This is a genomic window from Porphyromonas macacae DSM 20710 = JCM 13914 (genome assembly GCF_000379945.1).
GTDB lineage: Bacteria > Bacteroidota > Bacteroidia > Bacteroidales > Porphyromonadaceae > Porphyromonas > Porphyromonas macacae.
Genome location: NZ_KB904147.1, coordinates 57672 through 111302, shown reverse-complemented (window position 1 = coordinate 111302; position 53631 = coordinate 57672). Strand labels below are relative to the sequence as shown.

Here is a 53631-nt window from a genome sequence, read left to right as displayed (position 1 = left end):
TTTTGATGGTAATGCAACGTAGACTGAAACGTTCGTGGAGTTTCTCGGGACTTGCAACCATGGTACGTATCGTGCTAATGTACTATATGGACTTTTACTCTCTTTTTAATCATCCTGAGCAGGATTGGATAGCGCAATTTGCGCAAGAAGAAGCCCCGCCAGAGCCGAATCTTTTCGACTGGGGGGCTTACTAAAACGAAAATAACTCTAATGGAAACGGTTTGACGGGGGAGCAAGACTTTTTTCTGCTTTCAAAAATTTTTAGCGGACAGCAATAATTGCAAAACCTTCCCCATTCGTTTTATTGAATTGAAAGAAGAAAAGATGAAACGGCCTTCCCAGAGAGTTGTTTTGTTTTTTCTTCTTATTGACTGTTTTATAAATATCTTACAATCAGTTACTTGCGAGGTTTCTTGCGGTCGAAATTTAAGGCTTGAGGAAAGAGTCAAAATTCTCTGCCTGATGGATAAAAATTCTTAGCGCAATGGATTTTCAACGAAGTTAACTTGGATTTTTATTCTTTGCCTGAAGAATTTTCAACCATCAGGCAGACTTTTTTCAGTATGACGTGTACTGAAAAAAGTTGACACTCGGGGCGGTTAAGTTTGCGATTAAATTTACACTGTTTTTCTAAAAAACATTTCAGGTTGACACACTTTTTGTTTTAAGACGGCTTTGGGTTTACACCGGTCGAATGCCTTCTCTTTAAGGCATTCATTTTGCAGTACGACCCGGAAGCGATTCGGGATAGCTCCTCTTCGGGGGTAACAAACCGTAAAAGCCGATCGATAATAATTTTTGTTCGGAAATATGTTTTGCTATTTCTTAAATATCCATACATTTGTAACGCCTTAAGACGAATACCGTATTCAGAGCTTAATCACGTTTTAACACTCAATATATCAATGAAAAATATTCTGATTATCGGTTCTACCGGACAGATCGGTTCGGAATTGACCATGGCGCTGCGTAAACGCTATGCCGATGGTTCTGTTATTGCGGGTTATATACCCGGTGCCGAGCCAAAAGGAGAACTGCTGGAAAGCGGTCCTGCCGAAGTAGTCGATATTACCAACTCACAGCAAATAGCTGATGTAGTCAAGAAGTACAAGGTAGATACCATTTACAATCTGGCAGCTCTTTTAAGTGCTGTGGCAGAGGCTAAACCTCAGTTGGCTTGGAAAATAGGTCTGGGGGGATTGTTTAACACGCTGGAAGTGGCACGCGAACTTAATTGCGCAGTCTTTACTCCCAGTTCCATCGGTGCATTCGGTGATGATACACCGAAAGATAAAACGCCTCAAGATACCTTACAGCGACCGAAAACCATGTACGGCGTTACTAAAGTCAGCGGTGAACTGCTCAGTGACTATTACTTCAAAAGATTCGGTGTAGACACCCGGTCCGTGAGATTTCCCGGCCTGATATCCAATGTTGCTCCTCCGGGTGGTGGAACGACGGACTATGCCGTAGATATATATTACAGTGCTGTGCGCGATAAGAAATTTGTTTGCCCGATTAAGGCCGGTACTTATATGGATATGATGTATATGCCGGATGCTTTGCGTGCTGCTATGGATTTGATGGAGGCCGATCCTTCCAGATTGGTTCACCGAAACTCGTTCAATATCGCTTCGATGAGTTTCGAGCCTTCTCAAATAGCTGCTGTCATTAAAAAGTACATTCCTGAATTCGAGATGACTTATGATGTAGATCCTCTGAGGCAGGGTATCGCCGAGTCCTGGCCTAATTCGCTGGATGATTCCTGTGCAAGGAGAGAATGGGATTGGAAGCCGGAATACGATCTGGATTCCATGACACAGGATATGCTTAAAGTACTCAAAGAACGTTTCGGTAAATAAACGGTTTTTAAGTATCCAAATAAAGAGAGTTCTAAGGTCTTCATCATGAAGAAAGCCTTGGAACTCTTTTCATGGTTATTGTTAAATATGTGGTAATAAACGTAAACGTATCAAAGTTTACATTCCAAAGGATATTGATGGCTTCTGATCTGATTGATATTGATCTTTGCATAACCCACCTTTAGCTCCATGGAGCCTTGTAGCAGAATTTTGTTTTTATCGGCAGAGAACCACACATAGGTATCTGCTTTTTCTCCTCCGCTTTCAAAAGCAGAGTCTTTTACATAAATGGCTATGCGATAGCTTTTATATTTCTGTTTCTTTATTTCGATGATTTCGTGCGCTTCCAATCGCAGTGAAACCGGTACGATCGAGGGACCGGAAAAGATGTTGTAATCGAAAGCAGTGCCGATTTTTGCATTTTCCCAATCGATATTTCTTGCATCCATTACCAGCGCTACCATATCCATGCCTCCCGGGCTGTTGATAATACTGTCTGCAGTTAATTCTCCGTTTTTATATCGTCTGAAGCGTGCAATCGTTTTGTTTCCCGCATAATTGAAGGTGTAATCATCGATACGCATTACGTTATCGTCATTGGCACGCTTCGAGGCTTTGTATAACTTCAGTTCTTGATCATAATGACAGTCGATGGTATCTCTCATCTTATAAAAGTTATCGAAAAAGGAGGAAGTTGCAAACTTTATTTGAGCTCTGTATCCTTTTTGATGCGGCTGCAGAGTCATGGATGCATTCCCGGCTCTGGGTTTAAGAATTCCCCATTTGAAATAAGTCGAATAGGTGATTTCTTCCTTATTGTTGATAAACTTTCGGTCTAACTTTATTTGAGCGAAACCATTGTTAAGGTTGAGTATGATTAAGGTAAATAGAGATACGGTTATGATAAATAACTTATGTGTCACCTTAATGTAGCATCGGTTATATAAATAATCCTTTCTTATATACTGTTTCATAAATGATAGCATTTTTATCTTGCAATAATAAACAATTATAAATGATTATTCGTACAAAATGTCTGTTATGGATGTTTTGTACGCAATATTTTGTCGAAGAAAAGATAAAGAAGCTCCGATTTATTTCTAAAAGATCATGATTAAGACAGAATGTAGCAGAGCAATTCTTTTAGTAATTCACCGGATGAACTGTTGGAGTCGACACCTTTCGATGCCGCATCCGTTAGGCGTATTTGGTGTAAGATATTGTATACCTGGATGGCTTTGTATCCTTTGAATGCCGTCAAATAATCTCTTGCCTGGAATGTACCTTTAAGTTCAAGTTTCTGCATAACGTTCTGTTCGTTTACCTGCGGTAAATAGTAGAGCGTTATCAGGTTGGAAAAGAAATTGAACAGTACTGAAAGTGTGGGTTGTATGGGGTTTGACTTTTCGTTTCGAGCAAAGTGAAACGCTATTTGAAATGCCCGGGGAGAGTTTCGCTGAACTACAGCCCTCAGAAGTTCGAAGTTGTTATATTCTTTGCTGATGCCTATATAGCGTTGTATGGTATCGGAAGTGATAACCCTGTCATTGGCGGGAAGAGTGATTGAGAGCTTATCCAGTTCGGAATCTATACGCTCCAGATCATTTCCCAAAAAGTCGGCCAGTAAAGCTGCGGCTCGAGGGTCGATCATCATCTTCTTGTTTTGGGCAATGGAATTGATCAGGTCAGGTACTTTATAATCCGATACTTTATCGGATTCGAAGATAAGACCCTGCTCCCGGATCGCTTTGTAAATTTTACTTCGTTTGTTTAACTTGCCTTTATAACTGAGCAATACGACCGAAGAATCGGGTATTTGGTCGATATACGGAGCAAAGAGGTCGAAGTCTTTGAACATTTGTGCTTCACGTACAACGACCAATATGGCTTCTGCCATCATGGGAAAGCGCATAGCCTCAGAGATAAGCTGCTGCAGCTCCAAATCATTGCCGTAAATTACCGTTTGGTTGAAATCCCGAAGATCCGATGGAATGATGAATTGCTCAAAAAGTCCCGTCAGCTTATCTATATAGTACGGTTCATCCCCCATCAGTAAGACGATTTTCCCGGTCTTTTTCTGCTTGATGGCTTTGATTAGTTGGTCGTAATTAGCGTTAGGCATAGATCGGTTTTTACCAGGTGAATTTGATGTAACGAACGGTGCTCCTGTTATCTCTGATCATACTTAAGGCGTCGATGCCTAATTGAAGATGTTCTTCTGCGTACAGAGAAGTTACTTGCGAATCGCTATGCCCCGTCTTTACCCCGTTCGGAGACATGGGCATATCCGAAACCATTAGCAGGGCACCGGTCGGTATTTTGTTTGCATAGCCTACCGTAAGCAGAGTGGCTGTTTCCATGTCGATACCTGAAGCGTGTGTGGTAATCAGATATTTTTTGAATTCCTCGTCGTGTTCCCAGACTCTGCGATTGGTTGTATAGACCGTGCCAGTCCAATAATCATGACCTCTTTCATGGATAGAGCTGGATATGGCACGCATCAGACTGAAAGCCGGTAGAGAGGGAATTTCCGAACCCAAATAGTCATTGCTCGTACCTTCCCCCCGGATAGCTGCAATGGGCAACAGGAAGTCGCCGACTTTCAAGCGTGTTTTGATACCCCCGCATTTGCCTAAAAAAAGAACCGCTTTCGGGGTGATTGCCGAAAGAAGATCCATGATGGTAGCGGCATTCGGACTTCCCATTCCGAAGTTAATGACCGTTATACCTTCGGCTATTACCGATTGCATACCGGAACTCGCATGAATAATGGGAGCTTTGTATTTGTTGGAAAACGATTCCAAGTAATGATTGAAATTGGTTAATAGAATGTAGGGGGTGAACTCGTCCAAAGTGCGATTGGTATATCTTGGTAACCAGTTGTTTACAATCTCTCTTTTAGTCCTCATCGAAAGTATTATATTTGTGTCAAAATTGCATACCTTACAAATATAGGATGTTTTCATTGAACCTGCCCGATTTTGAAGTAAGAGTGCGCAGACGGTCCGATAAGGTTTTTATCTATGACTTTTTGCGTGAGAATTACTACAGGCTTACCCCCGAAGAATGGGTCAGGCAACATTTTGTGCATTATTTGGTAGACCATCTCCAGTATCCTCGGAAATTGATAGCCAATGAGCTGCAGATTAAATTGGGAAATACCGTAAAGAGATGTGACAGCCTGGTTTACGATAATACACTGAAACCGATGGCTTTGATTGAATATAAAGCTCCGACGGTAACGATTTCCGAAAAGACGGTCAGGCAGATCATGAGGTATAATATGGTGCTTAAGGTTCCTTTTCTCTTTTTGAGTAATGGTCTTGAACATCTGGCTTATTCCATAGACTATGACCGTAAAGGTTATGCAGCCTTAAATCATATCCCTACCTATCAGGAATTATTAGAATATAAACAACAATAGTTTTATGTCTTTTTTAGAAATAAAAAATGTAACCAAAAGATATGCCAGGCATACCGCCCTTGATGGTGTTAGTTTGGATATTGAAAAGGGTAGAGTGTTCGGCTTGTTAGGGCCTAACGGTGCCGGTAAAACCTCTTTAATCAGAATTATTAACCGGATTACGGGACCCGATGAGGGGGAAGTGTTTTTCGATGGCAGGCCGATGACCAAAGATGATATTATGCGCATCGGTTATCTGCCTGAAGAACGGGGACTCTACCGCAAGATGAAGGTGGGAGAACAGGCCATTTATCTGGCCAGACTGAAAGGGGTAGAAGCTAAAGAAGCCAAAAGACGCTTGGAAAAATGGTTTGAGAAGTTTGATATCATGCCGTGGTGGAATAAAAAAGTGGAAGAACTGAGCAAAGGAATGCAACAAAAGGTGCAGTTTGTTTGTACGGTTATCCATGAACCGGAACTGCTTATCTTCGATGAGCCGTTCAGTGGCTTTGACCCGGTTAATGCGGATCTGTTGAAGAAGGAAATTCTACAACTCAAAGATCAAGGGCATACCGTAATTTTTTCTACACACAACATGCAGTCTGTGGAAGAGGTTTGCGATGATTTTGCCTTGATTGATAAATCTAAAGTAGTACTGAGCGGTAATGTGATGGCAGTACGCAAAGAGTATCGAACCGGTTATGTAAAACTGGCTTATGAAGGACAGCTTACAGAGGAGGAACTTGTTTCTCTGAAAGCATGCGACTGTACTTTCAGAGGTTCTTACGGTATGATGAGGATGCAAAAGGAAGAGGGGCAAACGAACCGGGAGCTCTTACAAACCTTGCCGGCACATGTTTCCGTTGTGTCATTTAACGAAGAGATGCCCAGCATGCATGACATTTTTATTAAAAACGTTCAAACTACAGCTGAATCATGAGTAAAATAGGAATTGTAATGGAACGCGAATATATGGTTCGCGTAAGGAAAAAGACATTTATTTTAACTACGATACTGGCTCCGATTTTTTTAGTTTTACTTATGTTTTTGCCGATATTTTTGGCATCCTTCGGATCGGATAAACAAAATGTCGTGGTGATAGATAAGACCGGAGAGTATTTATCTCTGCTGAATAAGGGGCAGGAAGACTATACATTCAATGCTGCGACAAAGACATTGGATGAATATAAAAAAGACGGTTTGGGAGAGAATGTCAGTGCTGTATTGGAGATAAGGCAGGATTTGCTCGAAGATCCTCAGGCAATAAGTCTCTTTTCGTTCAAACAACTGCCTTCGGGCCTGGAAAGCTATATCAACAGCACGCTTTCAAAATATCTTTCGGATAAGAAGATAGAGTCTTTCAATATGCCGGGACTAAAAGAAATGATTCTGGACAGTAAGATAGACATCAATGTAGCAAGTTATAAATGGAGTGAAGGCGGTGCCGAAAATAAAACCTCGGGGCAGTTTGCCAGCATTATAAGCGGAGCTCTGACTATACTTAGCTATTTGTTTATTTTGATGTATGGCGGTATGGTTATGCAGGGAGTTCTGGAAGAGAAAAAAAGCCGCATCATGGAGGTGATGGTCTCTTCGGTAAAACCTTTCGATCTCATGATGGGCAAGATTTTCGGTATTGGCTTAGTGGGTATTACGCAGATATTCATTTGGATTGTCCTGATATGGATATTGACCATGGGTGCCCAATTTTTCCTTTTGGGCAATCTTTATGATGCCGAAACCATTCGTCAGTTACAGTCTTCTCAGATTACCGGATATGCCGGAAATTTTTCTGCCGATGATTTTAGCAGTATGCAGGATATCATGAGTATGTTAGGCAGTATTAATTTTGTGGAGATAGCTGTTTTGTTCATCATCTTTTTTATTGGCGGTTTTCTTCTTTATTCTGCTATTTTTGCGGCAATCGGTTCCGCAGTGTCCAGTGATGAAGATACCAATCAACTTATGTTGCCGGTAACGCTTTTGATTCTCTTCAGCTATATGGCGGGTTTTGCCAGTTTGAAAAACCCTGAAGGCGGTCTGGCTTTTTGGTGCTCGATGATTCCGTTTACGTCACCTATCGTCATGATGGTACGATTGCCATACGACGTACCCCTCTGGCAGGAAATATTAAGTATCGCTCTGTTGTTCGGAACGTTTATCGGTGTTACATGGTTTGCTGCCAAAATTTACCGTGTAGGTGTATTGATGTATGGAAAGAAACCCAATCTGAAAGAAATGTGGAGGTGGATAAATTATAAATAATCCGATATTATTAGAGCAAACGATAAAACTGCTATCACTTCTTTGGGGAGTGACAGCAGTTTTTATTTTTAACAAAGTCGTGTTTGTATTGATTTCAAGAGTGCCCGGAAAGAAAGCAATAGTACGGAAACTCTGAAAAAATCATCATCTTTGTATATTATATACATCAGAATAATCAAAAGAATTTATGATACTTGATTTACTCTTTTTTGTTATAGGAGTCATATTGATTTTAGGGGGTGCAAACTATTTGACCGATGGTGCTGCCTTTATTTCATATAAACTGGGACTTTCCTCTTTGGCCGTAGGGCTTACCGTGGTTGCATTCGGAACTTCGATGCCGGAGTTCGTTGTCAGTTTTACGTCTGCGATAAAAGGTAATGCGGATATTGCCGTGGGAAATGTTGTGGGCAGTAATATTTTTAACATTTTGGCTATACTCGGTATAACTGCATTGATTAAACCTTTGGTTGTTTCTCGTACCACATTGCGCAATGAAATCCCTTTGATGTTGTTGGGATTCGTTCTTTTGGGCATTATGTCTCTGGATCATATTTTCGATCCTGAAACGAGTTCGATCAACGTGATTTCACGTACAGACAGTATGGCTCTGTTCTGCTTCTTTTTGGTGTTTATGTCTTATATTCTTACAATTGCCCGGAAACATCAGGCTGAATCGGATGTACCACCTACTAAAAATCATCCTCTATGGCTCGCTTTACTCTTCATTATTGGGGGATTGGCCGCTCTGATTTTCGGCGGTAACCTGTTTGTAGATTCTGTTTCCAACCTTGCTCGTTCTTTTGGTGTGAGTGAGGCTTTTATTGCCTTGACGCTGGTTGCCGGAGGAACATCTTTGCCGGAACTTGCCACAAGCATTGTAGCTGCTCGAAAAGGGCATGTGGATATGGCTATAGGAAATGTTGTCGGGTCATGTTTGTTTAATGTGTTTTTCGTCTTGGGGCTTACCGGAATCATACGTCCGATAAGTGCACAGGGCATTACAATAATAGACCTTTCAACCATGATTTTTTCCGGGTTTCTATTGTATATATTTACGGCCTTTTTCGGTATGAGAACAATTAAGAGAATTGAAGGGGCTTTGTTATTTATGTTTTTCATCGGGTATTTTATTTATTTGGGAATAAATATATAGTAGAAGGTCCGGTCGGACCTGTTACAGACATAAATTTGACGGGATTCTATGAGCGTGGAAGATATGACAGAGCAGGAGCGAAAGTATGAAGCTATGGTGGAATCTGAATATCAGGCTTTGCTTTCCGATTACCTCAATTCAAACCATAGGCGAAAGGTTGAACGTATTGAAAAAGCGTTCAAACTGGCGCGTGATGCTCATAAAGGAGCTTTGCGCAGAAGCGGTGAGCCTTATATTATGCACCCTTTGGCTGTTGCACGTATTGTGTGCTCGGAGATGGGGTTGGGCTCCACATCGATATGCAGCGCGTTGCTCCATGATGTGGTTGAGGATACAGAATACACGGTACAGGATATTGAGGAAATGTTTGGTGAAAAAGTAGCCCAGATTGTCGATGGGCTTACCAAAATATCCGGAGAGGTATTCAGCAATCGGCAGACAGATTCTTTGCAGGCGGAGAATTTCAGGAAACTCATTCTGACGATGAATGACGATATCCGTGTTATTCTAATCAAGATTGCAGACCGCCTGCACAATATGCGTACACTCTCTTCCATGCTGCCTGCCAAACAACTTAAGATAGCGGGAGAAACTCTATATGTCTATGCTCCTTTGGCTCATCGTTTGGGTTTGTTTGCCATTAAGACGGAATTTGAGGACTTGAGTTTTAGATACGAACATCCCGAAGAATATGCTTCTATTTCTGCCAAAATAGCTAATAGCGAGGTACGTCGAGAAGAACTCTTTCAACATTTTGCTCTTCCTTTGCGCAAACGTTTTGAAGATATGGGATTGGAATATGAGATGAAGACTCGTCTTAAAAGCGTTTATTCCATTTGGAGGAAAATGCAGAGTAAAGGAGTACCCTTTGAGGAGATTTATGACTTATTTGCTGTACGTATCATCTTTGAAAGCAAACCCGGTTATCCCGACAAAAATCGGTGTTGGGATATTTATGCTGCCATTACGGATATATATAAAAACAGACCGGATCGAATCAGAGATTGGGTCAGCAGCCCTAAAAGCAATGGTTATCAGGCCTTGCACCTTACAGTGATGGGACCTGATGGAGAATGGGTAGAGGTTCAGATTCGCAGCCGCAAGATGGACGATATTGCAGAAAAAGGATTTGCCGCTCATTGGAAGTATAAATCGGAGGGTGTGGAGGAAGACTCGGAGCTGGAAAAATGGCTGCATACGATTCAGGATATTTTGGAAAACCCCAGTCCCAATGCCATGGACTTTCTGGATACGATAAAGCTGAATCTCTTTTCCAATGAAATTATGGCTTTTACCCCCAAAGGGGATATACTTAAATTGCCTCAGGGAGCTACAGCATTGGATTTTGCCTATGCTATTCACTCTAATCTGGGAGATCACTGTATTGGAGCAAAAGTCAATCACAAATTGGTACCATTGAGCTATGTGCTCAGCAGTGGAGATCAAGTGGAAGTACTTTCCAGTAAGAGACAGGAACCTTGTGAGGAATGGCTGAAATTTGTAACAACGGCAAAGGCAAAAAGTAAAGTGGATGCTTTTCTAAGGAAGCGGAGACGTGAATTGACAAAACAGGGAGAAGAGCGCATTATAGCTTCATTTGAACATAGTAAATTACCTGTGAGTATTGCCAATATGGATAAACTGGCAGATTATTTCGGTTTTGATCGTCGCGAAGAGTTGTTTTATGCTGTGGGAAAAGACGTTATCAGAATACCGGATAATTTTAAGAAACTGATGGAGTCGGCTTCTAATAATAGCAGCATTATCAATCGGTTGAAATCTGTTATCATAGGCAAGCCGAAACCGGATCAACCGAAGAGTGCTTCCACACCGCAAATAGAAAAGCCGGATCTAAAGAAAACCTATGTTCTTACAGAGTTGAACGGTATGCCTAACTATCGCATAGCCGATTGCTGCAAACCTATTCCGGGAGATGATGCCATGGGATTTTTTTCCGATGATAAAGTAGTAGAGGTGCATAAGCGAAGTTGTCCTGTGGCTATGCGTATAAAGAGCAGTCATGGCGACCGGCTGGTATCTACCCGTTGGGGCGAACATACAAATACTCTTTTTGATGTTTCCCTGATGATGCGCGGGATAGATTCTTTGGGTGTTTTGAATGCCATTACGCAATCTTTGCTTGAAGATTTTAATATCAATATCAAAGAGTTGAATATGAAAGTCAATGACGGTATCTTTGAGGGCGTTATAAAAATCATGGTAAAGAATGCGAACGATGTTGCACGCATATCGCAGTTGTTGCAACACAACAGTTCTATTCTTTCTATTTCAAGAATTTCGTAAAAAGAGCCTGATGAAAAATCCTGTATTGTTTGTAACCGGAATAGACACGAATATCGGTAAAACTTATGCCACTGCCTTTTTGGCAAGGAAGTTTATGGAAACCGGTGAAAAGGTGATTACTCAAAAGATGATTCAAACCGGTTGCTCCGGAAATTCGGAAGACATAGAGAAACACAGAGAATTATTGGGACAGCCTTTTTTGCAGGAAGACGAAGAAAGGCTCACGGCTCCAATTATTTACTCTTATCCCTGTTCTCCTCATATGGCAGCCCGTATAGACGGTAAGAAAACAGACTTGTCCGTAATAGAGAGAGCAACGCAGAAACTTATTGAAAGAGGCTATGACCGTGTTATTCTGGAGGGCGCAGGAGGTTTGATGGTGCCGCTGACAGAGGACTGTCTGACTGTCGACTATATTCAGCAAAAAGATTATCCGGTTGCTTTGGTTACCAACGGACGATTGGGAAGTATCAACCATACCGTATTGAGTCTGGAAGTATGTAGAAATCGGAACATAGAAGTAGAGTATGTCATTTATAATAAATATCCGGCTTGTGACCGATTGATTTGCGAGGATACCGTTAAATATCTGACCGGTTATTTGAGTAAATATCATCCGAATGCGATTTTGTTGATTATGGATGAGCTGGTATGATAAAAAACGGATCGAATCCTGTAATAACTGCAGCACCATGGAGTAAACCATTTACAATCATGGCCAAACCCGGCGGTGCATTTTGTAATATGCAGTGTGACTATTGTTATTATCTGGATAAGATCAACCGGTATAAAGAGAGGCAAAAAACACAGCTTTCTTATATCTTGTCCGATGAGCTGTTAGAACTTTTTATCAGAAATTATATTGCATCCCAACCTTCGAATTCGGTATCTTTTATTTGGCATGGAGGAGAATCTCTTTTAATGCCGAAATTCTTTTATCAACGGGTTGTGGAACTTCAGAATAAATATGCCGGAGGAAAAACAGTTGAAAATGCCCTGCAAACGAATGGCTTGCTGATCAATGAGGATTGGTGCCGGTTTTTTAAGGAAAATCATTTTTTAGTCGGAATTTCTTTAGATGGGAACGAAAGACAACATAATCGTTTTCGGAAATCTGCGGGAGGACAGCATACCTTTCAACGTGTGATGAGAGCTATTGAGATGATGCAGCGTTTTGACGTTTCTTTTAATGTGCTTTCGACAATTAATTCTTTTAATGCCGATGATCCTGTCGGGTATTATTCCTTTCTTAAAGGGATCGGAGTTCAGTATATACAGTTTACTCCCATAGTGGAGAGATTGGATGTAAAGAACCCGGATAAGCATGCTTTTGTTTCTCCTCCGGATCCCAGAAAGTATGACTCTTATTTTTACAGAAACAAAGATATTTATCTGTCTTCACACAGTGTTCGTCCGGATCAATGGGGGTATTTTCTGATCAATATATTTGATCAATGGGTTCGTTGTGATGTGGGTTCTGTTTTTGTACAATTATTCGATGCGGTTTTGGCAAACTGGGTCGGTGTCGAGCCGGGGCTTTGCAGCATGGCCAGGCATTGTGGAAGAGGAGGTGTTGTCGAATGGAACGGAGATATTTATTCCTGCGACCATTATGTTTTTCCTGATTTTTATTTAGGTAATCTGAAAGAGCACAATTTGTTCGATTTGATGCATACCGATGAACAGTTGTCTTTCGGAAAAGCCAAGTATGATTCTTTACCCGATCGTTGTATGCAATGTCAATACCTTTTCGCCTGCCATGGAGAATGCCCGAAAAACAGAATATCTTATACCTCGGCCGGAGAACCCGGATTGAATTATTTATGTGCAGGATACTATCGTTTTTTCGAACATGTGGCCCCCTGTATGGATTATATGAAGGAGAAACTTTTGAAAGGACAATCTCCTGCGGATATAATGGAATGGATGAAATCGGATAAAAAAGAAGATGAAAAATATCAATAAACTGCCGATATTCGTGTTTGTGTTTATATGACAGTGGTGTATACCGGCTTGTCATATACAGCAAAAAAAGAACGATCGGATGTATTCGGACAAAAATGGAGAAGAAATTAAATCTCAAATTGTGCCTGTGACAGAACAAAAAATAGAAAAACAATAAAGAAATGAAAGCTTATTTTGCATGCGGCTGCTTTTGGGGAGCTGAATTTTATTTTAATCGTGCCGATGGGGTAACCTCAACAACAGTGGGCTATATGGGTGGTACTACGGAAAACCCTTCTTATGAAGATGTATGCCGGGGGAATACAGGACATTTGGAAACAACCGAAATTGTGTATGAACCGGATAAAACCCCGTATGAGAAGTTAGTGAAGCTGTTTTTCGAAATTCATGATTTTACTCAAACGGACGGTCAGGGACCTGATATAGGCGAACAGTATCTTTCTGCTGTTTTTGTTCAAAACGATGCTGAAAGAGAAGTGGTGCAGAAGATTATCGATGAATTGAAAGTCAGAGGTTATGCTGTGGCAACGACAATTCGTGATTTTTCTGTTTTTTGGCCGGCTGAGGCCTATCATCAAGACTACTATGACCGTAACGGAAAAAGGCCGTATTGTCATGCCCGTAAACAGATTTTCTAACAGTACGGATTTTTTTAACCTTGAAGTATCTAAAGCATGCCGTTGACTATAAAGGAATTGTCCGAAACCGATCGGCCGCGCGAAAGACTGCAGATGTTTGGTGCAAAATCTCTCAGTGATGCAGAATTGCTGGCGATATTGTTGGGATCCGGATCCAGGGATATGACTGCTGTGGAGTTGGCTCAATGGATACTTCGCGAGCATGATAATAAGTTAGGGCAATTGGTACGGTTGTCCAATATGAAGAGTTTGTGCAGCTATAAAGGAATAGGGAGTGCGAAGGCTATTTCAATATTGGCAGCTTTCGAGCTCGGCCGAAGATTACCGATTCTTGAAGGAGAACAGGAGGGAAAACTTGTTATCAATACAAGTGCAAGAGCTTATGCTCATCTACGCAAGTATTTGGCGGATATGCACAGCCACGAAGAAATTTGGGTTTTGCTGTTGGACCGATCCAAGCATCCGATAAGTCAGTTTTGTGTAAGTAAAGGGAGTTTGATTGAGGCTGTAGGCGATATGCGGTTGATTTTCAGTCCTGCTATAGAGCGGTCTGCAGATAGTATTATTTTGGCACACAATCATCCATCGGGAGAAGTAAGACCGAGCAGAGAGGATTACCAACTGACAAAGCGAGCAGTAAGTGCAGGCAATATTTTGCAAATTCCGGTGGTGGATCATCTGATAATCGGTAGCGGAACGAACTATTTCAGCTTTGCAGATAATGGCGATATGCCTCAACCGAATCTGTTTTAAGATATTATGGAGGGAAAATAATGTTTAAAATATTTATTTATGATAAGCTATAAAGAACTAACTGAAAGTAGATCTTTCTTTTTGATGGCAGGTCCCTGTGCCATTGAAGGAGAAGAAATGGCTTTGAGAATAGCCGAACGGGTTGTTAAGGTTACTTCTAAACTCGGTATACCTTATGTTTTTAAGGGATCTTTTCAAAAAGCCAATCGTTCACGAATCGATTCATTTACAGGTATCGGTGATGAGAAAGCTTTGAAGATATTGGGGAAAGTAAGGTCTGCTTTTGATATTCCCGTGGTAACGGATATACATGAAACCTATCAGGCGGCAATGGCTGCGGATTTTGTGGATATATTACAGATACCGGCTTTTTTGTGCAGGCAGACAGATTTGATAGTGGCTGCAGCAAAGACGGGAAAAGTGGTGAATATCAAGAAAGGACAGTTTCTCAATGCCACGGGTATGAAATATGCGGCACAGAAAGTTGTAGACTCCGGTAATGATAAAGTTATCCTGACCGAGAGAGGAAACAGTTTCGGATATGGAGATCTTGTAGTCGACTTTACAAATATCACCCAGATGAAGTCTTTCGGTTTTCCGGTGGTCATGGATGTAACCCATTCTTTGCAGCAGCCAAACAGTGCGACGGGTGTAACGGGTGGAAAACCCGAACAGATAGAAACCATAGCAAAGGCTGCTATAGCCGTAGGAGCAGATGGACTTTTTGTGGAAACTCATCCCGAACCGTCAAAAGCGAAAAGCGACGGAGCCAATATGTTGCGTTTGGATTTGCTGGAACCACTTCTCATAAAACTGAATAGATTGGCAAATGCCCTGTAGAATTATGGCGTATTACGACATGCCGGCTTTCATTAAATCATTAACTTTGTTAATATCCAATATTGGAGATTATGAAAGAGATACATATCGCGCAAATAATTGAACAGAAAACCGGCAAGAAATTATCTCGTTGGAAAGCTCGTTTCATCGAGCGCTTGATACATGAGAAAGAAATCAATTATATTTTGCGCACATATGGTCATTTGGAAGGAGCAGAGTTTTTAGAAGAATTAGTTGCTTATTTCGGTGTCGGAATAGAATGGATACATCCGGAGAGACTGCCGGATAACGGCCGTTGTTTATTTGTATGCAATCATCCGTTGGGTGGTTTGGATGGTATTTGTCTGGCCCTGATGTTACATAGAAAGTATGGAAGTGTACGGTATATCGTCAATGATCTTCTGTACAACCTTGGACCTCTGAAAACTTTATTTTTGCCGGTTAATAAATATGGATCACAGAGAAGAGAAGCCATAGAACGATTGCAGGCAGAATTAGGCGGGGATGCCCCTGTAGGATCTTTTCCGGCAGGGCTGTGTTCGCGTTATATTGACGGGAAAGTGCAGGATATACCGTGGCAAAAAAGTTTTGTGAATCAGGCCATAACATATGAGCGGGATATTGTGCCTCTTCGTTTTGAAGGAAAGAATACCAGGCATTTTTATTTGTTGGAGTATTGGAGAACTAAATTGGGGATAAAACTGAATTTGGGTACGGCATTGCTCCCGGATGAAATGTTTCGCTCTAAAAAGAAAAAATTTAAGATTCTTGTTGGCGAACCTATAGCATGGCAATCTTTGAAAGAGTCGGGAAAGAAGGCTCAAGTACTGGCCGATGAGATTAGAAGTATTTCTTACAGTCTCTGAATAAATGAACCCTGAATTCACGGTGTTAACAATAAAAGAACCGAAAGATGATTGAGCAACCCATAATACCACCTGTCGATCCGGCTTTGATAAGGCAGGAGTTGACTGAAGATCTATTCTTGCGGATGACTAATAAAGCTGGGAACGAAATTTATATTTTCAAAGCTGAAGAAGCACCCAATACGATGCGTGAAGTGGGTCGTTTGAGAGAGGAGGCTTTCAGGTTTTACGGAGGAGGAACAGGAAAAGAGATCGATATCGATGAGTTCGATCTGGATTCCAACGGTTATACCCAGTTAATCGTTTGGGATCCTTCTGAACAGGCAATTTTGGGCGGATACCGGTTTATATACGGATCGGAAGTCGAAATGGATGAGCATGGACGTCCGAGATTGGCTACGGCTGAGATGTTCAATTTCAGCCCTCGTTTTTTACAGAATTACTTGCCTTATACGGTTGAGTTAGGACGTTCGTTCGTTTCACTTCCGTATCAGTCTACGCGAATGGGGAATAAATCTATGTTCGCTTTGGATAATTTATGGGATGGTTTAGGAGCTTTGACTGTTCTGAATCCGAATGTGAGATATTTTTACGGAAAGGTTACGATGTACGGAAACTATAACAGACATGCGAGAAATCTCATTCTGTATTTTATGCGTATGCATTTCCCGGATCCTGAGGCTTTAATTACACCTATTGAGCCTTTGGAGATTGAATTGACTCCGGCACAGATAGCCTCTGTTTTTACAAGTGAAAATTTCAGATCCAATTATAGATCTCTTAATAAAGAGGTGAGGAAAATGGGGGTTAATATCCCTCCCCTTATCAATGCCTATATGTCTCTCTCTCCTGAAATGAAAGCTTTCGGCACAGCTATCAATAAAGATTTTGGAGATGTGGAGGAAACCGGTATTTTGATTGCAATAGATCAAATCCTCGATGAGAAGAAAGAACGTCATATCATGTCGTTTACAATATCCATGGAAAGGCGGAAATCTTTATGGCGGCGCATATTGAGAAAGGTAAATTTGGCGAGGAGGTAGCTTGCCGGCTTTTGGAATCTAAAGGTTATAAAATCCTGGAGGTTAACTGGCGCTGTGTTCATCGGGAAATCGATATATTGGCACAGGATGGTGGAGATCTTGTTGTTGTAGAAGTAAAAACCCGTAATCACAATGCTATCCTTAAGGCAAGAGAGTGTGTAAACTCTGATAAGATGCGGAATTTGGTTTTGGCTGCAGACCATTACGTAAAGGGACATCTGCCGGATCTAAATGTAAGGTTTGATATTATTGCCGTAGAAACTTATTCTGACACATCTTACAAAATAGAACACATAAAAGATGCTTTTACTGCCCCGTTAATGGGTGTCAGGAGCAGTAGAAGCAGATCTTATTCACGGAAGAAACAACGATAAATCACAATATGTTATTTGTTTTTATTTTGATTACGACCATTGTCTTAGGTATTGTAATCGGTTATTTGACAAGACGAAAGAACTTTAGATTTCTTGGTTCCCTTATTATGGGATTGATATGTGTTTTACTTTTTATTATTGGAGTGGAGATCGGTGCGGATAAGGATATTCTCCGCAATATCCATCTTTTGGGATTCAATGCCGTGGTGATTGCTGTTTTTTGTTCTCTGGGTTCTATGTTGTTTGCCTGGTTCTTGTGGCGTTTGATAAAATCGCATGACAAAAGAAAGGGGCAAAAGAAATGAAATCATCCTTGTTAATCCTTATATTCTTTGTTGCCGGGCTTTTGGTCGGGCATTTTGAATCTGTCGATTTGTCGAATATGCCTTTGTCTATGATTGTTTTATGCTTACTTATGTTTTTTGTGGGCATAAGTATCGGTAAACAACCGGATAAGATAAGACAGATGCTGGGGAAGAATATCCGTTTCTTCTTTTTACCGTTAACGACAATTTCCGGTACTCTTTTCGGGGCTTTTTTGTCTTCTTTTCTACTGCAAAAATGGAATTTAGGGGAGTGTTTGGCTACCGGTTCGGGATTAGGGTATTATTCTTTATCGAGTGTGATTATTTCGGAAATTAAGGGACCGGAACTCGGAGCAATAGCTCTGTTGAGTAATGTGTTCCGTGAAATTATAGCATTACTCGGTGCACCTTTATTCAAGAATGTATTTGGCCCTTTGGCTCCGATTGCTTGTGGCGGTGCAACCACTGCGGATACTACTTTGCCCGTGATTATGAATGTCTGTGGTACCGATTATACAGCTGTATCTGTTTTTCATGGTATTCTGTGCGATTTCAGTGTGCCGTTTCTGGTTACTGCCATGTTGCTTATAAATTAGTATGGATAAGGATAACATTAGATAGAATAGCTATCTTTGTTCTGTTTATTTTTATGTGTCACTTAGACAAATAATATATATCTTATACATGAATAGTTGGTTTGAGTGTAAAGTCACTTATGAGAAAATTTCTGAGAGCGGAAGTCCTAAAAAAATATCTGAAAGTTATTTGGTAGATGCTTTGAGTTTCACAGAAGCAGAAGAACGTATTACACGTGAAATTTCTCCTTTTGTATCTATGGGAGAGTTTACCGTAAGCAATATTAAGCGCGCAAAGATTGCTGAGCTTTTTTTAGATCCTTCTGAACTTGCGGACAGATACTTTCGTTGCAAAGTTTTATTTGTGACTTTGGATGAAAAGAGCGGAACGGAAAAAAAAGCACCTGCAATTATGTTTGTAAAAGCGGCTTCTTTGCCTGATGCGGTGAAAAAGCTTTCCGAGGAAATGGATAAAACGTTGGCTGCTTATGAAATAGCCAATGTGGCAGACACTTCTATAATGGATGTTTTTCCATATGAGTCAGGAAAATAGTATAATAGCGGCGCGTTTACTTAGTTTGAAGAAAGAGCTGGGAGATTGTTGCCGTTTGGTTGCTGTCTCGAAGTTTCATCCTTCCGGATCAATTCGTGAGGCATATCGGGCTGGTCAGCGAATATTTGGAGAGAATAGAGCTCAGGAATTAGTGGCTAAATATGATGAATTAAAAGACGAATTAAAAGATGTAGAGTGGCATTTTATCGGTTCGCTTCAAAGCAATAAAGTCAAATTTCTGGTTCCTTTTGTTTCCCTTATACAAAGTGTTTCTTCTCAGAAGTTGCTTGATGAAATTGAAAAACAAGCGGCTAAGATTGACCGTGTGGTAGATATTTTGTTAGAGGTACATGTGGCTAAGGAGGAGACTAAATCCGGTTTTTCTGTAAATGATGTTTATCAGGTTGTAAAGACATTGATTGAGTCGGGTCTATATACGCATATCCGGCTAAGGGGATTAATGACGATGGCTACCAATACGGACGATGAACAACTTATACGTCGTGAGTTTCATTCGGTTTCAGAGCTTTTTTACAGGATAAAAAGAGATTTTGCTTTGCCTGACTTTGATGAATTGTCAATGGGTATGAGTAATGACTATCCTTTGGCAATAGCTGAGGGTGCAACTTTGGTTAGAATAGGAACTTCTATTTTTGGAGAAAGAGAATACAATGTCGATTCAAACAAAAAATAGATATAATTGTTAAATAAAATATGCCATTATTATGCCATCCGGATATTGAAACAGGCAGCAAAACGAGACTTTTATGTTATATTTTGGATGTGCTTAGGATGAACTAAACTTAAAGAATTATGATTGACCTAACTACAAATTTTGCCGGTTTGAGATTGTCTAATCCTGTAATAGCCGGAAGTTCGGGTTTGACTCGTAACCTATCTAAGATTAAAGAACTGACAGATGCCGGTATAGGCGCAGTTGTTTTGAAATCACTTTTTGAGGAACAAATTGAGATGCAGGGTGCAAATTTGTTGGATTTATCTAATTATCCTGAAGCTGCCGACTATATTAGTAATTACGTCAAGAGTGATGAAATCAATAATTATCTGAATTTCATTCGCGAAGTTAAGCGTGAAGTCTCGATTCCCGTTATTGCCAGTATTAACTGTTATAAATCAGACAGTTGGGTCTCTTTTGCAAAGAGTGTAGAGGAAGCCGGTGCTGATGCTTTAGAGGTGAATATGATGCGTGTGGAGACTGATTTGTTTGGGAATCCGACAGAAGTAGTGGATGAATATGTTAGGGTGACAGAGGCGTTGGTAAAACGGGTTTCGATACCTGTAATCGTCAAACTTTCCCGTTTTCATGTGAATATGCCGGCTTTGGTGGATAAGTTAAGAGCTGTCGGTGCAAAAGCTGTTACTTTGGTCAACAGGGCTTATCAAACAGATGTTGACATCGATAATATTAAACTTTCTTCGGGCAATATTTTCACTGATTCGGATGATTTGAGCGATACCTTGCGTTTTACAGGTTTGGTGACCGGACTTGTGGGACGTATCGATGTGTCTGCTTCTACCGGTGTGCACGAATATAAAGATGTGGTCAAATGTCTGCTTGTTGGAGCTACTACTGTGCAGATGTGTTCTGCCATCTATCAGAAAGGAGCTATTGCTGTTAAAGAAGCCATTGAAGGTCTGGAGAAGTGGATGAAGCAGAAAGGTTATTATAATATTTCTGAATTTAGAGGTAAATTGAATGCGAAAAATCTTCCTTCTGTTACTCAATTTGAACGTATGCAGTTTATGAAGTATTTTAGCAATCGTGATAAATAGAAGTTTTACAGAAATTTAAGAGAGAAAACTATGAAGAAAATATCATTTGCAGCTACATTTGTAGCTACCGCTTTATTGATAAGCGGTTGTGGCATGACCCTTAATAATGCTACAAAAGGAGCGGGAATAGGTCTGGGAGCAGGTGCCGCTATTGGTGCCGGCATTGGTAAAGTGGCTGGAAATACCGGTTTGGGTGCAGCTATTGGTGCAGCTGTAGGAGGTACTGCCGGGGCTCTTATTGGGAATAAAATGGATAAACAGAAAAAGGAATTGGAAGCAACAGTTCCTGATGCTAAAATTGAAACTATTAATAGCGGTGAAGCCATACGTGTTACCTTTGAAAGCGGAATTTTATTCAAGATTAATTCTGATGCCTTGAATGCCCAGTCTCGTGAGTCTCTGAATAATTTTGCTAAGAGCTTGAAAAATAACCCTGATACCAATGTTAAGATTGTAGGATTTACCGATACAACAGGAAACGATAGAATCAACTATCCTCTTTCCGTAAATAGAGCAAAGAGTGTGTATAACTATCTGCTTGGAAAGGGTATTAATAATGCTCGGATGACATTTGACGGAAAGGGTAGTGAATTGCCTGTAGCTTCTAATGATACAGAAGCCGGTCGTAGAGCAAATCGTAGAGTTGAGATTTATATTGTACCTAATGAACAGATGATTAAGAAAGCAAAACAGGGAACGCTATAATTTTTTTGAAATAAACAGCTTATGTATATGGTGGGATAATTCTAAATAGACAGAATTTATTCCACCATTAATTATATCTTTCTTTTATGAAAACAAATCAAAAAAACTACGCTGTGATAAGCCTTGTCATGTTTTTATTTATTACGGCATGTGGTAATAAAGCTGTAAAAGCAGATGTGAGGGAAACAGATTCTTTAGTTGCCGACACCATACTTCAGAGTCAGATGCATAATGCTATAGAGCCGGAATTGGCAATTCCTTTTCCGGCCATTCCGGAAACAATCATAGATCCCAGATCGAGGGCGAAATATTTATTGGATCATTATTGGGATAAATTGGATTTTAATGATGTTAGTTTTTTGAATTCGCCAGATAAGTTAGAGGCCAGTTTTGCAAACTTTTTAGCTATTGCAATTAGCTTTCCCGTTTCGGAAGTGGAGAATAATTTAATTTCACCTTTGATGAAATCGAAAGGAAAAATGCTGAACTTTTTTTTAGACAATTATGAAAAGTATTTGTATGAACCTAATTCTCCCATGTTTAATGAGGAATATTATATTCCCATATTAAAATGGCAGGTAAAATCTCCTAAAATAAGTCTCGCAAGGCAGACTCGGAGTGAATCTGTTTTGAAACTTACTTTGCTTAATAGAGTTGGCGAAAAGGCTCAGAATTTTATTTATACAATGGCCGATGGCTCCAAACATCATCTGAATAATATTAGAACCCCTTATACTTTGTTGATCTTTTATGTGCCTGGTTGCCGCAGTTGTGAATTGACTGTCGATGTAATTAAAAAGGACATGTATTGGAGGGAAAAGGTAGAGAAAGGACGGTTGGATATTTTATTTATATATGCGGACAATGATCTCTCAGCATGGAAAAATACTCTTATTTCAATGCCGGATTTTGTTAAAATCGGTTATGATGAAAAGCATGAAATCCTATCGAAGCCGTTATATGATCTTAAGGCTTCTCCAACTATTTATTTGTTAAATAATATGTTTGAAGTGGTTTTAAAAGATACTTCTTTAGAAAAAGTAAAATCAGTTTTAAAAGATTAGTTTATAATACTTTATTGTCTTTTTTCGTAGACAGTTCTTGCAATTAAAGCGGACTTATTGATACTATGTAAAAAAAAATTCTTAGATTTGTTTAAGTAATATCATTTTGTAATGTGATTTTTAACATAATTGCAATGTGATTTTATGGTGATGTTATTAATTTGTATTTGTGGCAAAATAAAATAGATTATTATTACAACTTTTGAAATTATGAAGGTAAAGTACTTTATGCTCTCTTTATTGGGAGCCGTTGCACTAAGTGCTAGTGCACAAGAAATGACTACTGCCCCTGTAACCCAACCTGCAAACAAAACTGTTTTTGCGCCGTCTTGTGGTAATTGGTTTATAACTTTACAGGGAGGTGTAGCTGCAATGTTTGTGAATGATAATGAAAATGCAGATTTGTTTAAGGATCGTTTGACGTTTATTCCATCTCTTTCTATTGGTAAATGGCACAATCCTTATTTCGCATCTAGATTGAAAGTGGAAGGTTATGAGTCTGCTGTTTTTTCTGGAGCAAATGGTCAAAATAAACTAAATCATAAGTTTATTGCAGCTCATTATGATTTTATGTTTGATGTGGTAAATTATTTCTCGGTTTATAATCCTAATCGTGTATTCCATTTAATACCTTTTGTTGGTATGGGATATGAGTACAAAAAATGGGATAAAATTGATGATCGAGTAAGTGCCCTTACTGCACATGCCGGTTTGCAGATGTTATTCAGACTTGGGAGAAGAGTTGATTTCGTTCTTGAAGGTCAAGCTTCATATAACAACTTTAACTTGTCTCAAGCAAACAAAACTTATTACAGCGGTTTAAGAGGTCAGGTAACAGCCGGTCTTAATTTCCGTTTAGGTAAAGTTGGTTTTGAGCAAGTTGATCCTTACCGTTATGATGTTATTAATGATTTAAACAATCAAATCAATTCTCTTCGTTCTGAAAATGCAGAGTTGAGTTTGCGTCCCGAATCTTGTCCTGAGTGTCCGGACCAACCTGTTGTTGAGAATACATCTTCATTCTTAACAGAGAAAGCAGTTCTTTTCCGCAATGGAAAGTCTACTGTTGATGCAAATCAAATGATTAATATTTTTGATGCGGCCGAATTTGTTAAGAATAATGAAGGACATAGCTTGATTGTTACAGGATATGCTCAAAAATCAGAAAGCCGTCATGCTGATTTGGCAGAGAAACGTGCAAAAGCAGTTGCTCAAATTTTGACAGAGAAATATGGCGTTTCTTCTGATAAGATCGCAGTTGAATGGAAGGAAATTTCAGAAAAAGCATACGACAATAATACTTGGAACCGTGTGGTTGTGATCCGTTCTAAATAAATTAATCAACATCAGAAAATCTAAAAAGAATATATAAGCAATGAAAGCGAAACTATTAATAATGGCTCTGGCTGCGACTTCTTGCAGTTTAGTTGCTAATGCTCAGGAAGGTGCATCGGCGATGTCATCTACTCCTGCTAAAAATGTTGCATTTGCACGTGATGGTGGACATTGGTTTATTGATGTTCAGTGGGGTGCAGGGATTACTTTGTTTGGAGACAACCATTGGGCGCAGAAAAACGATAAAATTAATTTTGGAGATAGAATCAGCTATTTAAATCCGACTTTTAGTATAGGTAAATGGCACAATCCTTATTTTGCTACCCGTGCTCAATTTATGGGTTGGAACCTTTATGACCACGTTAAAGTTACAGGAGGAAATACTGAAAAGGCAGAGCGTATAGAAAATTATTACGTTGCCGGTCACTATGATTTCATGTTTGATGTGATTAATTATTTTGCACCATATAGGGCTAATCGTGTTTTCCACTTGATTCCTTTTGTTGGTCTTGGTATTGGTTATAATTTTAAACAAATCGATTCTAAAGATAAAGATACGAATCCTGAACGCTTGACTCCTATGGTAAATGCGGGTTTAATGATGAAATTCCGCTTGTCCAGAGTTGTTGATTTTAATCTTGAAGCTCAAGCTATTGCTCACCGTTTCCACTTCTTAGGAACAAACAATGCTGAAAATAAATCCGATATTAATGCATTCCTTACCGCTGGTTTGACCTTCAATCTGGGTAAGACGGAGTGGGAGCCTGTTATTCCTATGGATTATGCTTTGGTAAACGATTTGAACAATCAAATTAATTCTCTCCGTGCTCAAAATGAGGAGCTAAGCAAACGTCCTGTTTCTTGTCCTGAGTGCCCTGAGAATGTAGTTACAGAAAACATTGTTGTTGGTAACATTGTTTACTTCCGTATCAATAGCGCTCATATTGATGCTAATCAGATGATTAATATCTACAACACAGCAGAATACGCTAAAAACAATACTGAAACAATTACTTTGGTTGGTTATGCTGACCGTGATACCGGTACTGCAGAGTATAACTTCAAGCTTTCTGAGCGTCGTGCCAAAGCTGTTGCTGATGTTCTTGTTAACAAATATGGTATTTCTCGTGATCGCATCAAGATTGATTGGAAGGGTTCTAATGAACAGCCTTATAGCGAAAACGTTTGGAACCGTATCGTTATCATGAATGCTGAAAAGTAATTAAGGGATTGATTTTTTATAATCAATAGAAAGTTTTAAACTTTCTCCTAAATCATATTCAACAGATAGCTGCAAGATTTCTTGCGGCTATCTGTTTTTTTGTTTCTGACTCTTGAAGGAAATATTCGGTAGAGTTGTAAAATCTTATAGTTTTAGAGAAAGATTTCATCTCAAAACCATTATAACTCACACTGAAAAGTGTCTTTTTTTGTTATCTTTGTAGAGATACATATACAGTATTTTACTGTAATAAATACTATTCTAAATTATGCAGGAAGAAATCAATTCATCTATCCAATCAGATGGCCAAAACCAATCTTACTCTGCCCAAAATATTCAAGTATTAGAAGGGCTGGAAGCTGTACGGAAGCGGCCGGCAATGTATATTGGCGATATCAGTGAGAAGGGCCTTCATCATTTAGTTTATGAAGTTGTAGATAATTCTATAGATGAAGCTCTTGCCGGTTATTGCAATCGAATAGATGTAATTATTCATGAAGACAACTCGATAGAGGTTAGAGATAATGGTCGTGGTATTCCTGTGGACTTCCACAAAAAAGAGAAAAAAAGCGCACTTGAAGTTGTTCTTACGGTGTTACATGCCGGAGGTAAATTTGATAAAGGATCTTATAAAGTTTCCGGCGGATTGCATGGTGTAGGTGTTTCCTGCGTGAATGCTCTTTCTAATAGTCTGAAAGCTATTGTGAGAAGAGACGGGAAAATATATCAAATGGATTTTTCCAGAGGTAAAGCCCTAACTGAGTTGCAAGTGATAGGTACCACTAATGAAACAGGAACAACTATCATTTTTACACCTGATGACTCTATTTTTACAACCAAAGTTTATAATTTTCACACTTTAGCGATGCGGTTAAGAGAATTGGCATTCTTGAATGCCGGTATTACATTAACTCTTACCGATCGCAGAGATGTTAGAGAAGATGGTTCTTTTCACTGTGAAAGATATTTTTCCAAGGATGGCCTTAAAGAATTTGTTCATTATTTGGATCGGAGTAAAGAATCTCTTATACACGATGTTATTCACATTACAGCAGAGAAGCAAGGTATTCCGGTGGAAGTGGCAATGACCTACAATACTACTTTTAATGAGAACTTATATAGTTATGTGAATGACATCAATACAATTGAGGGTGGAACTCATCTGGCCGGTTTTAGAAGAGGGTTGACTCGGACATTGAAAAAGTATGCTATCGATTCTAAAATGCTTGATAAGGTAAAAGTCGAAATTACAGGTGATGATTTTCGTGAAGGACTTACTGCCGTTATCAGTATTAAAGTAGCAGAACCTCAATTTGAAGGTCAAACTAAAACGAAACTCGGCAATAGTGAGGTTATGGGAGCTGTTGATATGGCTGTCGGCGAAGCTTTAGAAGCCTATTTAGAGGAACATCCCAAGGAAGCAAAGACAATTGTAGACAAAGTTATATTGGCTGCAACAGCCCGTCAGGCTGCTCGTAAAGCACGTGAATTAGTCCAGCGAAAATCTCCACTTTCAGGAGGAGGACTGCCAGGTAAATTAGCCGATTGTGCTTCAAAGGATGCTGCAATGTGCGAGTTGTTTTTAGTAGAGGGCGATTCGGCCGGTGGAACAGCTAAACAAGGTCGAGATCGAGAGTTTCAAGCGATTCTCCCATTGCGTGGTAAGATATTAAATGTGGAAAAGGCTATGCAGCATCGCATTTTAGAAAGCGAAGAAATTCGCAATATCTATACAGCTTTAGGAGTAACGATAGGAACAGAGGAGGACAGTAAGGCCTTGAACTTGTCTAAATTGAGGTATCACAAGGTAATTATCATGACTGATGCTGATGTGGATGGGAGTCATATTGCCACGTTGATCTTAACATTCTTTTTCCGCAATATGAGAGCTCTTATCGATAATGGCTACGTTTATATTGCTACACCTCCTCTTTATTTGTGTAAAAAAGGTAAAGAGGAAGAGTATTGTTGGACGGAACAACAACGTCAAGCTTTTATTAATCGAGTTGCCGATGGCAATGAGAATAAAGTACATGTGCAGCGTTATAAAGGTCTTGGAGAAATGAACGATGAGCAACTTTGGGAAACGACTATGAATCCTGCAAACAGGACGCTCAGAAAAATAACGATTGATAATGCCGCAGAAGCGGATGCTATTTTTTCCATGTTAATGGGCGACGATGTAGGGCCCAGACGTGAATTTATTGAAGATAATGCTACTTATGCACGTATTGATGCATAATATTAAAACTTTTCAGCTTGAATTATGAAGTCTTATGAGAATATCCAAGCGTTGGTTGAACTAAACTCTGAGGTTGAAAAATACAAAAGGAGCAGTTATTCTGCTCCTTTTATTTTTAACAAACCCCGTATTGCTGTCAGTGCTAATCTAAATGACCAATGGGGATCTACAATAGCGATCCCTTATACTGATGCTGTTATAAAAGCCGGAGGAATTCCGGTTGTGATTCCGGTAACAAATCAGTTTAACATATTGAGATCTGTTTTAGAAGAATGTGATGGTCTTCTTCTTTCCGGAGGAGATGATATTAATCCTTTGTTTTTAGGAGAGGATCCTATCTCCCAGTTGGGTGATGTTAATACAGAGAGAGATCGTTATGATTTTGCTCTTATTAAAATAGCGGCCGAGCTCTGTATTCCGGTTTTAGGAATTTGCAGGGGGGAGCAAATTATGGCAGTTGCTTTTGGCTGTGAAATGTATCAGGATATTTATACTCAGCGTAAAGGGGTGGATACATTGGGACATAATCCTAAAATAAAAAAGACGGAGGGTGCGCACCGGATCAACGTTGATGGGAAAAGTCGATTGGCAAAGATCTTGAATGGAAAAAATGAGAATGGAGAAATACACTGCCATGTGAACAGTATACATCATCAGGCCGTAAAAAATGTTTGTCCTCCATTTGTCGTTTGTGCCACAGCCAATGATGATATTATCGAAGCTATTGATGCGTATCCTGAATTGAATATGCTGGGAGTTCAATGGCATCCTGAGCAATTAGTCAAGGGAGGTATAGAACAACAGGTATTACTTTTTAAGTGGCTTGTAGAAGAAGCTTTTTTATACCATAGGGCCCGTTCTTTTCATCATAATTATCTCACATTAGATAGCCATACGGATACTCCCATGAAATTTACTTCCAAATTCAATTTTGGAGATCTGTGTTCGAGTTTGGTTGATCTGCCTAAGATGCGGATTGGAGAGTTATCAGCTGTTTGTATGGTTGCTTATTTGCCTCAAAAAGAGCTTACTCCCGAAGGTGCTGCAAATGCGAAGCAAAGAGGTATCCAAATTCTTGAGGAGATTCATCGGCAGGTAGATTTAAATAAGAATCAATGTACGATAGCTTCCGATGTGAATGCCATTGTCAATGCTCATAATAAGAAACTGAAAGCGATTATTCCGGCTGTAGAAAATGGATATATGATAGATTCCCTCTCATTGCTTCAGAAATTGAAAAAGCTCGGAGTTGTATACATAACTTTATGCCATAACGGTGATAATCATATTTGTGATTCAGCCAGAAAATCCGTCAATCTTAACGGAGGTTTGAGTGATTTTGGAAAAGAATTGGTTAAAGAGATGAATCGTCTCGGTATCATGGTCGACATATCTCATGCAGCTCCTTCCACAGTTGCAGATGTCATCAAATTATCTTCCAAACCGATTATTGCAAGTCACTCGTCTGTCAAAGCAATCTGCAATCATGGTCGAAATTTAACTGATGAACAAATAAAAGCCATTGCCAGTAAAGGAGGTGTCATACAAATTTGTTTGTATGCTGGCTTCATAAATAACGATGAAACAAAAGCCAGTTTATTGGATGTGGTAAAACATATCAAACATGTTGTAGATTTGTGTGGCGTGGATTATGTTGGTATCGGTTCTGATTTCGATGGAGATGGAGAGTTGATCGGTTGTAGAAATACACAACAATTGATTCGTTTGACCATAGAATTGCTAAGAGCCGGATTTTCAGAATCCGATTTGAAAAAAATCTGGGGAGACAATTTCCTTCGTGTCATGAAAGCCAATGAAGTGTGAGATATGTAGATATTGTTTTTATTTGTGAAAATGATATGGTAGAATGATCCAATTAAAAACACCTGTTATAATCGATCCTATTTCTCAAAAACTTGATTTTGGCCATCAGGTTTGTTCTTTTGGATCATGTTTTAGTGATACAATAGGCTCTTATCTCAAAGAATCGGGCTATACTATAAATATAAACCCTATGGGCACGCTGTATAATCCTTTGTCCATAGCTTCTTCCATAGAGCGATTGATGAGTGGTGCTTCCTTTTCTAAAGCCGAATTGTTTTATCACAACGGATTGTATAGCAGTTGGATGCACCATGGGCGGTTCAGCCATTATGATCCTGATGAAGCTCTCGCCGTTATTAACCGTTCTTTTAATGCCGGTGTACGAGCTTTACAGCTGGCTGATTATATAATGATTACCTGGGGTACAGCTTATGTATATCGTCTGAAGGATGAAAGCGGTCAGAAAAATCGTATTGTGGCCAATTGCCATAAAATGCCTGAGAAAATGTTCAAACGTTCCATGGTTTCCGTCGAGGAACTTCTTTTCGTGTGGACGGAACTTATTCAAAGACTATTAAATATAAATTCCAAGATCCGTTTTGTTTTTACTGTCAGTCCTATCAGGCATCTAAGGGATGGAGCACATGCCAATATGTTGAGCAAATCCACTTTGTTTCTCTTTAATGAAGCTCTGATACAAACTTTTCCCGACAATTGCTTCTACTTCCCGGCTTATGAAATTGTCCATGATGAATTGCGGGATTACAGATTCTATGCCGATGATATGACACATCCGGCAGTTATAACAGAAAAAATTATAGCCGAACGCATCAGTGATGTTTGGTTGGATACAAAAAATATAAAAGCGTCTGCTTTGCTCCGTAATTGTTTGCAGACCATCAGACATAGACCATTGCATCAAGACAATCCTGAGAGAGCGTTGACTTTGGAACGGATTAAACATCAACTATTGGCATTAAAACAACGTTTCCCGGCAATCGTTATACCGGAAGACGCATTAACAATTTTGGAGCTATGTTAACGATGAGTAAAGCTGTTGCTGTTTTACAGCCGACAGAGAATAGAATAATTAGAGATGAACCCATTGCCAATTTGTTAACTGATAGTCGTTCTATCATAAATAGTGAGCAAACTCTCTTTATCGCTTTAGTTACACCTTCGGGTAATGGGCATATATACATAAGAGAGTTGTATCAAAGAGGCATTAGAAACTTTTTAATCAGCGAGGCTATAGTAACGTTTCAGGACGATTGCCCAGAGGCTAATTTTATTTCTGTTCCAAATACTCTTGTCGCAATGCAGGAATTAGCTGCATACAAACGTGCACAGTTTCATTATCCGGTTATCGGTATTACGGGGAGTAACGGTAAAACTGTGGTTAAGGAGTTTTTATATCAGTTGCTGCATCATGATTTTAATATCGTGCGCTCTCCCAAAAGTTATAATTCTCAACTTGGTGTGCCTCTTTCTGTCTGGAACATGTCCGATAAGCATGATTTGGGGATATTTGAGGCCGGTATCTCTAAACCCGGTGAGATGTCTTCACTTCGCGAAGTTATAAACCCTGATATTGTAGTTATTACCGGCATAGGTAGCGCTCACCAGGAAAATTTCTCTTCTTTTGAGGAAAAACTGCAGGAAAAACTCCTTTTGGCTCGATGTGCCAAACAAATTGTTTATGATGCAGATAATATGGTAATCAATGCCGAGATCGAACGGTCTTTTTTACATACCGGTCTTTTTGGCTGGAGTAGAAAAAATGAAGAAGCGCCGTTATTTATCAAAGGTGTCCATACTGAAGGCGAACATACTGAAATTACATTCAAACTTTATAAAGGCCCCGATCAAACTGTAGCGATACCCTTTACCGACAGGGCTTCAATCGAAGACGTTATTCATTGTATTGCTGTGACGGCTATTCTTAGGCCATCTTTTTTCCCAAAAAAAGCAATTTATTTTTCAGAACTCAAACCTATCGAGATGCGTTTGGAGCTGAAGAATGGTTATCAGAATAATTCTATCATCAACGATAGTTATAGCAACGATCTCATGTCTCTTGAGGTTGCATTGGATTTTCAACAACGCAAGTGTAAAGCCAGTGGAGCCAAACCTGTGGTAATTCTGACCGATATCTACGAAAGCGGTCTGGAACCGGATATCCTCTACAGAAAAGTCGCCACATTGATGAGGCGTTTCGATATTCAATATTTTATCGGAGTAGGGTATGAGTTAATGAGTCGGCAAGATTTGTTTTCCGATGTTTCGGCATCGTTTTTCCCTTCTACTTCTGCTTTACTGTCTGCGGAAATATTAGGACAGATTGCAGACTCCTGTATTCTTATCAAAGGAGCTCGTCGTTTTTCTTTGGAGACGGTCAGTGATCGTTTGGTTCGTCAGCTGAATCAGACTGTATTAGAAATAGACCTTACAGCATTAAAGCAGAATGTGGCACATTATCGTGCCATGATACCTTCCGATTGTAAAATGGTTTGCATGATCAAGGCCGAGGGATACGGTTTAGGGGCATTTGAGATGGCCAGAACACTTGAAGAGGCTAATGTGGACTATTTGGCGGTAGCTGTTACCGATGAAGGAAAGTATTTGAGACAGATGGGTATACGCTGTCCTATTCTGATCATGAACCCGGAGATTAATTCGTGGGATACACTGATTGAATACGATTTACAACCTGAAATTTACAGTCTCAATTTGCTGAATTCTTTTTGTGAAGCCTTGTCCGGTCATCAGCAGGTCGAACCTTATCCTGTCCATATCAAGTGTGATACCGGTATGCATCGTTTGGGATTTATGGAAAAGGAGTTACCCCGGTTGTGTGAAATACTTGTACGTTCTTCTCGTATAAAAGTTCACAGTATCTTCAGCCACTTGGCCGGAGCAGACGACCCGGCATTGGATGCCTTTACTCAGAAACAAATAGACACTTTTATTCGTATGTCCGCGGCTATAAGTCATTCTCTTCCGTATAAACCCCTGTTGCATATCTTGAATACAGCGGGGATACAACGTTTCAGTCAATATCATTTCGATATGGTTCGTTTGGGTATCGGACTTTATGGCATCGATCCTGTAACCAACGGTACGATTCATGCTGTGGCGAAATTAACCAGCACTGTATTGCAGATTAAAGAATTGCCTGCCGGTGAACATATCGGTTATAGCTGTCGTGGTGTCATGAAGCGTGCAGGGCGTATTGCCATTATCCCTATTGGTTATGCAGATGGCTTTTCTCGTAAAATGGGTAATGGAGCTTTAGAGGTTTATATAAATGGTGTGGCTTGTCCTACGATTGGAAATATCTGTATGGATACATGTATGATAGATATTACGGATGTTCCCGAGCTTACCGAAGGCACACGTATTACTCTTTTTGGGTCTCCGGAGGTACCTCTGCAAACGGTGGCTAAAATTATGGATACAATTCCTTATGAAGTGCTTACCGGTTTATCTCCCAGAATACAGCGCATATATTTTCAATAAACGGATACCGGTGATTGATACCGGACTGTAAGATATTTTCTTTGTTATTTTTTGCTATAAAACGACCCCGAAAGTTGGATAAAAACTTTCGGGGTCGTTTCAGATTGATGTATCACCTTTTAATATAACGTGGTTCGATGTAGGAGAATGAGGTAGGAAGGTATTCTCAAGAGGGTGAATTTTAGGTCTTTCAGTCTCTGCAGAAATTTCCTCCTCTGCTTAGGGTGAACTCACTTAATAATATAAAGGTGAAGAGCTGTCTTTACTTGATTTCTTTGAGAAGTTCTTTGACGGCAGTTTCTATTTGAGAGTCTTTACCGCTTAAAATCTTGCTGTGGTCCAGAGCTACCTTAATATCCGGTTCAAGCTGGCTGTTTTCCAGATAAGTACCTGCTGCCGTACGGTATCCGACAGCCGGAATGCCGAAGTAAAGACTCGGATCCTGGAGAGTAACCCAGTTGACGCTTGTCATTGTTCCCGGTACGGGCATTCCTACCACTTTACCTATTCCCAGATATTTGTAAACCCACGGAGTACCATGTGCATTGCTGTAGTCGGCTTCGCAGGTAACCATAATGGAAGCATGATTCCACCGGCGACTGGGCATTTCGCAGTAATCTTTACCTCTGATTTCCTGTTGCAAATATTTTTTCCCGGTAAAGAAAACCTCGATGTCCTCGTGCAAGCGTCCTCCACCATTGTAACGGATGTCTATTACGATGCCTTTGCGGTCGTAATATTTACCCAAAACATCGGCATACATATTTCGGAAACTTGGATCTCCCATCGAGGGAATATGTACGTATCCCAATTTCCCGTTAGACAGTTTGTCCACTTCTTCGGCACGTTGACGAATCCATCGGCGATAGAGTAAACTGTTCAGCATGTCGGAACTGATTCCCTTGATTATTTCCTCCCACTTTTTCCCTGTTTTGGGATCATAAAGGGAAATCAGGATGTTTTTATTGATTTTCCCATTGAGCAGGGGGAAGTAGTCCATACCGGCCTTAATCTCTTCTCCATCTATTTTTTCTATGATATCGCCTGCTTTGGCTTTGCTGCGGAAGGTATCGAACGGTCCGTTCTCCACAATTTCGTCTATATACAACCCATCTTTTCCCGGTTTGGAGCTGATGAAGAGTCCCAGTTCAGCCGTACGTTCAGAGCGATTGGGTGCTCTATAACCTGAGCCGGTGTGAGAAACATTGAGTTCTCCGAGTAATTCACTAAGCATTTCGGCGAAATCGTAGTTATTGTTGATATAAGGCAGATAACGTTCATAATGTTTCGTCAGTTTAGGCCAGTCTACACCGTGCATATCTTTACGGTAAAAGCGCAACCCTTCTTCTCTTCTCACCTCATTGAACATCGATTGACGTTCTGCTGCCAAATCCATTTTTAAGTCGGCCTGATAGTTGATGGGGGTAAGACTTTCTCCGGCTACCGTCATCTTTTGAGGACTTCCTCCGAGAATAAAAATATTTTTGCCTTCCTTATCCATTTCAAACCAGGAAAAACCGCTATTTAACTTTTTCAGCAGTTTTGTCGAGCGTTTTCGCAAATCATGTACCCAAAGATCGTATCCACCTTCAAAAGCCGAAAGATAGTAGAGTTTTTTACCATCCTTGGTTATAATAGCATCTGCCAAATCTGATGAATTGGGTGTGAGGCGCACGATGCGCTCATCGATATTTTTTGTTTCGATCAATATCGGTTTTTGTTTCTCTTTAGGCTCTTTGTCTTTCTTCGATTTATCTTTTTTGTCCTTTTCTTTTTTCTCTTTTTCTTCAGCTTCTTTAGCTTTCTTTTCTTCCTCGGTAAAGAGTTCGTATTCTTCGGCATTCATTTTATATTTGTTGAATGCTTCACGATTCATAAACACCATCATGACGTCCCCTTGCGATCCCCATGAGGCATGGTTGCGCATACCGTATCTTTCGCTGCTGTAGATGATGGCGTTGCCGTCTAAGACCCAATGAGGATTATTGTCGAAGTAGCCACTGTTGGTAATGTTCAAGATGGGCTCGCCGCCTTTGGCACTTACGATGCCGATGTCTGAATACGGGGCATGATTTCGGGCAACATATTCAATGACAAACCATTTACCGTCCGGTGACCACTCGAAATTCATGGAGCCGGTTCTTTCGTGCTGCATACTGCCATCTGTGATTTCCCGGAGATGTTTGGTTTTGAGGTTATAGACCATCAGTTTTTGTCTGTCCTGAACAAATGCAATTTCGTTTCCGTCCGGAGAGAATTGAGGGTGCATCTTTTCAAACTTATTTGCAGGAAGCAATAGCTCTTCTTTGATGATGGTGGCATTCGGGAAATTTTGTTCTTCTTTACGCTCGATTTTGGCAATATAAAGATCCCAATGTCCACTTCGATCGCTGCTGTAAACCAATGTGCGGTTGTCTGCGCCGAAAGATACTCCTTTTTCTGCAGCGGCTGTTTTGGTAATTTGTTTCGTGGTGTTGTAATCTGTGGCAGTAACGAACACTTCGCCGCGAGAGATAAATGCAATTTGTTTACCGTCGGGAGAAACATTGGCCGATGAGAGACCTCTGCTTAGGTTTACTTTGGATACTTCAGGTTCATCGGATTCTTCAAGAATGTTGATATTGATTCTTTGGGGTTTTGCTCCCGGAACGAGGGTATATATTTCTCCTGCATAACCGAAACATAACGTTCCGTTCTTAGACATGCTTAAGAATCTTACCGGTTCGTAAGTGAATTTTGTAAGAGCTTTTACCTGAGACGGATTGGAGAAGGGGGCTTCATAAACATTCATCGAGCCTCCGTTTCGTTCACTTAGGAAATATATTTTGGTTTCATCGGGGCTGTAAATGGGGTTGCGGTCTTCACCGTCATGCTTGATAATGAATCGGTGTTCGTTTGTTTTTGTGTTATATTCTAAAATGTCTCGTGTAACAGATGAAGTATGATGTTTGCGCCATTCGTTTTCAAATCCTTTCAAATCCTGGTATAAGAATTTTGTGCCATCTGCATTGAACTTTATATATTCTGCAGGAATGGCCAGAATTTGCTCGGGTCTGCCCCCTGTAACCGGAACTTTGTAAACCTCACTCAGATTGGACGTGGGGAATAATCCGCTATTCCATGGGTCTTGGATATGTGCTTTGAAAATAATGAATTTGCCGTCATTCGTAAAGGTATATGGTGTTTCCGTGGTAGAATGAGTTGTTAACTTTTTGGCCGATCCACCATTTGCGGACATTACATAAATATCCATGGCTCCGTTCAGGCGATCGCTAACAAATGCAATTTTTGATCCATCCGGAGACCAAATCGGTTTACTGTCATACCCTTGGCTTGTGGTCAGCCTGATCGCTTGTCCTCCTTTTATAGGCACCTTGTAAATATCGCCTTTGTAGGTAAACGCTATTTCAGATCCGTTCGGTGAAATAGCCGGATAACGCATCCAAAGAGGTCGCTCTGTTGCAGATGAGCATAGTGAGCCGGCTGCAAGTAAGGCTGCAAGTAAAAGTTTTTTGAGTTTCATTTTGACTATAATTATTGTTGAGAAATACTTAGTTAGCGTTTTCTTGGAAAATTTTTGTATTCATGGAATACAAAAATAAATAATAACCCTTGATTAAACTATGTTAGGTGTTTAGTCAAAGGAGATTATCTTTGAGGAGCGGATACGATTGTGTTAAAAAAATCGAAGAAGAAATTCTTCGTTTAAAAGTTTAGAAATATACGGAAGCCAAAACCGTTATGACGGTAAAAGTTGTGACCGCCATAAAATAAACCGGCTGAAAGAGCTCCGGTATTTTTTACATATCCGAGTTCGAAATACGGTGTAGTCTGAATATCCCAATAAGATTTGAGAATTATTTGCTCCTGTCCCCGTCTGATTATTCCGATGGGAATACGGTTGAGTAACAATTTGGGTGCTTTAACTCCTATCCTTGCTATGGCATAGTTATTGGCAACCGTGGTATAAGACGGCATAGAGTAAAATCGTTCCCACTGGTCGGCTTTGGCTATAAGGTTTCTGCTCGTAGACAGGAACAAACGATCTTCCGGATAGATGCGTTTATCTAAGAAGAAACTGCCTATTTCGACACTGTAATCTAATTTGGTAAGAATACCCAGGTCTATTTGCTGTATTACTTTTATGTCCGCCCGGCTGTAATGGCTGTCCAGGCTTTTTTTACGCGGGAGTGCAACTTTGTAACTTATGTAAAACAAGGGTGAACGTACGCCGGGATCATCATAAAACTTGCGCCCTCTACGGTTAAGCGTGTAGAAAGGTGTCGGGTTAAATTCAATGGTTCCCTCCAGTGTGTTTGCCCTGTGAAGGATAAATTCTGGATTTTGGTTAATGTCCGGAGGATTGATCCCGATCTTGGAATAATCCCATTTTTTGAAGATACCCCAAACTCTTTCCGGTGGAAGAGATTGATGTTCGAGGATCGAGCCTTCCAGATGTATGCGAACACCATTGGTAATATCTATTGCTACTTGTGTGATAAGGTACTTTTCGTCCATCAGAAGGGCTGAGCCTTTACCGTTTAACAGAGTGGATATACTGTTGATAATGCGCGATGCCTCAGATCGGTTACCCGATTTGTCGGGTGTGCCTTGTCCTACTAAGATATTGGCATACCCACGTTGCATGGGTGCAAACAGCATACTTGTTTCCAGAGACCAGACCGCCCCTTTGCGCTTAAAACCATAACCAATGGATGGCAGGACGGAAAGCTCGAACTTTGAAGAAGGAATATAGTCCAGTCGGGCATCGGTACCCAAAACCAAACCGTCTACATAGTTGTAATCTTTGAGTGCGGAGCGTAACCCCCGATATCTGAACTTGAAGTGATTGTCTCCAAATACAGAGTTGAATTGATCGCCACGAAATATTTTGGAAGCTAAGCTTCGCCATAGTTGGATTTTCTTTTTCTTTTGAGATTCTCTTTCTTTTGACAATACCGAGTCCTGTATGGCTAAGGTCTTTTTTTCTTCTTCGGTCAGAGGGATGGTCTGTTTGCTTGTCCAGTACAGGTCATCATGCATTGTGGCTGTGGAGTCTATTGTTACTTCCAATTTCTTTTTAGGTAACCGAGTAACCAGATAAGGATCTCTGTTTTTTACAGCCCTGCCGGCCAGCTCTTGTTTTAGTTTCTCCGTTTGCCGGTACAGTCTCAGTCTGTTTTTAGGAACACTCAGAGAGTCTGTTTTTCTAAGCATGTTGGCGATTTCTTTATTCACTTTTACCCGGTTATACCTGATGGATGAGTGATATGAATAATCGCCTTTAAGACCGATAAGATCCGAGTGAATACCGTAAGATGTGGATACCGGCATATAGAAGTTTTCATAAACAGGAGATGACTGGATGTTTACAACCTGTTTGACCCTTCCTCCCAACATGGAGGTATGTTTGATTAAAGATAGCACATTCCACTGTTTGCTTTCGATATAGATGTCTCCGAAAGAGTAGAGCAGACCTAATCCTGCTTTCTGTTTGAAGCCGATGTGATAAACCATATTGTTGTCTTGCTCTTCAATGTTTTCAAGCGTATAATCGTAAAACTCCAAACCTTCCGGTCTTAAAGGATTGATGTCGTTTTTGTTGACTTGCAGCGAGCCGAAGATATTGGATGTAAAAGACCGGTCTTTTTGTGCTCTCAGACTTTCTAACTCTGTCGGCACGCTACTCCTGTAGGCAACAACATTTTGTTTGTATTCGCTAGGGTCTTTATATTTAATTTTTAAGTCCCATTCTTTGAAATACTGTTTATTCAGATAGTTCTTCAGTTTGATACCGGCGAAGGAATAATTTCGGATGAGCAGAGGCAATTTATTTATTCTTATGGATGCTTTTGTATATGCCGAAGCATCGTAGGTTTCCAGGGCTCTTTCATAAACCGGGGTCAGCATCATCACTTGTTTCATGATGTCGTTCGCCAGCTCCGTCGATTGGATATTGCTTTTCAGGGTATCTCTGTCTGAATATTTTTCTGTGGGAGTAAGTTCTATGCGTATTTCATCATTGCTCGAGAGATTGACGATCCGCTCTGTAGACAGGAAGCCGGGGCTTCTGAAAGTTAGATTATATGTGGCCGGCTGGAGTTTCAATTGAAAATTACCGTCATTATCGCACATGATTCCCTGCTTAAGCTCAGCTACATAGACAATAGCAAAAGGAATCGGTTCGCTGTTTTTTGACGAAACCACATTCCCGGACAAAATGTATTGAGCAAAACTCCCACACGAGAGTAGCAGGAAAAGAACTATGCAAAACAGTTTCTTTCTCATAATTTTACGAGCTCGGGAACAGAGTATAGTATATAGAAGCTTTTTTCTTTTTATATAGAGATCTTTGTATATGGGCAAAAGTAACTTTTTTCGTGAGATCTTTTGTATTATTTTTACCCGCAAATTGTTATCTGAGTGTTTATTCAAATCGAACTACCATGAAAAAAGGCGACCTGATAATTATATTTATCATCATTCTTTTTATCGGTCTTATGCTTTCTCCCTGGACGGCCGGTTCTTTCCGGTACTTAAGCTCACATTTTCCTTATTCGACAGGTTTTGTGAAATTTGCCGTATTGGCTACTATCGGCGAAATGTTGGCTATACGAATTGTATCCGGGGAATATCGAAAGCCTCACTATTTGTTTATCCGAATTTTTATTTGGGGCTTTGTCGGGATAATGATTGTATTCAATTTTGCACTTTATGAAGACGGTATACGCGGTATATTAGAGCGAGGCTTATTACCGTCGCTGAACTATTCTCCTGTATATGTGGCTTTTCTGATTGCTTCGGCAATGAATCTGACTTTTGGACCGGCTTTTATGGCAGTACATCGTATCAGTGACGCATATCTGGCCAATAAAGCAGAAGGGAAATGTGGTCTGGCTTCTGCTGTTAAACGGGTGGACTGGAATTCTTTTATGACTTTTGTCGTAGGTAAAACTATTCCCTTCTTTTGGATACCGGCTCACACCGTTACTTTCCTTTTGCCTCCTGTTTATCGTGTTTTTGTGGCTGCAATGCTTTCAATCGCTTTAGGGCTTATTTTGGCTTTTGCCACTTTACGTAAAAACAGTAAATAGAGAGGTTGCACTTTTTATTTGCCTTTGATTGTCATACAGAGATATTCGCTTTGTGTGCCGATTCTGAACTTTCCACCCCAGATCCCGATACCCGAGCTTATATAATATTGTGTTTGCCCTTTACGGTGATAGCCGTGCGATTTTTCATATATTTTCTTTGTCAGCAGGTTTCCGGGAAATATTTGCCCGTTGTGGGTATGTCCCGAAAATTGAAAATCTATATTTGCAGATTCGGCCTCGTCCAAATGATAAGGCTGATGATCCAACAGTAAAACAGGCTTTGATTTGTCTATTCCTCCTATAATATCTGCAAGGGATTTTCGATTGCGATTCATTTTATCATCCCTGCCAACAATGTAAAAAGCATTATTCACTAAAAGGGCTTCATCTTTCAATATCCTGATGTTGGTTCTTTTGAGAAAGTTTTGATGCTTGACTTCACCTCCGATATATTCATGATTGCCTAAACAGGCGTATACCCCCAACGGTGCATGAAGTTTGTTCAGCTCTTCATACATTTTATTTTTCAAAAGAGGTCTTACGCTGTTGTCTACGATATCTCCTCCTATTAAAATAATATCCGGTTTTTCTGCATTGATCATGTTCACCCATTTCTTAAGCTCTTTTTTACCAATGGTGTAACCAAGATGCAGATCGGATATTGCTACAATTTTTATCGGATTTTCCAGCGTTTTTCGGAGCTGTATCTCCAATGGTATACGTACTTTATGGTGATATTTGATGTTACCGTATATAAATATCCCGCACATTACCATTATTACAGCTAAAGTTCCCCATAAACTGTTCGATAACAAAGGCCGAACAGCCGGAATGAAGAGGCGTAAAAGATCCAAGAAGAGAAAAAGGATAATTAAATATAGCAGGATAATCAACCATGCCGTACTCAATGTATAAATGGTTTTAGAAAGCCATAGAGGCAATTTTTCTTCCCAGATAAAAAATACGAAAAGAGAGAGAAATAAAACTAATCCGATACTCAACGTTACCGTCTTTACCCAAAAAGGAAAAGGCATGATATGCCAGAAACGAAGGCCGGTATAGCTAAGGCCAAGGATAGCGGCAATAGAAAATGAGATTAAAAATATAAGCATTGTATTATTATAATATTCAATGTTCTAATCAAAAGATATTGTAATGTTTTTTTATTATCGGTGCGGAACGATTGTTAAAACGTTTGTCCTTGTTTATTCAAACAGCTTCTTTTTGACTAAAGTTTGATTATAAGGATATTCTTTTTTATTTATGAAAAGATCATTTTTATTTGGTTTATAAAATAAACCGTTTTATATTTGTATTGTGATAGAGAGATAATCAGGCCTGTATCGTATGCTGTCACAGTTAATAGTAATGAAAGGCAAACTTATAATGAATGAAGATTTTATGGACGATAAAACGATTACTCCCGAAGAGAGTCTGAAGGTCATTCAGATGATGATGCAGAAAACGCATAATAAGATAATGAAGCACTCCGGAATCCCTTCTCTGATTTGGGGTTACACTACTCTTGGTACGAGCTTGTTGGTATACTTTCTATTTCCGTCTTTAGGTTATAAAGCAAATTTTTTTTGGTTGCTAATACCTGTTCTCGGATGTTTGTTAACCATCATAATGAATCGTTGGATTACCCGTAGAGAGAAACTGCCGCATACACAGGTAGATCGCCTTTTGAGCATCGTATGGAATGTTACCGGTATCAATACCTTTCTGATCAGTTTGTGTCCTCCGTTTCAGAAAGTCATTCTTTCGCTGGTGCTTATTTTTATAGGTATGGGAATACTCATAACCGGCTTCGTATCCAGTGTGAAGGTTTTGAAGATCGGATCTCTTCTGGGTATGTTCGTGGGGTATTTATTTCTCTTTGTGCAGATGTCTTATCCTTTGTCTGTTTTGCTGTTCGGTTTTGCATTTTTTCTGATGTGTTGTGTGCCCGGTCATTATCTTGTGTATAAAGCTAAAAAGAAGTAAAGATGCTTGAGCCGCTAAATCCTCTTTTTATGTCGGAGTTACGTTTGGCAATCATGTCTATTCTGATAGCAGTGGAGGAAGCCGATTTTCTCTACATTAAAGAACAGACCGGAGCCACGGCTGGTAATATCAGCGTACAGTTAGATAAACTTTCTTCAGCCGGTTATATAGAAATAGAAAAAGGGTTTTCTGGAAAGCGAACTCGAACCACATGCCGGGTAACCGAAGAAGGAAGTAGGGCCTTTCAAGCTCATTTTGAGGTGCTTAAAACGTATTTCGATACCGGAAGCAAGTAGATATACTAAATCTTCAATTTTATGAAAAGATATATTCAGAAAAGCCTTTTATGGCTCTTCTTTACCCTTTTTATCCTTTTTTCGAGCTTCGCACAATTGGAGATTACGGGCAAAATAACCGACGAACACGGTAAGCCTGTACATTTTGCCAATGTACGAGTTCCCGGTTCATTTGATGGTTCGTCTTCTGACAGTTTGGGTAAATTTCTTTTCGTTACAAACCGAAGTTTGCCTTTGACACTTATAGCTTCGCATCTGAATTACAGGGCCGATACATTGGTCTTATCCCGGGAAAGTGCTTGCAAGAGCATATTTTTCAAACTGAGAGAATTGCCGTCACATCGTCTGCAGGAAGTGGTGGTTAGCGTGTCGGCTTTCAGTGTCGGTTCCGTGCATACGCGTACGGCCTTGAAAGCTATGGATATTTACACCAATCCTTCCGGCAATGGCGATTTGGGGATGGGAATGCGTCAGATACCGGGTTTGCAGGATGTGGGAGATCGCGAGGGATTTTTTGTGCGTGGAGGTGATGCTGCCGAAACAGTTGTCGTTATTGATGGTGTCCGGGTTTCGAATTTCTTTGGGCAATCCAATCCCGACAACCCGGCGCGTTCTCGTTTCCCCGCCGGCTTATTCAGCGGTATGTCTTTGGTTACCGGCGGTTTTGGCGTATCGGACGGTGGAGCTTTGAGCGGATTGCTCAAGTTGAATCTCTCGGGAGCATCTCCCTCATTTTGGAATGTTGGTATCTCTCCGCTTTTCGTTAACGGCGGAGGCGGTTGGCAGAGCCGCTCCGGAAAAATCTATTTAGAGCAACAGCTTAGTTATACCAATTCTGCTTATGTTGCTCTGTTTCTTAAACCGGAGTTTCGTCTAAACGGTACAAACTGCTCCGTGGCATCTGTTTCCCGTGTTTATTGGCAATCTGCGGAGAAAGATGTTGTAAAGGCTTTGTTTATGTATAATAGAGAGGAGCAGGGCTCCTTCCATCTCTCACCCGATGCACCGGACAGGACAGTCTACCGGGGTGACGATAATTATGTTTTTGGCATGTTTAACTGGCTCCGCCGTTTTACCCCTTACAGTTCTTTGGAATTTTCAGGTGGTTACAGTTTCAATGACAGCCGCTTGGGAGAGTCGTTTCGGGAAAAATCTTTATTCGATAATTCTTTACATAACCATTATTTGCAGGCACATGTCAAAATGCAACATAATTTGCCGGGCATTCGTTATGTCTACGGTCTCGATTATCTGTATTCCAAGGTTGATCTGTCTTTCATCTACAAGCAACGTCCGCTGAACCTGAAAGTACGTTTGCCCGAATTGGCAGCCTATGCCGAGGTTTCTTCTCCGGCTTGGCATAATGGTTTTATCAGTGCCGGTTTGCGCACCGAATATTCACCCGGACATGCTATGCAATGGCTTCCGCGCATCTCATTGACACAGAAGATCTTTCCTCGACATACGATTACGTTCGATACCGGTTTGTATGCAGCTTTCGGTGATTATCTCCGTTATGGTGTGGAGCCTGAGAAGAGGGAAAAGGTTGCACAGTACAATCTGACTTATGAGTGGCGTCCGGGTAATTTCCAGATTCTCCGTTTGCAGGTGTATGACAAGGAATACCGCCGTTTACATTTTTTATCCGATGCTGGACAAGTGTTGCATACGGGTAAGGGATATGCGCGTGGTGTGGATTTCTTTTGGAAAGGTGGAGGTTTGATCAAGAATATGGAACATTGGGTCAGTTATTCTTTTACCGATGCCCAGCGTACCTTATTTTTTTCTTCTTTACAAGAGCAGCCGGGGTTTGTGGCTCGTCATACCGGTTCTTTGGTTCTGAAATATTGGTGGAGCCGGCTATCCTCTCTGTTTAATGTATCGTTTACCTACCGAAGCGGTATGAAATATCACAACCCGAATCTCCGGAACGGTTCGTACATGAATGAGGAAACGCCTTCGAACCTCAATATGAGTGCATCGTACAATTACCCGTTTAAGCGTGGCCGAGTGAACGGAGTGCTGGTTTTAAGCGCACACAATCTGTTTAATTCTAATCCCACTTACGGCTATCGTTATTCTCAAAGCCCTCAAAACGGTGTTTACAATGCTGTGCGCATTACGTCGCCATACAAACAGTTTTATATGGTGGCGCTCTTTCTCAATATCGGTGTAGACCGTAGAAATGAAATTATGAATACTAACTTAAAAATCAATAACCGATGAAAACGTGCAGATTAATAGTTTTGCTCATGGGCATTGCGCTCATGGCGGCAATGACGGCTAAAGCTCAAGACAGTCGAGAGTATAAAAAGATAATGAATGCTAAAGTAGAGGCACTCGAAGTCGCTCCACTTTCCGGCTTTCTTGATTTGGCTGCCGATTTCGAACGGATTGCTGAAAATCCCGAATCAGATTGGATAGCAGCCTACTATTCGGCCTATTGTCGTATCGTTTACGCTTTACGCACTCCGGCAAAAGCAGACGAACTGTGTGAAGAAGCAGATCTGATGTTGAAAAAGTCAGAAGAGAAAAATGGAGACCATAGTGAAATAGCTTGCCTGCGTAACATGAGCGCCACGGCACGTATGATGGTGGATCCTCAAAGCAGGTGGGAGAGATGGGGAGCTGAAGCGGAGAAACAACTGCAAACGGCTATGGCAATTAACCCCGTGAATCCACGTGCTTTTTTGCTTAAAGCTCAGAGTTTGATGTATACACCTGCTCAGTTCGGTGGAGGTATAGACAAAGCCCTTCCTTATATGAAGAAGTGTTTAGAGCTATTCGGACAGGAGGAGAGTGTATCTGGTTATGTACCTCATTGGGGTGCAGAGATGGCAAAAAAACTGTTTTCCGAATATCTATCCAAAGATCCGCAGGATTAAATCCCGGGATGGGGGTGTGTCAAAACTCCATTCTCCCTAAATCAACTATCATTTGTAAAGAATAATCGCTATCAAAGAGCTAAAAACTCAATGATAGCGATTGTTTTATTTGATTAGAAAGGGTAGTAACTATCGATATGAAAGGAAACTTCTCCCAATTCCATGTTTTGACACAACCCCTTCTATCCTTTTTTGTTTCCTTTCGGAAAGATCAATTATAAAGACTTTTGATCAAATATTTAAATAGATTCCGAGAAAGTCTTTAAGGAGAGTAAAAATCCATCAGGCAAAGAAAAAAAATCCAAGTTAAATTCGTTTAAAATCCGTCAGGCAAAGAATTTTTAACCATCAGGCAGAGAATTTTTGTTTTATACGTCAAGTTGATTTTGTTTTGATTTTTCGGAATGAGAGAGGATGCAAGCACCGTTTGTATTTTTGGTTTTCCACGGTTGATACCAAAATTTGCATAGATGTAAAATGATAGGATATATTTGTGATTATAGGATTATTTATTTAATTTTGTCCCCGCAATAAAGGTCGCCCGGATGGTGGAATGGTAGACACGAAGGACTTAAAATCCTTTGGCCAATTGCGGCTGTGCGGGTTCAAGTCCCGCTCCGGGTACTCAAAGAAAGCTGTAGCAAAAATCGGAAGACGAAGCTACGGCTTTTTTATTTGTGTAAAAGCAAGATAGCTCCCGGGTTTCAAGTCGATTTCGTTTTATCCGATGACCTATAGGATTCTTAATTTTTTCTTTTTTAAAGGATATGCAAAGGCTCGTTCCGATTTTGAAAGTATTGTGTATTTCAAAATAAAGCGCTACATTTGCCACGCAAAAGAGAAGAGTCCCTTTTCTCAAAAGCACAACGGTGTGGTAGTTCAGCTGGTTAGAATACCTGCCTGTCACGCAGGGGGTCGCGGGTTCGAGTCCCGTCCATACCGCCGGAGGCCTAAGACAAAAGGCGAAGAAAGCAAGACAAGCCCTTCAAATTCACTGAATTTGAAGGGCTTTTTCTATATATTTTGTCTTAGTCGAAAGTCGAGCCTAAGACAAAAAACGACAAAATAGAAATCCTAAATTGTATCCTCTACCTCAAAAATATGATGAAGTAGAGTATCGAAGTGAAGGAGGGACAGTTTCTTCGAATTTGACAGCATGATATATTGATTGGGCAATATGCATAGGCTTCCCACTACCTTCAATATATTGAACCATAGCTTTTTGATAATATCGAGCATAAAGTCGATAAACAGGCGACAGTCGGGCGTACCGGTTTGCGGTTCTTTGTTTTATTTTAGGTTCTTCATTGCATTCATTAATGTTGTATAAATCTCGCTTGGTTTGCTATTATGCCAATCTGTGTTGGACTTATTCTCAGAAGCTTTATTAATAACTTTTTCATATAGCCACCAGATGTTACCAAAAGGGTCTTTTAATCGCGCCAATTTTAGCCCATTGTAAAAGTGCTCAATTCTGTAACAATTTCGGCTTTTTCGGCTTTGGCTTTGTCGAGAATTTGCTGTGCATTATCGACATAAATTTGCAGAAATGCAGGTGTAAAAGGCCAGTCGCTTTTTGAGTCTGCCAATAGAATCATTGAATCTCCAATTTGGATTTCTGCGTGAATCAGTGTCCCATCTCTATCAGGAGTTCTTACTTGTTTGTTTTCCTTCCCATCAAATACCTTTTCAACAAAATCTATAAACTTAGTGGCACCTCCTTTTATAATTACGAAAGGATTTACTTTATTGTAATGAGGAGTTCCCTGTTCTTTTCTTTCCATAATTGATTTTTTATTCTGTTATTTAATTTAATTCGCAAATGTCGATTTTCTTATAATAACCGCTAATGACGTTGGATTGCGATTATTACAGGGCTTGGCAATACTTTTTCTGGCCGTGGTTTGGGTTGTGTATATAATTTTGCTTTGTGCAGAGTTACAATTTTTTTCGAAAATATCCTTGATTGTCGTATTTACAGTGAAGAGGTATGAGCATTGGATAAGAAAATGAAAAAATAAGGACGATAATATTTATCTTTGGGCAGTTGGGATAAAGAAAATTATACTTTATTCGGACTTATCTCGTATTTTTGTTTGCAGAACAACATACTTTAGGTGAAACGCAAGATTTCCATATTATCCATTGCAGTATCGGTGTTCGTGTTGCTGACGCTCGCAATTCTGCCACACCATCATCACGGAGGTTTGGCTTGTCCTGTTATGGAATTTTGCAAACAGGACAATGCGTATAACGACGTTCACACCCATCATCACATACCGGTTGGACAAGACGGAGACTCCTGCATCATTGAAAATGGATTTATCGTAACGCCTTCCGGCGTTCAAATGAAAAACAGGGATTTTTCCTGTAAAACGGATAAACACAATTATATCTACGTTCTCGTCGGATATTTGTTTGATTTTTGGACAGATGATTTCCTGAACGATGTCGGCCCCGGCGAGTATATTTCTTTCTACAAATCTGCCGAAACCTACCGGTTTCAGGGTCTACGTGCCCCTCCTGTCATTTTTTCTGAAATACAGGCTTAAATAAGGTCTGTATGTTTTGTGAGTATGTATCAAATATCCTTTGATACAGAAGAGAAGGGTATATCCTATACCCATAAATCTATGGGATAACTATAAAAAATGACAAGATGAAAAAGCACATAATAGCCGTATTTACCATTGCGTCCGTACTGCTGACAGGGTGTAATTCAAAACAAAATAAAGAGACTCATTTATTGGAAAATAACCATGAACACATTCATGAAGAGAGTCTTGGCCAAAATCGTGATCATGACCATAATCATGATCATACAGGAGAAACAGATCATAATCACTTGCACCCCGGAGATGAAAAGAAAGATAGCGCTCACGAAGATGAAATTCATTTCACAAGGGAACAAGCCGATTTGGCAGGATTAACCACAGAAAGCATAACCCCCGGTATATTTCGGCATGTTATAAAAACAAGCGGACGCATTTTAGCATCGCAGGGCGATGAAGTGGTAGTTGCCGCTACGGCAAACGGAATCGTATCGTTTGCCGATCCTTCGATTACGGATGGAACTCCGGTCAAGGCCGGTCAACCTATTGTGACTATCTCTGCGAGGAAATTGCCGGAGGGAGATCCGAATACAAAGGTCAGAATAGAATACGAAACTGCTCTGAAAGAATATCAGCGAGCAGAAAGCCTCGTGAAAGACCGTATCGTGTCGGCAAAAGATTTCGAGCAGATAAAACAGCGCTACGAAACGGCTAAAACTATTTATCAGGCACAGGCATCCAACATTACTAAAAGCGGTGTAAACGTCGTTTCTCCTATTGGTGGATATATAAAAAACAGATTAGTGGCTCAGGGAGAATACGTATCGGTAGGGCAACCTGTTGCTACGGTTTCTCAAAACAAACGTTTGCAGCTAAGGGCTGAAGTTTCGGAAAATCATTACAAAATGCTTAAGAATATTAACACAGCCAACTTTAAGCTTGCATACGACGATTATACGGTTTACAAACTTTCTGACTTGAACGGTCGGCTATTATCGTTTGGGAAAACTGCCGATCAGCAATCTTTTTACATTCCTGTCACATTTGAGTTTGATAACGTCGGAGATATTATTCCGGGTGTTTTTGCTGAAATCTTTTTATTGGCAAACCCGCAAAACGATGTTATTTCCGTTCCTATATCTTCCGTGACGGAGGAGCAGGGGCTGAACTTCGTCTATTTGCAACTGGATGAAGAAGGGTATAAGAAGCAGGAGGTTTCTCTTGGTCAGAGCAATGGAGAAAGAGTCCAAATCCTGTCTGGGTTAAAGGTCGGAGATAAGATTGTTACCAAAGGAGTGTACCAAATCAAGCTGGCGGCGATTTCTTCCGTTATGCCTGAGGGGCACAGTCATTAATCTTATACCTCATAGTTATGTTAAATAAGATTATAAGGTTTTCGCTGAACAATCGTCTGGTTGTTTTGGTGGCTTCCGTTTTGCTGATGATAGCCGGTATTTATACAGCTGCAAAGATGGAAGTGGATGTGTTTCCCGACTTGAATGCTCCGACCGTTGTGGTGATGACGGAGGCTACGGGCATGGCACCCGAAGAAGTGGAACGTCTGGTAACTTTTCCGGTCGAAACGGCCTTGAACGGGGCAACGGATGTGAGACGCGTTCGTTCATCTTCGACAACGGGATTCTCTATTGTTTGGGTGGAGTTCGATTGGGGAACTGATGTTTACCGTGCCCGCCAGATCGTATCGGAAAAATTAGCCGTGGTAAAGGATGCTTTGCCAAAAAATGTCGGTAATCCCACACTGGGTCCTCAGTCTTCTATTTTAGGAGAATTGATGATTATAGGGCTTACGTCCGATACGACTTCATTGCAGGAACTTCGAACGCTGGCCGACTGGAGGATACGCCCGCGTCTGCTTTCGACCGGAGGGGTAGCGCAAGTTACAGTGCTTGGAGGAGAGATTAAAGAGTATCAGATTCTGCTCAATCCTGAAAAAATGAAACACTACGGAATAGGACTGAACGAAGTAAGAACCGTAGTACAGGATATGAACCGGAATGCAGCCGGAGGAGTGCTGTATGAATACGGAAATGAGTACATCATCCGGGGGCTTCTTTCTACAAATAAACCCTCTGAACTGGGTAAAGCCGTTGTTAAAACGATAAACGATGTTCCCGTACTGATAGAAAATATCGCAGATGTGCAAATCGGAAATAAGGCGCCCAAACTGGGTATCGCCTCCAATGATGCTAAACCTGCGGTGTTGATAACGGTAACGAAGCAACCGGCTTCCAGTACATTGGATTTGACGAAAAAGCTGGATGCTTCTCTTGTTGAACTGAGACAGACTCTTCCGCCGGATGTGAAAGTTTCCACAGACATTTTCCGGCAATCTCGTTTTATTGAAAGCTCCATCAATAATGTAAAAGAATGTTTATACGAAGGAGGGATTTTCGTCGTTATAGTCCTGTTCCTCTTTTTGATGAATGTGCGAACAACGGTAATTTCCCTTGTGACCATTCCTCTTGCGCTGATTTGCTCCATCTTGACACTCAAGCTCATGGGTTTGACCATCAATACGATGAGTTTGGGCGGGATGGCGATTGCCATCGGTTCTTTGGTGGACGATGCTATTGTGGATGTCGAGAATGTGTTCAACCGTTTACGGGAAAACAGGAAGAAACCCAAAGAAGAGCAGAAAACGATTATGGAAACGGTCTTCGAAGCTTCAAAAGAAGTACGTATGCCCATTCTCAATTCCACTCTGATTATTATTGCAAGTTTTGTGCCCTTATTCTTTCTTTCAGGTATGGAAGGGCGTATGCTTGTACCTCTGGGGATTGCCTTTATTGTAGCTCTTGTTGCATCTACTTTGGTTGCACTGACTCTTACACCTGTTTTATGCAGTTATCTGCTCGGTAAACCTGTGAGAAATGATAAAACAGACAGGGAGCCTTATTTGGTCAGACGGTTGAAAGATATTTATGCAAAGGCTTTGGCCTGGGTATTGACGCATAAGAAATGGGCACTTGGCGTAACGGGTTTGGTTCTGATCTTTGCCATTGCCGTGTTTTTCTCCCTCGGACGCAGTTTCCTGCCATCTTTCAATGAAGGTTCGTTTACGATCAATATAAGCACGCTTCCCGGCATTTCTTTGGAAGAATCGGATAAAATGGGGCGGATTGCAGAAGAAATTCTTTTGTCTGTTCCCGAAATACAGACTGTGGGTCGTAAAACCGGACGTGCCGAACTCGACGAACATGCTTTGGGTGTCAATGTTTCGGAAATCGAAGCCCCATTTGTACTTGGTAAACGTTCTAAAGATGAGTTATTGAAAGAAGTTCGGGAAAAGCTGAAAGTGCTGCCGGGGGTAAATATAGAGATCGGACAACCGATTTCGCACCGTATTGATGCAATGCTTTCCGGCACAAGAGCGAATATTGCCATCAAATTGTTTGGCACAGACCTCGGCAATATGTTTGCCATAGGGAATAAGATCAAAACAGCCATCGAGCACATCGAAGGTATTGCCGATCTGAATGTGGAGCAGCAGATAGAACGGCCGCAGCTGAAGATCGTACCCAAACGGGAGGTATTGGCAAAATACGGTGTAACGTTACCCGAATTTGCAGAGATTGTTAACGTAATGCTGGCCGGGGAAATTGTTTCGCAAGTCTATGAAGGTAATCGATCTTTCGATCTTACGCTGAAAGTCAATGATGCAAGCCGTGAAACGATGGATAGAATTAAAGACTTGATCGTCGATGCCAATGGAAGAAAAATACCCTTGAGCAATATTGCACAAATTGTTTCTTCGACAGGACCCAATACGATTAACCGGGAAAATGTAATGCGTAAGATTGTCGTTTCGGCCAATGTGGCGGGACGAGATTTAAGAGGTGTGGTCAATGATATTCAGCAGACGGTGAGAAATGAAATTTCTTTGCCGGAGGGTTATCATATCGAGTACGATGGCCAGTTCGAGAGCGAACAGGCTGCGTCGCGTACATTGTTTATCACTTCCATATTTTCCATACTGGTCATATTCCTGTTGCTGTTCAATCAGTTAAGGAGCATAACCCAATCGGTGGTGATTATGCTGAATCTTCCGTTGGCCCTCATCGGTGGCGTTTTTGCTATTTCCTTTACTGGGTGTATTCTTAGTATTCCGGCCATTATCGGTTTTATATCGCTCTTCGGCATAGCTACACGGAACGGTATGTTGCTTATTTCGAGATATAACGACTTGCAGAGCGAAGAAGGATTGTCCGTGCAGGACAGTGTTATGCGCGGTTCTCTGGATCGGTTGAACCCGATTCTGATGACGGCACTGACTTCCGGACTCGCTTTAATTCCGCTTGCATTAGGTGGAGATTTGCCGGGAAATGAAATACAAAGTCCCATGGCAAAGGTTATTCTCGGAGGACTTTTGACTTCTACCTTCCTGAATGGTTTTATTATTCCCATCATGTATCTTTTGACCGCACGCAGAGCCAATATGGCAAAGACTGAAAAGATAAACGAATAAAGACAAAAAATGAGAACAATCATAATCTGTATAATAACAATACTGACAAATCTTTCGATTTTTGCTCAGAATGATATAAACTCCGTATTGCATTCGATTGAGGAAAACAATACGACATTAAAGATGCTTCGAAAAAACTTCGAAGCTCAGAAGCTGGAAAACAAAACCGGCATAACGCTTTCCGATCCCGAAGTCGGCGTTGGCTATATGTGGAGAAGTCCTCGGGAAAAAGGTAATCGTACCAATTTCAGTGTTTCCCAGTCATTTGATATTGCCACAATTACCGGGATGAAGAGCAGGCTGGCTGACAGCAAAAACAGTTTGATAGACTGGCAATACCGTTCGGATCGGATGAATATATTGCTGGAGGCAAAACTTTATTGCATAGAGCTGGTATACTGTAATGCTTTGAAAAAAGAGTTGACCACTCGTTTACAGCATGCCGTACTCATAGCAGAAGGGTATAAGGAAGGGCTGGAAAAGGGTAGTACCAACATTTTGGAGTACAACAAGGTAAAACTTAACCTCTCCATGGTTCAGGGCGAAATGTTGCGCATAGAGGTCGAACGCCGGGCATTGCTCTCTCAGCTGAAAAGATTGAACGGCGGAGTCGATATTGTTTTCGATGGTTCGCAGTATACATTGTGTGATTTCCCTGCGGATTTTGATGAATGGTATTTACAGATAGAAGGGAAAAATCCGGCATTGGCGTACGCCGGACAGGAGATAGAAGTCAGTAAAAGGCTGCTCTCGCTCAGTAAAGCAAATGGGTTACCTGCGTTTTCGGCCGGTTATATGAGTGAAAAAGAGGCTGGAGAGCGTTCCCATGGTATTTCTTTGGGTATATCGCTTCCTCTTTGGGCGAATAAAAACCGTGTCAAACAGGCAAAAGCAGTTGTCCGGACAGCTGAATTGAAGACAATTGACACCAAACAGCAATATTACAGCCGGCTTAAAATTTTATATGAACGTGCCCGAGGGTTGAAGGATACAGCCGAGAGCTATCGTAGAACGCTTGTGGATGTAAACAGCACACAACTGCTAAAGAAAGCGCTTGATGCCGGGCACATTTCCCTTTTGGATTATATCCTGGAGATAGGGTTGTATTACGACACGGTTAACCGAACTCTGGAAGCCGAAAGAGACTTTCAAAAGGCTTTTGCCGAATTCTCCTCCGTTGAATTATAGCTTCTTATCTCTTTTTCTTTTCTTGAATTTGCTTTAAATAAGTACATTCGTTACAAAATCTAATTGCAAATTGAATTCACGCAACCCGGACGGGTTGCGACAACGTTATGGCGTTTCCATCGTAGGCAGTGAAGTAATTGAATTCACGCAACCCGGACGGGTTGCGACAATGGACAAACTGGTTTGCGGAGGTGTAACTCAAATTTCAATTCACGCAACCCGGACGGGTTGCGACGTATCCTCGACTTATATAAAGACACGGAATAATGGCATTTCAATTCACGCAACCCGGACGGGTTGCGACTTAATATAGACGATATCGATTTGTTTTGCGATTTTATTTCAATTCACGCAACCCGGACGGGTTGCGACGCGATACTGGCCAGCGCCGAAGTCGACACCATCATTTCAATTCACGCAACCCGGACGGGTTGCGACACACCAGAAGCCTCTTCTGGCACAAAGATTTCACATATTTCAATTCACGCAACCCGGACGGGTTGCGACCATAGCCGGGTATCTAAGTACGGATGGAAT

43 protein-coding genes, 2 tRNA genes, 1 pseudogene and 1 CRISPR repeat array (1 of these 47 cut by a window edge) are annotated in these 53631 nt (G+C 40.6%); of the genes and pseudogenes, 39 read left to right on the top strand and 7 right to left on the bottom strand.

Going from position 1 to position 53631, the window contains the following annotated elements:
• Positions 1-194: pseudogene (locus A3GI_RS0107410) on the top strand (IS4 family transposase); the annotation flags it as partial.
• Between the two features lie 711 nt (positions 195-905).
• On the top strand, positions 906-1862 hold the full coding sequence (locus A3GI_RS0107405) for an NAD-dependent epimerase/dehydratase family protein (RefSeq protein ID WP_018360823.1): 957 nt from the start codon (positions 906-908) through the stop codon (positions 1860-1862).
• 110 nt (positions 1863-1972) lie between these two features.
• On the opposite strand, the gene A3GI_RS0107400 is transcribed toward A3GI_RS0107405, so the two are convergent.
• From A3GI_RS0107400 to A3GI_RS0107390, 3 genes are all read right to left on the bottom strand, one after another.
• A complete protein-coding gene (locus A3GI_RS0107400; RefSeq protein ID WP_018360822.1) occupies positions 1973-2836 on the bottom strand; it encodes a DUF3108 domain-containing protein in 864 nt (287 codons plus the stop codon).
• A gap of 140 nt (positions 2837-2976) precedes the next feature.
• Entirely contained in the window at positions 2977-3984 is a 1008-nt protein-coding gene (gene holA, locus A3GI_RS0107395) for a DNA polymerase III subunit delta (protein ID WP_018360821.1), read from the bottom strand.
• A gap of 10 nt (positions 3985-3994) precedes the next feature.
• Positions 3995-4771: an AMP nucleosidase gene (locus A3GI_RS0107390; RefSeq protein WP_026216004.1), complete on the bottom strand. Its 777-nt coding sequence runs from the start codon at positions 4769-4771 to the stop codon at positions 3995-3997.
• Positions 4772-4818: 47 nt separating this feature from the next.
• On the opposite strand from A3GI_RS0107390, the gene A3GI_RS0107385 reads away from it, so the two are divergent.
• From A3GI_RS0107385 to A3GI_RS0107260, 26 genes are all read left to right on the top strand, one after another.
• Positions 4819-5286 carry a type I restriction enzyme HsdR N-terminal domain-containing protein gene (locus A3GI_RS0107385; protein ID WP_018360819.1) on the top strand — a complete coding sequence of 156 codons (468 nt, stop codon included), beginning with the start codon at positions 4819-4821 and terminating at the stop codon, positions 5284-5286.
• Positions 5287-5290: 4 nt separating this feature from the next.
• The gene (locus A3GI_RS0107380) at positions 5291-6205 is read left to right on the top strand and encodes an ABC transporter ATP-binding protein (protein ID WP_018360818.1); all 915 of its coding nucleotides are present in this window, start codon (positions 5291-5293) and stop codon (positions 6203-6205) included.
• Complete coding sequence (locus A3GI_RS0107375) at positions 6202-7530, top strand: ABC transporter permease (RefSeq protein ID WP_018360817.1); 1329 nt, start codon at positions 6202-6204, stop codon at positions 7528-7530. The genes A3GI_RS0107380 and A3GI_RS0107375 overlap by 4 nt, the downstream gene beginning before the upstream one ends.
• A gap of 187 nt (positions 7531-7717) precedes the next feature.
• A complete protein-coding gene (locus A3GI_RS0107370; protein ID WP_018360816.1) occupies positions 7718-8686 on the top strand; it encodes a calcium/sodium antiporter in 969 nt (322 codons plus the stop codon).
• Between the two features lie 48 nt (positions 8687-8734).
• Complete coding sequence (locus tag A3GI_RS0107365; protein WP_018360815.1) at positions 8735-10990, top strand: RelA/SpoT family protein; 2256 nt, start codon at positions 8735-8737, stop codon at positions 10988-10990.
• 10 nt (positions 10991-11000) lie between these two features.
• Positions 11001-11645: a dethiobiotin synthase gene (bioD, locus tag A3GI_RS0107360; protein ID WP_018360814.1), complete on the top strand. Its 645-nt coding sequence runs from the start codon at positions 11001-11003 to the stop codon at positions 11643-11645.
• Positions 11642-12955 carry an anaerobic sulfatase-maturation protein gene (locus tag A3GI_RS0107355; RefSeq protein ID WP_036869850.1) on the top strand — a complete coding sequence of 438 codons (1314 nt, stop codon included), beginning with the start codon at positions 11642-11644 and terminating at the stop codon, positions 12953-12955. Before bioD ends, A3GI_RS0107355 begins: the two co-directional genes overlap by 4 nt.
• A 161-nt stretch (positions 12956-13116) precedes the next feature.
• The gene (gene msrA, locus A3GI_RS0107350) at positions 13117-13593 is read left to right on the top strand and encodes a peptide-methionine (S)-S-oxide reductase MsrA (protein WP_018360812.1); all 477 of its coding nucleotides are present in this window, start codon (positions 13117-13119) and stop codon (positions 13591-13593) included.
• 36 nt (positions 13594-13629) lie between these two features.
• The gene (gene radC / locus A3GI_RS0107345; protein ID WP_018360811.1) at positions 13630-14346 is read left to right on the top strand and encodes a RadC family protein; all 717 of its coding nucleotides are present in this window, start codon (positions 13630-13632) and stop codon (positions 14344-14346) included.
• Between the two features lie 39 nt (positions 14347-14385).
• The gene (gene kdsA / locus A3GI_RS0107340) at positions 14386-15186 is read left to right on the top strand and encodes a 3-deoxy-8-phosphooctulonate synthase (protein ID WP_025079430.1); all 801 of its coding nucleotides are present in this window, start codon (positions 14386-14388) and stop codon (positions 15184-15186) included.
• Positions 15187-15257: 71 nt separating this feature from the next.
• Complete coding sequence (locus A3GI_RS0107335; protein WP_018360809.1) at positions 15258-16052, top strand: 1-acyl-sn-glycerol-3-phosphate acyltransferase; 795 nt, start codon at positions 15258-15260, stop codon at positions 16050-16052.
• Between the two features lie 47 nt (positions 16053-16099).
• Positions 16100-17095 (top strand): GNAT family N-acetyltransferase, encoded by a 996-nt coding sequence (locus A3GI_RS0107330; protein WP_018360808.1) that lies wholly within the window; start codon positions 16100-16102, stop codon positions 17093-17095.
• Complete coding sequence (locus A3GI_RS10860; RefSeq protein ID WP_018360807.1) at positions 17053-17469, top strand: YraN family protein; 417 nt, start codon at positions 17053-17055, stop codon at positions 17467-17469. Before A3GI_RS0107330 ends, A3GI_RS10860 begins: the two co-directional genes overlap by 43 nt.
• A gap of 8 nt (positions 17470-17477) precedes the next feature.
• Positions 17478-17774, top strand: coding sequence for a LysO family transporter (locus A3GI_RS0107320; RefSeq protein ID WP_018360806.1), 297 nt, complete (start codon positions 17478-17480; stop codon positions 17772-17774).
• On the top strand, positions 17771-18370 hold the full coding sequence (locus A3GI_RS0107315; RefSeq protein ID WP_018360805.1) for a lysine exporter LysO family protein: 600 nt from the start codon (positions 17771-17773) through the stop codon (positions 18368-18370). The genes A3GI_RS0107320 and A3GI_RS0107315 overlap by 4 nt, the downstream gene beginning before the upstream one ends.
• An 88-nt stretch (positions 18371-18458) precedes the next feature.
• Positions 18459-18902, top strand: a complete 444-nt coding sequence (locus A3GI_RS0107310; protein ID WP_018360804.1) for a DUF4494 domain-containing protein — start codon at positions 18459-18461, stop codon at positions 18900-18902.
• A complete protein-coding gene (locus A3GI_RS0107305; RefSeq protein WP_040575323.1) occupies positions 18886-19596 on the top strand; it encodes a YggS family pyridoxal phosphate-dependent enzyme in 711 nt (236 codons plus the stop codon). The genes A3GI_RS0107310 and A3GI_RS0107305 overlap by 17 nt, the downstream gene beginning before the upstream one ends.
• A gap of 119 nt (positions 19597-19715) precedes the next feature.
• Complete coding sequence (locus tag A3GI_RS0107300; RefSeq protein WP_018360802.1) at positions 19716-20696, top strand: dihydroorotate dehydrogenase-like protein; 981 nt, start codon at positions 19716-19718, stop codon at positions 20694-20696.
• 30 nt (positions 20697-20726) lie between these two features.
• Entirely contained in the window at positions 20727-21401 is a 675-nt protein-coding gene (locus tag A3GI_RS0107295; RefSeq protein ID WP_018360801.1) for an OmpA family protein, read from the top strand.
• Between the two features lie 86 nt (positions 21402-21487).
• A complete protein-coding gene (locus tag A3GI_RS0107290; RefSeq protein WP_025079433.1) occupies positions 21488-22465 on the top strand; it encodes a DUF5106 domain-containing protein in 978 nt (325 codons plus the stop codon).
• A 210-nt stretch (positions 22466-22675) separates the two neighbouring features.
• The gene (locus A3GI_RS0107285) at positions 22676-23800 is read left to right on the top strand and encodes an OmpA family protein (RefSeq protein ID WP_018360799.1); all 1125 of its coding nucleotides are present in this window, start codon (positions 22676-22678) and stop codon (positions 23798-23800) included.
• A 40-nt stretch (positions 23801-23840) separates the two neighbouring features.
• The gene (locus A3GI_RS0107280) at positions 23841-25022 is read left to right on the top strand and encodes an OmpA family protein (RefSeq protein WP_025079434.1); all 1182 of its coding nucleotides are present in this window, start codon (positions 23841-23843) and stop codon (positions 25020-25022) included.
• Positions 25023-25290: 268 nt separating this feature from the next.
• Entirely contained in the window at positions 25291-27264 is a 1974-nt protein-coding gene (gene gyrB / locus A3GI_RS0107275) for a DNA topoisomerase (ATP-hydrolyzing) subunit B (RefSeq protein ID WP_018360797.1), read from the top strand.
• Between the two features lie 24 nt (positions 27265-27288).
• On the top strand, positions 27289-29088 hold the full coding sequence (locus tag A3GI_RS0107270) for a membrane dipeptidase (RefSeq protein WP_018360796.1): 1800 nt from the start codon (positions 27289-27291) through the stop codon (positions 29086-29088).
• Positions 29089-29131: 43 nt separating this feature from the next.
• Positions 29132-30130: a GSCFA domain-containing protein gene (locus tag A3GI_RS0107265; protein ID WP_025079435.1), complete on the top strand. Its 999-nt coding sequence runs from the start codon at positions 29132-29134 to the stop codon at positions 30128-30130.
• Between the two features lie 2 nt (positions 30131-30132).
• On the top strand, positions 30133-32607 hold the full coding sequence (locus A3GI_RS0107260) for a bifunctional UDP-N-acetylmuramoyl-tripeptide:D-alanyl-D-alanine ligase/alanine racemase (protein ID WP_081612812.1): 2475 nt from the start codon (positions 30133-30135) through the stop codon (positions 32605-32607).
• Positions 32608-32869: 262 nt separating this feature from the next.
• On the opposite strand, the gene A3GI_RS0107255 is transcribed toward A3GI_RS0107260, so the two are convergent.
• Together A3GI_RS0107255 and A3GI_RS0107250 are read right to left on the bottom strand one after the other, a co-directional pair.
• Positions 32870-36130, bottom strand: a complete 3261-nt coding sequence (locus A3GI_RS0107255; protein WP_026215999.1) for a S41 family peptidase — start codon at positions 36128-36130, stop codon at positions 32870-32872.
• 182 nt (positions 36131-36312) lie between these two features.
• The gene (locus tag A3GI_RS0107250; protein ID WP_147277720.1) at positions 36313-38895 is read right to left on the bottom strand and encodes a DUF5686 family protein; all 2583 of its coding nucleotides are present in this window, start codon (positions 38893-38895) and stop codon (positions 36313-36315) included.
• Between the two features lie 158 nt (positions 38896-39053).
• On the opposite strand from A3GI_RS0107250, the gene A3GI_RS0107245 reads away from it, so the two are divergent.
• Positions 39054-39701: a hypothetical protein gene (locus A3GI_RS0107245; RefSeq protein WP_018360791.1), complete on the top strand. Its 648-nt coding sequence runs from the start codon at positions 39054-39056 to the stop codon at positions 39699-39701.
• A 14-nt stretch (positions 39702-39715) separates the two neighbouring features.
• On the opposite strand, the gene A3GI_RS0107240 is transcribed toward A3GI_RS0107245, so the two are convergent.
• The gene (locus A3GI_RS0107240) at positions 39716-40813 is read right to left on the bottom strand and encodes a metallophosphoesterase (protein ID WP_018360790.1); all 1098 of its coding nucleotides are present in this window, start codon (positions 40811-40813) and stop codon (positions 39716-39718) included.
• Positions 40814-41087: 274 nt separating this feature from the next.
• Between A3GI_RS0107240 and A3GI_RS0107235 the strand changes: the two genes are divergently transcribed.
• The 6 genes from A3GI_RS0107235 to A3GI_RS0107210 all read left to right on the top strand — a co-directional run bounded on the left by A3GI_RS0107235 (position 41088) and on the right by A3GI_RS0107210 (position 45810).
• The gene (locus tag A3GI_RS0107235) at positions 41088-41687 is read left to right on the top strand and encodes a hypothetical protein (protein ID WP_238319954.1); all 600 of its coding nucleotides are present in this window, start codon (positions 41088-41090) and stop codon (positions 41685-41687) included.
• A gap of 2 nt (positions 41688-41689) precedes the next feature.
• On the top strand, positions 41690-41983 hold the full coding sequence (locus tag A3GI_RS0107230) for a winged helix-turn-helix domain-containing protein (RefSeq protein ID WP_018360788.1): 294 nt from the start codon (positions 41690-41692) through the stop codon (positions 41981-41983).
• A 21-nt stretch (positions 41984-42004) separates the two neighbouring features.
• Positions 42005-44209: a TonB-dependent receptor plug domain-containing protein gene (locus A3GI_RS0107225; RefSeq protein WP_018360787.1), complete on the top strand. Its 2205-nt coding sequence runs from the start codon at positions 42005-42007 to the stop codon at positions 44207-44209.
• Positions 44206-44868 (top strand): hypothetical protein, encoded by a 663-nt coding sequence (locus tag A3GI_RS0107220; RefSeq protein WP_018360786.1) that lies wholly within the window; start codon positions 44206-44208, stop codon positions 44866-44868. The genes A3GI_RS0107225 and A3GI_RS0107220 overlap by 4 nt, the downstream gene beginning before the upstream one ends.
• 539 nt (positions 44869-45407) lie before the next feature.
• Positions 45408-45492: transfer RNA gene (locus tag A3GI_RS0107215), tRNA-Leu, on the top strand.
• A 244-nt stretch (positions 45493-45736) separates the two neighbouring features.
• A tRNA-Asp gene (locus A3GI_RS0107210) sits at positions 45737-45810 on the top strand.
• A gap of 506 nt (positions 45811-46316) precedes the next feature.
• Here the strand turns inward: A3GI_RS0107210 and A3GI_RS10855 are convergent.
• Positions 46317-46652 (bottom strand): VOC family protein, encoded by a 336-nt coding sequence (locus A3GI_RS10855; RefSeq protein WP_018360784.1) that lies wholly within the window; start codon positions 46650-46652, stop codon positions 46317-46319.
• A gap of 333 nt (positions 46653-46985) precedes the next feature.
• On the opposite strand from A3GI_RS10855, the gene A3GI_RS11255 reads away from it, so the two are divergent.
• The 4 genes from A3GI_RS11255 to A3GI_RS0107185 all read left to right on the top strand — a co-directional run bounded on the left by A3GI_RS11255 (position 46986) and on the right by A3GI_RS0107185 (position 53094).
• Positions 46986-47420 carry a DUF6769 family protein gene (locus A3GI_RS11255; RefSeq protein WP_018360783.1) on the top strand — a complete coding sequence of 145 codons (435 nt, stop codon included), beginning with the start codon at positions 46986-46988 and terminating at the stop codon, positions 47418-47420.
• Positions 47421-47527: 107 nt separating this feature from the next.
• Positions 47528-48775 (top strand): efflux RND transporter periplasmic adaptor subunit, encoded by a 1248-nt coding sequence (locus A3GI_RS0107195; protein WP_018360782.1) that lies wholly within the window; start codon positions 47528-47530, stop codon positions 48773-48775.
• A 17-nt stretch (positions 48776-48792) separates the two neighbouring features.
• Positions 48793-51906 (top strand): efflux RND transporter permease subunit, encoded by a 3114-nt coding sequence (locus A3GI_RS0107190; RefSeq protein WP_018360781.1) that lies wholly within the window; start codon positions 48793-48795, stop codon positions 51904-51906.
• A gap of 9 nt (positions 51907-51915) precedes the next feature.
• The gene (locus A3GI_RS0107185; RefSeq protein ID WP_018360780.1) at positions 51916-53094 is read left to right on the top strand and encodes a TolC family protein; all 1179 of its coding nucleotides are present in this window, start codon (positions 51916-51918) and stop codon (positions 53092-53094) included.
• Positions 53095-53162: 68 nt separating this feature from the next.
• Positions 53163-53631: direct repeats of the CRISPR family, unit length 33 nt; unit sequence ATTTCAATTCACGCAACCCGGACGGGTTGCGAC; it runs 582 nt beyond the window's last position.

Coding starts and splice junctions, on each gene's coding strand:
- A3GI_RS0107355 (WP_036869850.1), top strand. CDS start 11,642: ATGATAAAAAACGGATCGAATCCTGTAATAACTGCAGCACCATGGAGT.
- A3GI_RS0107300 (WP_018360802.1), top strand. CDS start 19,716: ATGATTGACCTAACTACAAATTTTGCCGGTTTGAGATTGTCTAATCCT.
- A3GI_RS0107400 (WP_018360822.1), bottom strand. CDS start 2,836: ATGAAACAGTATATAAGAAAGGATTATTTATATAACCGATGCTACATT.
- kdsA (WP_025079430.1), top strand. CDS start 14,386: ATGATAAGCTATAAAGAACTAACTGAAAGTAGATCTTTCTTTTTGATG.
- A3GI_RS0107280 (WP_025079434.1), top strand. CDS start 23,841: ATGAAAGCGAAACTATTAATAATGGCTCTGGCTGCGACTTCTTGCAGT.
- A3GI_RS0107235 (WP_238319954.1), top strand. CDS start 41,088: ATGAATGAAGATTTTATGGACGATAAAACGATTACTCCCGAAGAGAGT.
- A3GI_RS0107255 (WP_026215999.1), bottom strand. CDS start 36,130: ATGAAACTCAAAAAACTTTTACTTGCAGCCTTACTTGCAGCCGGCTCA.
- A3GI_RS0107185 (WP_018360780.1), top strand. CDS start 51,916: ATGAGAACAATCATAATCTGTATAATAACAATACTGACAAATCTTTCG.
- A3GI_RS0107270 (WP_018360796.1), top strand. CDS start 27,289: ATGAAGTCTTATGAGAATATCCAAGCGTTGGTTGAACTAAACTCTGAG.
- A3GI_RS0107370 (WP_018360816.1), top strand. CDS start 7,718: ATGATACTTGATTTACTCTTTTTTGTTATAGGAGTCATATTGATTTTA.
- A3GI_RS0107365 (WP_018360815.1), top strand. CDS start 8,735: ATGAGCGTGGAAGATATGACAGAGCAGGAGCGAAAGTATGAAGCTATG.
- A3GI_RS0107295 (WP_018360801.1), top strand. CDS start 20,727: ATGAAGAAAATATCATTTGCAGCTACATTTGTAGCTACCGCTTTATTG.
- A3GI_RS0107310 (WP_018360804.1), top strand. CDS start 18,459: ATGAATAGTTGGTTTGAGTGTAAAGTCACTTATGAGAAAATTTCTGAG.
- A3GI_RS0107390 (WP_026216004.1), bottom strand. CDS start 4,771: ATGAGGACTAAAAGAGAGATTGTAAACAACTGGTTACCAAGATATACC.
- A3GI_RS0107230 (WP_018360788.1), top strand. CDS start 41,690: ATGCTTGAGCCGCTAAATCCTCTTTTTATGTCGGAGTTACGTTTGGCA.
- A3GI_RS0107240 (WP_018360790.1), bottom strand. CDS start 40,813: ATGCTTATATTTTTAATCTCATTTTCTATTGCCGCTATCCTTGGCCTT.
- A3GI_RS0107330 (WP_018360808.1), top strand. CDS start 16,100: ATGATTGAGCAACCCATAATACCACCTGTCGATCCGGCTTTGATAAGG.
- bioD (WP_018360814.1), top strand. CDS start 11,001: ATGAAAAATCCTGTATTGTTTGTAACCGGAATAGACACGAATATCGGT.
- A3GI_RS0107380 (WP_018360818.1), top strand. CDS start 5,291: ATGTCTTTTTTAGAAATAAAAAATGTAACCAAAAGATATGCCAGGCAT.
- A3GI_RS0107405 (WP_018360823.1), top strand. CDS start 906: ATGAAAAATATTCTGATTATCGGTTCTACCGGACAGATCGGTTCGGAA.
- A3GI_RS0107220 (WP_018360786.1), top strand. CDS start 44,206: ATGAAAACGTGCAGATTAATAGTTTTGCTCATGGGCATTGCGCTCATG.
- A3GI_RS0107190 (WP_018360781.1), top strand. CDS start 48,793: ATGTTAAATAAGATTATAAGGTTTTCGCTGAACAATCGTCTGGTTGTT.
- A3GI_RS0107335 (WP_018360809.1), top strand. CDS start 15,258: ATGAAAGAGATACATATCGCGCAAATAATTGAACAGAAAACCGGCAAG.
- A3GI_RS10855 (WP_018360784.1), bottom strand. CDS start 46,652: ATGGAAAGAAAAGAACAGGGAACTCCTCATTACAATAAAGTAAATCCT.
- A3GI_RS0107260 (WP_081612812.1), top strand. CDS start 30,133: ATGAGTAAAGCTGTTGCTGTTTTACAGCCGACAGAGAATAGAATAATT.
- A3GI_RS0107245 (WP_018360791.1), top strand. CDS start 39,054: ATGAAAAAAGGCGACCTGATAATTATATTTATCATCATTCTTTTTATC.
- A3GI_RS0107285 (WP_018360799.1), top strand. CDS start 22,676: ATGAAGGTAAAGTACTTTATGCTCTCTTTATTGGGAGCCGTTGCACTA.
- A3GI_RS0107195 (WP_018360782.1), top strand. CDS start 47,528: ATGAAAAAGCACATAATAGCCGTATTTACCATTGCGTCCGTACTGCTG.
- msrA (WP_018360812.1), top strand. CDS start 13,117: ATGAAAGCTTATTTTGCATGCGGCTGCTTTTGGGGAGCTGAATTTTAT.
- A3GI_RS0107315 (WP_018360805.1), top strand. CDS start 17,771: ATGAAATCATCCTTGTTAATCCTTATATTCTTTGTTGCCGGGCTTTTG.
- gyrB (WP_018360797.1), top strand. CDS start 25,291: ATGCAGGAAGAAATCAATTCATCTATCCAATCAGATGGCCAAAACCAA.
- A3GI_RS0107375 (WP_018360817.1), top strand. CDS start 6,202: ATGAGTAAAATAGGAATTGTAATGGAACGCGAATATATGGTTCGCGTA.
- radC (WP_018360811.1), top strand. CDS start 13,630: ATGCCGTTGACTATAAAGGAATTGTCCGAAACCGATCGGCCGCGCGAA.
- A3GI_RS0107265 (WP_025079435.1), top strand. CDS start 29,132: ATGATCCAATTAAAAACACCTGTTATAATCGATCCTATTTCTCAAAAA.
- A3GI_RS0107385 (WP_018360819.1), top strand. CDS start 4,819: ATGTTTTCATTGAACCTGCCCGATTTTGAAGTAAGAGTGCGCAGACGG.
- A3GI_RS0107290 (WP_025079433.1), top strand. CDS start 21,488: ATGAAAACAAATCAAAAAAACTACGCTGTGATAAGCCTTGTCATGTTT.
- A3GI_RS0107250 (WP_147277720.1), bottom strand. CDS start 38,895: ATGAGAAAGAAACTGTTTTGCATAGTTCTTTTCCTGCTACTCTCGTGT.
- A3GI_RS10860 (WP_018360807.1), top strand. CDS start 17,053: ATGGCGGCGCATATTGAGAAAGGTAAATTTGGCGAGGAGGTAGCTTGC.
- A3GI_RS0107305 (WP_040575323.1), top strand. CDS start 18,886: ATGAGTCAGGAAAATAGTATAATAGCGGCGCGTTTACTTAGTTTGAAG.
- A3GI_RS0107225 (WP_018360787.1), top strand. CDS start 42,005: ATGAAAAGATATATTCAGAAAAGCCTTTTATGGCTCTTCTTTACCCTT.
- holA (WP_018360821.1), bottom strand. CDS start 3,984: ATGCCTAACGCTAATTACGACCAACTAATCAAAGCCATCAAGCAGAAA.
- A3GI_RS0107320 (WP_018360806.1), top strand. CDS start 17,478: ATGTTATTTGTTTTTATTTTGATTACGACCATTGTCTTAGGTATTGTA.